Genomic DNA, 57,671 nt, shown 5'->3' on the forward strand with positions numbered 1-57,671 from the left:
TTATTGAGGCAATGACCTCGTGCACAACCCCATCGTACCGAGGCGCTCGTTTTTGTTCAACCACCCAATTATTCGTATTACAGGAATTCTAACGGAGAACGATAGTTGAATACAGACACGAAGGCAGCCGGTCATAATGATCGGATGCCTTTGTTTCACTAACGGACAGTTTACTTCGAAAAGGTATGAAGAAAGGACAATTCTAACATGGAACACGTATCAAATGTAGATAAGCAGGAATCAATAAAATCTTTGCAATCGACAATCAGTAAACTAGAGAATGCCTTGTCCCAGATGACTCAAAATGGTGCAAGTGCTACTCTAGTGAAGAAACGACTCAGAGCTATTTACATCGGCTTAGCTTTGCTAGAAAACGTTTGGAATCAAAGCCCCCATCATTATACCCAGGGAGATTTAGCAGAAGCTCGCAATGTTATTACTGGTTTATTTCCATCAATTGAAAACAGTTATGCTAAGTCAAAGACTGGTAGTCCCCAAAGAACACTCCTGGAAAGAAGAATTAAAGCGTTAGAACTAGCTGTTCAAGCGATTGACGAACTTTCTCACTAATAACTCGTAATATAAACGAAGCACCTCTAAGTTAACGGGACACGATAGCTTAATAAATAACTAAAACGTGGCTGCCGTGATGGATCGGCAGCCACGTTGCGCTAACCGGCAGGATAATGGTAATGGAATAATGAGGAATTACCTCGAATTTCAAATAGGTGAGAAAAACAGAACATAATACTCGTCTATATAGATGTACCAACTTTATGAGGAAGGAGAAAGTTATGAGCTGTAATCAGACAGATGATGATATCATCACCCTTATTCTTAATGGTAAGCCCGAACGGTTCGCTGATTTGGTCAACAAATACAAACAGAAAGTGTATGGGATCTTAGTCGGGATGGGCGCGACCCACGAGGATGCACAAGATACCGCCCAAGAGGCCTTCATGAAAGCATACCGTAATCTGGGGTCACATGAATCAGGCAAGAGCTTTGCCGCATGGCTATATACCATTGTTGTTCGCACATTCCAGGATAAATTTAAGCGTAAAGCATTGACCCTGATTGAACTGGATACAGATAATTTCATCGAAGTGGATACGCCTGAACATATCTACTTGAAAGCTGAGTCCAAAGCAGACATTCATCGCTTGATGTTGCAATTACCCGATATACAACGGTTGGTCTTATTATTGCGCTATACCGAAGAGCTTACTTATGAAGAAATGTGTGCAGTAACAGGATTGAACATGCATCAAGTCAAAAATGCATTGTACCGTGGCAAACAATCACTGAAACGCCGCATCGAGCAGAAAGGAGCGTATATATATGGGACAGAATTGCATCAATCAAGAACGTATTGAGGAGTTAATGATCCAGAAACAACTGGGTACCGTGATGAAACATATCGAAGGATGTATAGCATGTCGCCTTCGGTTGGAGGCATGTATTGAGGAAGGCCAGATGTTGAAGGACGCACTATTTCATGCACAACCTGACGAGGATTTCACCGCGCAGGTCATGGCTGGTATTCTCTCTACTGACAGCGCTTCTATAGAGGAGCAACAAATTTCAGAAGATGGTGAGAATTACAGGGGGTGGTTCCGTCGGAAGCTGCGTATTCGTTGGCCACTGGTTACTGCCGCAGGATTACTGCTGGTTCTCCTCTCCATGAGTTTCGCGCAGCCGACGATTGCGAATTGGATTAAATCTTTATTCAGCACGACGGATACTGTCGATGTAAGCTTGTTGCACTCGGAGAATTTAGGCATTCATCACTTTGCAAATATTAAGGTGAGTGACAAAGGATATACGCTTGAGATCAAGGAAGTTGTCGTCGATACGGCCCGAGCACTCATTGCGTATCGTCTAACCGACCCAAGTGGAAAAGTGGTCAACGATATGTTTGATAGGGACTTGATTGCATTTACGGATGCGAATGGGAAATCTTTAGGTGCGCGTGTGACAGGAAATGATTTTTTACCTGAGTTGAAAGATACAGGATATGTTAACTCTGGGTATCGTATTGCAAAAATAAGTTTTGTTAATACGCCTGAAACGGATACCATTCACATGAATGGAAAAATTGACCATATTGGCCATGCTTCGGACAAACCTAGATTCAATGATTTGTTGCATGGAGATTGGAGCTTTTCCATGGAGATTGACATAACGTTGGCGAGAAAGAAGATGCAAGTGATCCCACTGCACGACGCTAAATATACATCGCCAGATGGAACGCAGATTGAAGCTACGAAATTGATTTATCATGCCAGCGCATATCAAATCGAATTTCAAACCAAGATTTCTCTAGCGGCGGTACGTCCATCAGATCCCATTCATCTGAATGACTATCACCAGCTAGGTTTTTATTTAGAGGATCAACATGGAAATATGATTGGTAGAGTGAATTATGCGGCCAACGATAAGGATGAGGATTATCGCAGCAGCTTAGACAACGTGTACTGTCGTAATGACAACAAGGATTCGTCTGATTTAATCACCTGTATATATACGATGTATAACATTAGGGACAACGTGCCTGATCCGGCTCGAATCGTTGTGAAGAATTACAACCTTCCCGTACATTCTTCGGAATCGGTTACGGTCAATATGAAGCAATTATCATCACATCCCGTTATATGGAAGGCACACGGCGATGAACTTACAGTGATGAAAGTAGATGGATTTGAAGATTCGCGGCCTTATGTAAAGCTGGGCAAAGGGACTTCGTTGAAACTAATCGTATCTGGCGTATTTCGTAATAACTTTGAAGATGATCAATGGGTAGCAACGGATGAAACAGGTCAAGTCTATTCACTGTACATTAGTCATAGTGGTTCTAGCAATTACAAGAACGTTGAAGACGACCGTATGACACACACATTAGATAATTACTCTTTTGCTCTCGTTGATGGCATGCAGCATATACCGAAGCAGCTCACACTTACACGAAAAGTTACTGATAAATTATTTACCGGCTTGGAGTGGAGTATTCTGTTGCCTGCTCGCACACAAGAGGACTAGCTCACTGCTGTTAAGCCTTGTATAGCACTATAAAAACAGTTTAACTTTTTTTATATGACCTTGCATGGTTACGCTAACGGGTACGATAGTTGAATAACACACTTTATTGAGCAGGCGACGATAGTCTGCTCTTTTTGTTAAGCTAATGGGTAGGTTTGTATGAAAAGCCCCTACTTGTATTTATCTATGCGTAATGTTAATCTGAACAATAGAGATGCAAACAAAGGAGCATTAAACCTTATCATGTTGATTACTCTGTAAAGATTAACAATTCGAAAAGATGCCTGTAATAGTGCTACACTATGTTATTTGGCATGCTTTTCTTTAATCTTACAGGGTATGCAGGGAAAGGTATATCATAAACCCATTCTGCGGATACCTGATGGTATCCGCTTTTATTTTCGCGGGAAACCGCATCTCTATTGATTCTTACCTGCTTATCCTCCTAATAACGAATGGAGGAACTATATTATGAGATCGAAGTTAGTCTTGATTGAGGGGTTGCCAGGATCCGGGAAAACAACAACTGCTGAACTAGTTCATGAAATTCTTACGGAAATGAACATTAAATCTCAGCTGTTTTTAGAAGGAGATCTAGATCATCCTGCTGATTATGACGGAGTCGCCTTTTTTAAGAAAAATGAATTCGATGAATTATTGAGTACCCACGAACAGTTCAAAGATTTGTTGAGTAATCGTATGATTAAAGATGGTAACAATTACTTCCTAGAATATCGGAAAGTAAAAAACGAATACGATTCACGTTTTCCAGATGAATTGCTACATGCAGTATTCAAAAATGATGTGTATGAATTGTCACTAGATCTGAACAGGAAACTGATAACAGAGAAATGGAAGAAGTTTACGGAGAGTGTTTTGAATGGTACAGACACCTTTGTTTTTGATTGTTGTTTTATACAAAATCCTGTAACTATGGGGATGATTAAATATGCTGCAAAGAAGGAAGACGTTATAAGTTATGTCATAGAACTGGCAACAATTGTGGAGCAACTGAATCCATTGTTGATATACGTAGAACAGAACGATCTTGAACATTCTTTCAGAAAGGCTGTAAAAGAAAGACCTCAAGAATGGTCAGAGGGATTTATAGAATATTATACAAGCCAAGGGTATGGAAAAAAGCAGAGTTACAAAGGGTTAGAAGGAACTCTGCAAGTTCTTAAGGCAAGAAGGGAATTAGAAGAAGAAATATTTAATGGCTTACATATAGCTAAGAAAAAAGTGGACAACTCTTCCTATCATATTAACGATTATAAGCAAGTTTTAGTGGGGATTTTATCAGAATATTTTGACTCAACAAACTAACGAGAATCTATTACGCTAACGCAATGGAACAGCGACAGTCTAGGACTTTATTTATTTCGTCCGTAGCTGTCGCTGTTCCAATTTCTCAGGTCAGTCTAACAGCGTTCGTTTATTTATTGGCCGCCACTGCAACAGAGAGCAGATATTCTGCTACATTCGCAGGCACTTTAGAGTAGAACTTGCGGATGGTGGCAAGGGAAGGTAGAGGTTCCATTACCATATAGTATCCATCCTTATTCTTGTATAACGTGTTCCGGCTGGTTTCGTAAAGTTCCCCCGTATTTTTGCCAAACACGGTTTTCGTCTTTTCCGACCAAGTTACATAGACAAGCAAGTCCTTCGCATCTTCCGGGATGGAACGAAGGTATTTCCAACGCTCAATATGGAGGTTTTTTGTAAATGCGAAGATTTGCTTATTGTCTGTGATCGTATGCAATAGACTGCCATCGGTAATGGAGTGAACTTCTATTTTCTGTTTTTTTTGTGCCATACGATCCTTGACATCGTCCCATTCTATATTTTGCACATCTTCATCTTCCTCAATCTCTGTAGCGACTTCGTCCCAGACAGCGTTTTGTACGGTCTCATTCACGAAATTGGCTGTATCTTCTAATTCCTCAAGACCTTGGACACTTTCTACAATCTGGTTTGTTATTATGCCTGATGAACAACCGCCCAGAAGCAATGCTGCCGCCAGTCCGCCAATCAGGAGTATATTTTTCTTGTTACGCATCGTGATCCCCCGTTCCTTTTTTGCCAAACTAATAATCAATAACCTACAAACAAAATCGTTCGCACACAAAAGAGTGCTGCAACCATTCAGATTGTAGCACTCGATCCCTAAGAGATTATGCACTTGTAAAAAATCGACGGGGTTTTTGTCAAAATTGGGTTACCTGTCATACAAAGCAATCCGAACTAGGAAAGAATGGTTTGAGCTTTCTACATCCATGGTGCCAAGTTCATCCACGGCTTTCTTCACGTTCTTTAATCCTAATCCATGGAAAAACGGTTCGTTCTTCGTAGACACAGGCAATCCGTTGTCCCATTTCTGAATGGGGCTCGCTGAATTCTCAATGCGGATGAATAGCGTGTGGTTGATGTAGGACAGGTTGATGCGAACCCAACGCTCCCCACACTGTAATTCCCTGCACGCCTCTCTCGCATTATCCATCAGATTCCCAACGATAATGACGGCTTGTTCGAATGACAGCTTTAAGCCGGAAGGTACATGAATATCTGTCTCTACGGTGACTCCCTCGTGGAGCATTTCGGCGATTTTGATGTTCAATATGGAATCCAAGTATTGGTTCCCGGTTGAAATCACGGTTTCAATTTCTTTGAGCTGGCCGGATGCAGCGTTTAAAAAGCCAATGAGTTCGTTGTTGTTGTCCTGCTTTGCCGCCAGCTGCTCGGCAGATCTGATATAATTCCCCATATCATGATGCAGTGCCCGAACCTGCTGATGGGCGGCCTCTAGTTCCTTGTAATACCTATGCTGTAATTGCACCTGCTGTTCCAGCATGGTGTTCTCCCGTTCTGTATGCATTAGAGTAGAGAATTTATCAAAAACCACAAACAGCGAAAGGTTAATGAACAAAAATATGAGACTAATTGGAATTTCCACGGTCAGCGAGTAGGGATCCTCCCTCTTGGAAATATAATATTCCATAACGCCTAGTGCTGCCGTACTGGCTACGGTAATGGCCATAAGTAAAAGCCAAAGATGAAAAGGGATAGACCACTGTTTCCCTCTGTCCGTTTTTCGGATAAGTTCCAATAACAGATAAAAACCTACGTGACATAGAATAAGTGTTAGCCAAATGCTCTTATCTTCAATTGGTGTAACAATCAAATCGTATAATAGAATCCAGAAATAGGATACCGTTAAAAGTATCCCGATATATAACACCTTTTTTTGGCGATTCGGCGGATAGCATAGTAAAAAGAACATACTGCATAGTACGGTGATGGGTGGAAGCGCCGCAGGGCGGACGGGATTCAGAATCATTCGCAAACCGCATGTTATAGCCAGCATTGCAATAGCGGCTGCTGCATACAGCTTGATGTGATTGATCCGAGCCTCTCCAAACACTTTGTTAAAGAGACGCAGTATAAATAGAATCTCGATCATGCTAAGAACGACTTCAAGCCCAAAAATGATCGCATCGGTAGTTGTCTGAAAATAAGTCATGGATTGCCGCTTCTCCGTTCTATGAAGGACAGATGTGCTTGTTTCACCTCGTTCAGATAGCGCTTGCTGATCGGCAATTGCGCTTCGTTTTGCAAATGAATAGCCATTTTGTTAATGGAGCGGATGTACTCCATATTCACTAAGAATGAGGCGTGAATCCGGCAAAACAGATTCGTATCCAGCCCAGACAGGATGTCCGTGATTTTTCCGTAAAACTCATAGGTATCTCGATTGGTATGGATAATTACCCTTCTTCCTGCCCCTTCAAAATAAAGAATGTCACTGCAGCGAAGCTGGTATTTGTCATGCCCGATCTGAAAAAAGAATAGCTGCTTCGACACTTTGATGTGTTCCGCAGCGTCCAGCAAGATGGGGGACAACTTTTGAGCAGTTACAGGCTTTCTTAAAAAGCGAAACGGCAAAACTTCAAAAACTTCATATACATATTCTTTATGGTCTGTGATAAAGATAATGATCGCATTTCGATCCTGCTCCCGGATAACCGAAGCAATTTCAATTCCATTTTGGCCAGGCATTTCAATATCAAGCAGATAAATATGATAATGTGACCCAGCCTGCAAGCATCTTAGCAAGTCAGCGCCACTATAATACACATCGCTGGAGAATTCCATTCCGGACATGTTTGAAAGTAGTTCCTCAATATCATTTGCAACATTTATATCGTTATCACATATCGCTATATTCATTACAGCCACTCCATTAAAAACCAGATAGCTTGATTCTATATTATTTTTAGGAAGCCTACAATTTTGTTACATAAAGATATTTAATATTTTGTTTACAATCTCCTAGGATTTTATTGCCTTCCGATAGGTTAAGCGCTATAATCGGTAGGGTTTGTAGATATACATATATGCTATAAAGGGGGAATCTTGGTGAAGACTAGCAAATGGGATAAGATCAAACGTAGTCTGGCCAGCGGTCTAGTTGCTTCAGTTGCAATGCTCGGATTTGTCATTCCGGCACAGGCGAATCAAGCGCCGGTCGAAGCTCCGCAAGTAAGTTCTTGGTCGATCAGCGTTCTGAATGAGGGAGAAAAGTACGGAATATTCCCACTGACGTGGTACACAGACGGTAGTTTCCAACAGCCGATCACAACAGACAAGTTCCAAGCACTCTTGAAGGCAACTTCTGCGAAGCTGGATGCACTGGAATTAAAGAAAAAGAATACGTTCACAGTACCGGCAACCGAGAAAGTCATTACGAGAGAATCGGTAATCAATGCAGTATACGGGGTATTGGATCAATACGAATTGCCTGAATCCATTCAAATTGGAACGGATGAGCCAATTGCTTTCTTCCAGAAGAAAGGGATTGTTAACGGAACGGGCAAAGGCCTTGACCTAGACAAGCCAAGTACGGTAGAGCAAGCGGTTGTGATGGCAAGCCGTCTTGTAGAGTACACGTATGATGCTGTTGACGGTGGAGCGAAGGGGCTTCTCTGGAAGGCAACGAAAGGTCAAAATACACTTTACTTGCTCGGATCGATTCATGTCGGCACTACTGAAATGTATCCGATGAAGAAGAGTGTGCGGGATGCTTTCAAGCAGGCAGATTCGTTGTGGGTTGAAGTTAATTTGCTAGGCAACAAAGATATGGACTACTTCACACAATCGATGGCGTATGCAGACGGTACAACATTGAAGGATCATGTCTCGAAGGAAACCTATGCGAAGCTGCAACAGGTATTGGAGCAAATGCAGCTGCCGAAGGATGTCTTTGACGGCTTCAAGCCATGGGCCGTATCGAATAGCCTTACGCTTGCTGGCATGACTGGGGCCGCAGAAGAGATGGCGCAAGCTGCTGCGCTTGGCATTGATTCCTACTTCACCAATTCGGCAGTGCTTACTGGCAAGCCAATTCATGAGCTGGAAGGCTTAAAGTTCCAAGCTGATGTCTTCAGTAAGGTTCCAGCTGCGACGCAAGAGAAGGAATTGAATGATGCAATGGATCAAATGTTGACACCAACAGGCAAGCCGGATAAGTCCATGGAGCTGTTACAATCTTGGCAGAAGCTGTGGGTGAAGGCGGACCTGGATCAGTTCACGAAATCCTTCATTAGCACGGAAGAGATGACACAAACGGATTCGGCAAAGCGCTTGTTTGGCGAACGCGACAAGAACATGGCGAAGAAGCTGATGGAGCTGTTGGATAAAGAAGGCTCCTCGACGCACTTTGTCGTTGTAGGTGCAGGCCATTACGTGATCCAAGATATGGTCGTTGATCAGTTGAAGGCGAACGGGTATCAAGTAGAATTCGTGAAATAGAATAGTGGAATAGAGAGGCTGATCCTCATGTCACTGACTGGTGGTGAGGATAGGCCTCTTTTTCTTAGGCTCTTTTCTGAAATATTGTTGCTATTAGAGAGCCTGCGAAATAATAGACCCAGAACATTCGTTTGTAGAGAGCTGACTCACAATGAATTGGCAATCTGTATACGGCGATTTTAGAGATTTAACAAAGTCTGAGCAACATTCATTATTTCAGGCTATTAGAGATACGTTATTTTCAGAGGCAAAAGCTGATATTGCTAATATGGTTGGAGCAATATACACTGCCTAAAATTGCAGAAGAAATAGAAATCCATACCTATCACTAGCGGTTAAAGAAATGGATGGAACGCTTTAATGGTGTGGTTACGAAGTATATAGACAACTAATGGTGTTGGGAGCTTGTAAGCAAGTGATTTTTATGACAACGGCAACATTACAGGCATAAAAAACCAGTTGATTGAGACAACTGGTTCAATAAAGGTTTTATATTGGATATTCATTCAACCAAATTAATGCTTGTTCATAATCATCAAAAAATTTTACGGATTCTTTTGTATTGGATTGTTGTAAATAATTCATTATCTCCCCTTCTTCAAGGAGAAACGCAATTGCCTTACTGTGATTCAAAATGGTTTCATTGAAGAACTTATCTTTCCATGCTTTTTGAACAGAAAAATGATCTGGCGTGTATCCTTTTCTATCCACCAACAATTTGTATTTCCGACCCTCGGAAATGAATTGCTGACAAACCTGCTCAAAACCATTAAACCATTCATAAACATCATCTGTTTTAATCTTGCCAATTAGATGGGTAACAATTAAATCCCCTGAAACTGTAGTGCTGATATTCTGTTTGCTCAACTTGGAATCCTCTCCCTTAGTTACAATTATGCGTAAAAATCTCACAAAATCAATAAGGATAAAATTCTTACGCAATAAAGCAACATTATTTACGAAAAGAGCCTTATCTTAAGAGATATCGTTCCCCTGATAGAATCATTATCGTGAATATTCAATTCGTATTCATCTCTAATTTAATTCGCTTGATTGATGCACAATGACTGAAGATGCTCATTCAGAATTCGCTCAACACGCTCGACTTGCAAGCGCTGCGGATGAAGGATGAGGTGAAGGGCGAGCCCATCAAGTAGCGCATATAATTTCTCAATTTCAATCTCATAGTCGAGATCTGGCTTGGCCAACTTCTTCTCCTGCAGTAGGTCTATCACGTATTTGGTAACATAATAAATCCCATCGTTCAACTCATTGCTTAAGTGCTGAAGCTCGGTATGCGTGAGCGTTTTGGAGGTGAAGGACAGCCATGCTTCCATTTCGGTTCTTCGGTCTTCGTCGATAGGCAGGAACTGCATCAGAAGCTGAAGCAGGCTGGGAAGTATTCGATCATCGAGCACAAGCGTGGATAACCGTTCCTCCACCTGCTCGCGAAAAATATTCATACAAAAGGCAAATAGCTCAACTTGTGAAGAAAAATAATGACGCAAGGAACCAACGGACAATCCTGCTTCTATCGCGACCGTTCGAACGGTTGCATGATCAAGCCCCTCGCGTTGAATGACGCGAATGGCCGCTTCGGCAACCAGTCTTTTTCGTTTTTCATGATCAACTATTTTTGGCATGCCCCTATTATACACACTTTACCGTTTTTATACAGCATGCTATACTCCTTTTTAATACAATGTACTAAATAAATAGAGAAGGAAGGGATACGGCATGCCGAGCGAGCTCATAAGCAACACGACCAAAGGGAAGGCACGTTGGAAAAAAGGGTTATTGTTTTCTTTTTTGTTCCTCATCATTCTGATTGGTTCAGGATTTGTGTATGAAATGATTGCTTCGAAGCTCGGAGAGCAAGCCTTCCCTATGCAGGGCAAGCTTATTCAGATTGACTCTGGCAATTACCAGCTTCATCTGCAGCGTACTGGCGAGAGCCGGAAAGGTGTTCCTATCATCATTATGGAAGCAGGAAGCGGGGAGACGAGTTTATCTTGGGGGGACATTCCCGCACAGCTTGCCCCATTTGCCACTGTTGTGACGTATGATCGTGCAGGTTATGCCTGGAGTACGAAGGCACGTACGGAACGAACAGGAGAACATATTGTGAAGGAACTGCATGAAGCACTCGACAAAGAGGGAATTAAGGGGCCTTACATCCTAGTTGGGCATTCCTTAGGCGGTATGTATGCGCGATTATTTGCTCAGACCTATCGGGAAGAAGTGACCGGGTTAGTGTTAATTGACGCTAGAACAGAGGATTACATGCGGGAAACAGCATCAATCTATGCGCAGGAAACCAATCAAGAAAGGCCATCCGCTTTCTTACTTGGACTTATGAAGAGCTCAGGCGTGCTGCGCCTGTTCCAAGATTCCTTGCTGGAAGGGCTGGTTGCAAAGGAAAAGCGTTCGCAGTTCATCAATGTGATTGCGAAGCCAAGCTATTTCGATGCTGTTGAGGAGGAAGTGAAGCTGCTTGGGAGCACGGAAGATGCGATTCGTGGACAGAAGCTGGGAGATATACCGGTAAGAGTGATTCCACGAGGGATTCCACACCCTTTCTCAAATGCAGGCATTTCAGAACAAAGCGCGAAGAAGCTTGAGGAAATCTGGCAGGCAGGCCAGCGGAGAATGCTGGACATTTCAACGAACAGCAAGCTGATTGTGGCTATGAAGAGCGGGCATATGGTCATCAATGATGAACCACAGCTGGTGGCGGACGTTACGAGGGAAGTTATGGCATTGACCACCGCCACAAAAAACTAAGGATCACATGCTACATGCAACGTCACCATACGCTACAAAAGATGGGGCAATTATGATTAATCGATCAATTGGTGTTGATATGTAGGGATATATTGCAGAGATATAAAAAGGTCAGGATACAGCGGATTGCTGCGTTCCTGACCTTGATTGGTATGCAGCCAAGCTGCTGGTATCAGATGCTGGGCCTGAGAATTACAGAGCTATCAGATCCCGGGATAATGTGTTCAGCCGCTCGATTCCGTTCTCTATAATGAGCACCATATCCTCGATCATGATTGAGCCGATGCCATAGCCATAGTAAGGGGTCTCCAAGCAAATCACCATGCCTGGCTGGAATATCGTGTTCTCGGACGGGCTTAGAAATGGTGCTTCTTCAGCTGCCAAGCTAAGACCTGCACTGTGGCCTAAATGACCTCGATTGTAGGTAGGCAGACCAGATTGTCGGATAATAGACATGGCATCGTTGAATGCATGCTTCATCGGCATACCAGGTTCGATGATCTTCAATAGATGATCATGTCCAGTTCGCAGCGCGTTGTAGATTCGCTTTACTGTATCGGATGGTTCGCCGAGCACGAAGGTACGGGCGATGTCCGAACCGTAGCCGCCAACATCTACACCAACATCGAACTTTATAACGTCACCAGCTTGGCCGGGTCTTGTATCAAAAATATGTGCAGGTGCGAAATGGTCACCCACAGATATCATATGGAAGCGGGAAGGGGAGCCGTTCGCATGAGTCAGCAGCGCGAGCCGGAACGCATCCGCGATCTCAGCTGCTGAGCTGCCGATGTGAATGCCCTTGCTCGCTTCTGTGATGCCAATCTCGGCATATGCACAGCTCTGGCGGAGCTGTTCAACCTCCCATGGAGTCTTGAGCATACGCAGTTCAGTGAAGATCGCGCTGGCTTCCGTCAGTTCGACATTCGGCAGAGCTTCTTGCAGTGCTTGTGCAGCTGTGTATTTCATGGAGCCCAGTTCAACTGCAATCTTGCCTGTACTTATTCCGTAGTCAGCGAGCACGTGTTGGAGCAAGCCGAACATCTCCTGAACTTGATGATTGACGGGGCGTCTTCCTTCATACTTATCACCCCGCAAGCCAAGTGGATCATCGACATCGACCCAGGTCGGGTATGTTCGCTGCTCGCATTGTGGAAGGTCATTCGGAACGCCAGCCGCCTCGAACTCATTCATAATAATGACCGTCTGGCGCGATGGATCGCGGAACATAACGGCCAATGCGACTTCACTCATGCGCAGCGTATACATAAATGTGCTGGGGTGGCCCGACAAGTAATAGAAATTTTCGCAGCCGCTTGCCACAATCGCTTCTATTTTCTCTCTTTCCATAATGGAACGAGCCCGTTCCGCGACATTGGCCAGATGCGCTGCTTTGTCGAACTTCATGCTGTACACTCCCTTTGCAGAATTCGTATCTTATCGTAACGACCAGATCATTCCGAGCTTCTGTTCGTCTTATGAGATCGTGTCTGGTTCACTGGCGAGCTGACGCAAGAACTTGCGGGCACGCTCCGTCTTAGGCTGATCGAAAAATTGCTCAGGAGTTCCTTCCTCCTGAATAACACCGTCGCTCATGAAGATGACGCGATTCGCAACTTCTCTGGCGAATTTCATCTCATGTGTCACGATGATCATGGTCATGCCTTCTGCTGCCAGCTTCTTCATCACCGCCAGCACTTCACCTGTTAGTTCGGGATCAAGTGCAGAAGTCGGTTCATCGAAGAGCATAATTTGCGGCTGCATCGCGAGTGCGCGAGCAATGGCGACACGCTGCTGCTGACCCCCAGACAGGCGAGATGGATACTCTTCCTTTTTGTGGAGGAGGCCTACTTTTTCAAGAAGTGTCTCCCCAATATTTGCGGCGTCAGCCTTACTCATCTTCTTCACAATGGTTGGAGCCATCGTGACGTTTTCCAACACGGTCATATGAGGGAATAGGTTGAACGACTGAAATACCATTCCGGTTAATGTACGAATACGCTGTACGGCTTTCTTCTTGGAAGAGGCGTCCAGCGCAGCATTCCATACCGCATCACCGATCTGTATGGATCCGGAATCAGGAGTTTCTAAGCCATTCAAGCAGCGCAGCAGCGTGCTCTTGCCAGATCCGCTGGGCCCGACGAGTACGACGATTTCACCAGAACGGACTTGCAGATCAATATCTTGGAACACGACCAGTTCGCCGAAGCTTTTTCCTAGTTTTTTTACCTCAATCATGATGATCTCACGTCCTTAGTAGGCTTTCGACAAGCGAGCTTCGATTCGGTTCAGAATCGCGGAGAAGCTCAGGCTCATTACCCAATACATAATGGCAATCGCGATGAAAAATGGCATCGCCACGTAATACTGCGCAATCAACAATTGCGCGGTGCGCAGCAGCTCGGTTACCGTCACGATCGATACGAGCGAGGTCTCCTTCAGCATGCCGATGAACGTATTGCCCATTGGGGGAATCGCTACACGTGCAGCCTGCGGCAGCACAACCCGCCACATCGTCTGCCACGGCGTCAACCCAAGGGATTGGGCAGCCTCTGTCTGTCCGCTGGATACAGCAAGAATGGCACCGCGGAACGTCTCGGACAAGTAAGCACTGATGTTGATACTAAGTGAAATAAAGGCCGCGTTGAGCGGCCCGAGTGTGATCCCGAAGTCGGGTAGTCCATAGTAGATAATGAAGATTTGCACCAATACAGGCGTTCCGCGAATGATGGACACATATATTCTTGCGACATTGCGGACGAACTTATTTCCCTTTAAGCGAGCTACGGCGACAACCAATCCGATGAGGAGTCCAAAGAACATGGATACGATCGTAATCAGCAGTGTGTAATAAGCGCCTTTTAATAGAAAGTCTAGGTTTTGAATAACGAGTTCCATCTCTTGCACCTTCCCGGACTGGCTTAAATGTTAGGTTCTACATCAAACCATTTTTTGAAGATTTCTTTGAATGTACCGTCTGCTTTCATTTCTTCTAGTGCTTTATTAATGGCAGCTAACAGCTCTGGGTTATCTTTACGAATCGCGATACCTGCTACATCCTCTTTAATTGGCTCTCCAACTGCCTTCACGTCGAAATGATTTTTGTCAATCAGCGGCTTGAGTGCAAATACATTGTTAATCGTCGCATCAATACGGCCAACATTCAAATCCTGCAAGGATGTAATGACATCGTTGTATGTGGCAATTTCAAAGTTTCCAACCTTAGGCATAGCTACATCACGCAAGTACTTCTCGTCATTGGTTCCAAGTCCGACACCAATCTTCTTGTCTTTGAAGTCTTCGAGCTTCTGAATGGACGTATTGTCACTCTTGACGATGACATTTACCGCATTTTTCACATACGGAGTAGAGAAGTCCATCTTCTGCTTGCGATCATCCGTAATGGTTACTTGGCTGACCAGTGCATCGTATTTATCTTTTTGCAATCCTTCGATCAGACCCGAGAATTCACCAGTAATGAACTCAACTTCCACACCAATATGCTTAGCGACTGCCTTGGCGATATCGGCATCGAAGCCATCGACCTCGCGCTTGTCATTGATGAAGTTATATGGGGCGTAGGTACCCATAAGCCCGACTCTAATTTTTCCGGATTGCTTGATGTGTTCCAGCGCATTAGTGGAACCCGCATTGGATGATGACTTGCTTCCGCATCCGACAAGCGCGACCGCAAGAACGGTTAGCAGAGTAGTGGCTTTCAGAAATTTTTTTAATTGGACTGACATCGTTGTTGCCTCCTTTTAAATGTAGAGATCTCCCTTGCACGAAGTGCCAGAATACGTTCTCTATTTCGTACTGAACCTGTCTATGAAAATGGCCAAGAGCCAAGTTATCCGAGCAGCCCTCGAAATTCGAATTTGGCAGTAGCTTCAGCGATTTGTGCTGGTGAGTAGCCGGACTGATAATCGACCTCATGCATGGGCCCGAAGAGCCATTTGGACAATACCCCAGTAATTAAGCAGACGAGAATATTGGCGCGCAGCGATAAATCATTCGTGTTCGGCAGCATGCCGAGCTCGGTCGCCCGTTGTATATTGTGCTTGAATGCTTCTTCGAAAGCGATCCAAGTCTGTGAGACTGCCTCTCGTACTGCAGGATCAGCGCCTTGCCCCTTCATGAGAAGCAGTGCCATTAAGTTCCGGTTCTGATCAGCGAACGTGAATAGTTCGGTCAGCAGTCGTGCGGATGAGCTCACCATATCATCTATCGTACCGCTATGCTTGCGATAGCCTTGAGCGATGACGTTGGTTAGTTTCTCCTTACCATCGTGAATTAACTCTAAGATGATCTGTTCCTTGCTATGAAAATACCAATAGAACGTTCCTTGTGACACACCAGCGGTCTTCACCACATCCGAAATCTTCGTACAATGGTATCCTTTGCTTGCGAAGAGATAGAGTGCGGCGTTCATGAGCTGCTGACGTCTATCTTGTTCTTGATTTGGTACGATAGGCAGCTTAGGCAGTTTGCATCGCCCTCTCTTCTTAACTGATTCGTCAGTCAAGTTTAATTCCGATGCGATTACTATACTTTTGAATGGGCTTTGTGTCAAGGATTAAATCAAATTGGAATAGTCGGAAAATGAAAAAATCACGGTGAGACAGAGAATATCGCAGGAATTGACTTTATTAATCCAAGTTGGATAATAGTGTATGTGGAGCAATTATAACTTGATATATAGGAAATTGCGGCCTGGAATCCCAGTTAAATAGGATCGCAGCTGAACATGGAAAGGAAGCGAATGAGATGAACCCACCGAAGCATATCGTATCCGCAGCAGCAATTATTGTGAATGAAAATAATGAGATCTTGTTAATTAGAGGCCCTCGAAGAGGGTGGGAGATGCCGGGTGGTCAAGTGGAAGAAGGAGAATCACTAGCGCAAGCGGCCATTCGCGAGACGAAGGAAGAAGCGGGAGTCGATATTGAAATTGTTCGCTTCTGTGGAATTTATCAAAACGTTTCTGGTGGAATTTGCAATACGTTATTTCTTGCCAAGCAGGTAGGCGGTGAAATGACAACGACGGAAGAAGCATTAGAAGTTGGCTATTTTTCAGTTCAGGATGCTTTGAATATGGTTACGTGGAAAAACTTCCGCGAGCGGATTGAAAAATGCTTGGATTCTACCCAGCAGCCTTTTTATGTGGAGTTTTAATTCTGTACTTAGATCGAGGATGTGTTGGCATATCGGCTAACGAAAATCATGGTTATGAATCGTAACAGGTATGCCTCATATAAAGCATGCAGTAAAAAAGAGGCCGAGAATGTAGGTGCCCGGCCTAAATCGATTGGTATTATTGATGATCATACGCAGCTCATGTACGGAGCGATCTGCATTTCCGCTCATGCAACCTCACCGCACATTTGTTGGCTTCACAGCACACATGCATGTTCTCCTGACTGAAAGGGATAGTGACTCAATGAGAGGTGGAAGAGGCTATCCCACTGAGAACATGCTTCGTGCTTCAGGAATGTGCTGCCTTCAACTCAAAATGGGCAGCTGCGATGTTGGATAAAAAGTCCATAAAATCATAGGCATCATTCAGATATTCAGTGCAAACGAACTGCATCCCGCACTGCTCTGCCGTTTGCTTGGCTTCCTGGCCAATGTCGTAATAGACCTCGACATTTTCGGTAAGCGAGGTCAGCTCGCAAATGACGACAGCTTCTTCCTTATCGGAAGCTGCTCCTAGAATAACCTCATTAATATCGGGCCCAAGCCAGCGTTGGGGGGCGGGCATGCCGCTGCGATAAGAAATATCCCATTTCCCGATATTGGCCTGCTCCGCGATCAATCCGGCAACATGCTTGTAGGACGCAATAAAGTCACCATGCGCGGAGGGAAGACCAGGCTTGCTGTGCACCGTAAAGATGACCCGTGTCGTCGGCAGCATCGAGGAAGGCATCCAGACGTAAGCGTCGTGCAATCTGCGCGCCATTAGCTGAATGAAGTCAGGGTGCGCTTGCCATTCAGAAATGACCGTCAATTTCATATCGCTGTTGGCTGCAGCGATTGCCTTCTTGGCATCTTGAACATAGCTTCCTGTTCCTGACGCTGTGAAGAAGGGCGTAGCATGCAGCACGGCGAGCTCCGTGATGCCGTCTCTGATCGCTTGCTGGATGGCATCGGCTACAAAAGGATGCGAATGCTTGCAGCCGATGTAGACAGGAATGACTTCACCGAACTTGGCCTCTACTAGCTGTGTAATTGCCTCGGACTGACGCTTCGTTACCGTATACAGTGGATCACATGTACCCGTATCGCTGTACCGAATAACGCCTTGCACGATGGCTTCCGAAGGAGAGCCGTGTCCGCGCAAAATATGATGGTACATGGCAGGTACATCATCAATGCTGGCACAAGCGCTGTAGGAAGCAAGAAGGATGGCACGGTGCGGCGTGTCCATCATTTCTGGCGGAAGCCGTGTGAGCTGTGAATGCCCGTTTGTTAGGAATTCGCTCATTAATTCGCTGCGTCTCCTTTCCATAAATCTGGGTGAAGCCATGCGGACATTTCCAGTAATCCATCTACCGTATAACGGTTCGGCGCAAGCAGATCCTTCGCCTTCATCGTCGTAATGCGGTTATTTTTGACCGCGTCCAGTGTGTTCCACGCCGCTTGAGATTTCAAATCCTTCAGCCATTCATCTCCCGAACCATCCCAATCTCCAAGCACGATATAGTCCGGATTCATGTTAATCACATCCTCAATTGATGCTTTTGTCGATTTCTTAATCCCGAGTGCTTCGGCAGCGGGCTTAGCTCCGGCGAGACGGATCATATCGTAAGAAATGTTCCCTGGTCCCATGATGTAGGGGCCAGTATTCGGGCCGACAGGCGATAGCACGAGAACAGACGGCTTGCTTGCAAGTGTTGCATTTCGCTTAGCGGCATCGTCCAGCTTGCCCTGAATTTCCTTGGCAACTTCCTCTGCTTTTTCGACAGCTCCAACAGCCTCGCCAATTGTGCGGAAGTTCGCAATCAATTGCTCGAATGTTCCCCATTGCTCGAACGTGACAACCTTGACGCCTGCTTGGCTGAGCAATTGCTCGGCATCGTTTTCGCTATTATGGATTTTCGTGATGAGGACAACGTCTGGATGAAATGCCAAAATTCCTTCGGGATCCAATCCAGTCGCACCGCCGACTTGACCGGACACCTGCTTGCCCTTCTCCTCGTTGACAGCCAAATAAGGATTTGCCATGTTCTTCGGTACGGCAACGACTTGCTCCGGAGGAACGATTTCAAGTACGGCATCTGCAGTGTCGAGAGAAACCGCAGCAACCTTCGGTGCAGCCTCTATCTTCCCATTGTCAGAGGATGCGGCGGCCTTAGAACTGGTCGTGGTTGAAATGGTGCTGGACGATTTCTCGCTATCGGATTGTGAATTGCTGGTGCAGGCTGTCAACCCGACAGCGGCAACAAGCGCGATCAGGCTCATACAGAGCATGCGAAAAGTGGTTTTTCGCCGAGTTTGTACGTTTCTCATTGTGTAATTCCTCCAAGATGTTCTTTTTCGTAATGGGTATACCATTTCTGCTCTTCTGCTTCATGTTCAAATGCAATGACTGACAGGCCTTCCGTTCCTGGTTCTTGGCGAATGACGGCATGAACGCCATACACATCATAAAGTGCATCTGCTGAGAGCACCTCTTCCGGTTGGCCGAATGCTTCGATGCGCCCGTCATGCAGAAGCAGAAGACGATCGCAGTAACGAGAAGCTAGCGACAGGTCATGCAGTGAAGCGACCACAGCATATCCTTTGTCAGCGAGCTGGCGAAGCAGCGCAAGCGTGCGAAGCTGGTGACGAATGTCGAGTGCGGAGATAGGCTCATCCAGAAGGAGAATTTGCGGCTCCTGTGCAAGCGCCTTGGCGATGAAGGCAAGCTGGCGTTGTCCGCCTGAACAGGCATGAATGTAGCGCTCGCGCAGGTGATTAACGCCGCATTGCTCCATCGCCCGTTCGACCTGCTGTGCATCTGAACTTGTTAATCTGCCGAACAAGCGGCTATAAGGGTGGCGTCCCATCGCGACGATTTGCTCAATCGTGAAGTCTGCATCAAGCGAGCAATCCTGCGGTACATAGCCGATCATTTGCGCTCGTTCCTTCGTGGAGTATGCCTTGAAGGGCTTTCCTTCAAGTGTCAGTGAGCCTTGAGCAGGCTTCAGAAGTCCACAAAGCATGCGAAGCAATGTAGATTTTCCGCTGCCGTTCGGTCCAATAATGCCAAGGAAGGAACCTGACTGCAGCTTCATGGACAGATTGTCGATGATTGTTCGCCCATCAATCGAATAGGTCAATTGCTTGGCTTCAAGCAGTCCAGGAATGCTCAAAGATGTCTTCCGCCTTGTCTTCATGTCATTAACCCTCCTTCCGTTTGCGCAGCAGCATCATCATGAACAGTGGAGCTCCGATGCAAGCGCAGACGACGCCGATCTGCAATGTGATCGGCTGCAGCACCATGCGCGAGGCTAAATCGGCCAGAACGAGGAACGATGCCCCGAATAGTGCGCTGAACGGCAGCAGCAGGCGATGATCCGAGCCGACAATTAGGCGAACGAGATGCGGAATAACCAAACCGACAAAACCGATAATTCCGCTTACCGACACGGCTGTACCGGTCAAGAACGAAGCGAGCAGTAAAATCGTATAGCGGGTGATTTGCACAGGGACACCGGAAGCCTGTGCATGCTCGTCACCGAGCAGCAGCAAATTCAATGAACGGCTAAATAGCGCCAACAGAACGCCTCCGATAAGAATCGGCAGAGCGATAATATGTACATGCTCCCATGTTCGCGCCTCGAGTCCACCCTGCAGCCAGAACACGATACTGCGCAGCTGCTGTTCATGCGGCGCGCTGGCAATGATCACATTAATGACCGCCGACAGTAGCGCGTTCATGCCAATTCCGAGCAATAGTAGAGTGGTTACATTCGGTTTCCCACTAGCCCGCCATATGGCCAGGATGAGTACAACGGATATAAGTGCACCTGCGAAGGCAGACAAGGGAAGCGCGAATGCCGAATGACGAACAAGCCCTAATGCGATGCACAAGACAGCTCCGGCGGCTGCGCCTGACGACACTCCCAAGTATCCGGGCTCGACGAGCGGATTGCGGAACACTCCCTGCATTGCTGCGCCCGCGATGGACAAGCCGGCTCCGACTAATGAACCTACGATGACACGAGGCAGTCGGATATCCAAAATGATGGTAAGATTCCGCTCTGCAATCTGAATGTGCTCCAGCCAGCCTGTTGCATGAAGCATGGCTGCAAACGTCTCTTTCAACGGTATAGACACAGGTCCGACCGCACTGCCGATGAGTATGGATAACAGCAGAACTGCCAAGCCTGTGGCTGCTAGAACTGAAATCCGGAGGAGTTGGGAGGCCTGCCGGGGACGAAATCGGGAATCTCGCCCTTTATATTTCAGTTCACTCGTGGTGTTCATGGACGACCTCCTTTCCTTGTTGCAAAAATGTTAGCTAAATATAAATAAGTTGCATTAAGTAAACTTTTATTAATATAGCGTAGACTGTGATCGTCGTCAATCCGGAATGTGGGCCTATTTATCGGATGGGAGCGTTTCATCAAAAAATTGTTCCTCAGGTCTATCATGAATGGAGGACTTGCGGTGCTCTGTTTTAGAAAGCCTGCTTTTTCATGGTTGAATATGGTACATTGAATGAATATAGGTAGATGCAACATCAAGCAATATAGTCAGGAGGATGAATGATGAACGTTGAGATCTGCGAACCCCATACACCGAGCCTATTTGTAATTACGGGCATTATGGCGTCAGGCAAGTCCACCATCGCGCAATTGTTGGCGGAACGCTTTGCGAAAGGTGTTCATGTGCGTGGTGACATATTCCGTCGCATGATCGTCAATGGCCGCGAGGAAATGTCACCCGATGCTTCAGAGGAAGCGATGAAGCAGTTAAACCTTCGTTATCGCCTGGCTGCAGGAACTGCGGATGCATATGTGGAAGCCGGATTTACGACAGTGATCCAAGATGTCGTCATCGGTGATGTCCTGCAATGGTTCATTCAGAATTTTCAGACTCGTCCTCTCTACCTCGTTGTACTCTGCCCACGGCCTGATATTGTAGCGGAACGTGAAGCGTCGCGAGGCAAGCAAGGGTATGGGCTATGGACTGTTCAGGATTTAGACGATGGCCTTCGTCAGGGCACGCCTCGAATCGGCATGTGGCTGGACAGCTCAGACATGACACCGGAAGAAACCGTCGATGAAATCATGCGTAGAGCGTGGACTGAAGCGAAAATCGATACAGACTATAGATAACTGGAGGATCCACGAATGGTTGCCCACAAAGTTGCAAAAGAATATCTCGATACCTTTACAAGCGAAATGGATTACACGGGTATCAAGTCACGGGATGAAGTGCATGCCAAGGGATTGTGGCATCAAACGTTTCATTGCTGGTTATGGAAAGTAGAGAACGGGGAACTAATCTTGCTGTTCCAACGCCGGCATCCTCAGAAGCTAGATTATGCGGGTCTTCTGGACATAACGGCTGCTGGTCATCTAGAAGCAGGGGAATCGCCAATGGACGGCATTCGGGAGTTAAGAGAGGAGCTAGGACTCGAGATTGAGTTCGCCCAGCTTACGTACAGTGGTGTTATACCAAGCAGTATTGAACAGGAACATATAATAGATAATGAATTTTGTCATGTGTTCCTTCATGAATATAAAGGAGATATTTCCGATTTTCGAATGCAGGAAGATGAAGTGGTATCCATAGTCATGCTGGAAGCAGAACAATTCCGCAAGCTGATTGCAGGTGAGGCACAGCAAATTACTGGCGAGGAATTCGTGCCATCGAGTGGAGAGAGCGGGATCAAGGTAGACTTAACGATACAGGACTTTGTCCCTTCCAGAGCAGGTTATTATGAGTATGTACTCGAACAAATTGCAAGCCTAGCTAATCAAGAAGTTAATCAGCAGAATTAGACGAAAATAGCTCGAAATCTCCATTTTCCATCAGGAAATATTCCATGGATTTCACATGCACTTTTTTTGTAATATAGGGAGAATGGGAACTTTTTCAAGGGTAGGAACGAGGATCATTCTATGGAATCATCATGCGATGAAGGGAGATAGAGATATGTTTATCGAGACGAAAACCATCCAAGTGAAGGAAGGGACTTCACAGCTCGTGGTCGACAGGTTCAGCGGAGAGGGAGTCATTGAGAAATCCGAGGGCTTTATTGACTTGAGCATTTGCGTCAAGAAGGTAAGCAGAGGAGATGAAGAAGTCGTCATTCTCATTCGCTGGGAATCTGAAGAAGCGTGGAAGAAATGGGAGACAAGCGAGGCACATATTGAAGGCCACAGACAGAGCCGCGGCAAGCCGAAACCAGAGCATATTCTGGGATCGCAACACGCTGTGTACGAAGTTAAGGGCATCAAGACTTTTGTAGAAGCATAGATTCTGAGGGCAGCCTAATAGTTATCAAGACCTAACTTATAAAAATCCATAAAAAATAAAGGAGAAAACATATTAGACATATATGATATGCGTTCTCCTTTTTATACCATCAAAGCCCCCTTTTCTAGAATTCATTTAACTCATATTAGCTGGTATTTGTTGAATACACTCCTTACATAAGGTTAAGGTCTCCTTTTAAGATTGAGTACATATATAAATCATCAAATTTACCACAAGTATATTCATAATGTCTTAGCAACCCCTCTCTTATAAACCCTTGCTTCTCTACCAATTTTTGCGACGGGAGATTTGCTGGTTCTATTAAAGCCTCAATTCTTTCCAACTGATAGTGACGGTACCCAAATTTAATAACTGCTTCTAATGCTTCACTAGCTATTCCTTTCCCCCAGTAATCTTTGCTTAACTCAAATCCAACTTCAGCTCGATGATGTTTGGTAACCCGATTAAGAAAGCCACAACTTCCTATAACTTTTCCAAAATCTTTTAATGTAATTCCCCATCTAATGCCAGTGCCTTCTTCGATAATAGAGTTATACCAATTAATTTCATCACAAACATCTGTAACGGTTTGGAAAGGTGCTAACCCTATATGTTTCACAACCTCTTTATCAGATAAATAGGTAAACATATCATTAGCATCCTCTGTTGATACTTCTCTTAAAATTAACCTTTCCGTTTCAATTATCGGAAATTCTTGTTTCATTCATTTTCCTACTCTCTATTAAGATTAGATTATTTTACATACTCTTTTTATAAAACGGCACCCTTTCACTTAATAACAATTATTTCAAAATTCCATGATTTAAGCAATCGAAAGGCCACTCTTATACGTAATCGAGTAAAATATTTCCTCTAACCCTCGTCAAAATGTTCCGAAAATCAAGATAATTTGGTATAATTACCCTATAAATTCAGGACTTGTGTCCGATATCAAATATTAGGGTGATGATCCTATTCGGTGCGAACCGTATCACTATTATCGGAGTGAAGGAGGCGCATAAAAGAGATACGAGTATTTACATGAGGAACACAAGAAATGGAATTTGAAATTATGGATTAGGAGGATAACATGAAAAAGTCATTGTTAATAGGAACGGCAGCCCTATTGCTTATATCCGCGCATGCTTCCATACATCCCATCACAGTGAATGCAACTCCACAAGTAGACAAACCTACTATCACCTCAAGCGGTAATGATAATAGTTCAAATCGTGCAACAACGCCGAAGGTTTTGGACATTTCCGGACACTGGGCAGAACACAGTATTATTCAAGCGATCAATAAGGGGTATGTGGAAGGTTATCCTGATGGCAATTTTCTTCCTAATAAGAATGTATCTCGCGCGGAATTCGTAAAGATGACCATCTCTGCTCTGGGACTTGAAGTACAGGAATCGAATGGGAAATGGTATGAGTCCTATGTACATGCAGCTGAAGCAGCCGGGATATATAAGGCTGGTGACTTGGAAGATACGAATTGGACCCAAACGTTGACGCGTGAAGAAATGTCGAAGATGGCAGTGAGAGCATTGGACATAGATCAAGTAGAGGATAAGCAATGGATGTACCTCGCAACGAAAAATGGCATTATGTCCGGTACGGCGCCGGGAGAATTAACACCTAAGGGGAGCACAACGCGAGCACAAGCGATTACCGTTATTGAACGATTGCTGTCCGCAAAGAAAGGCAACAAATTAGCCGTTGATAAATATGCTGTCGCGGCAGCCGAGATGTACTGGCACAAAACGAATATTTTCACGGTCGCTGAAGAGATTTTTAATTCTCCGGAGAATGATAAGTATACGAATGTGAAGATGGGAATTCGTTCTTGGAACATAAATAAATTAACTGTGTCATCACCAGATAAATCCGTAATTGGGCAAGTAAATAGTTTAACGGCGATTGATTGGAACGATCCGAAGGATCCAAATCGAAGGTTACTTCCAAGTAAAGATAAGTTAATGCTACAGATAGGAGGTAAACAAGTAAAATTTACTGATAATATGAAAGTTTATGTACTAGTATGGGACTCTGAAATGGTGGTAAATAAAAAACCAAAGTCATATCCAATGAATCGACTCAACTTAATAGTCCATGGGTATTCAGGTAACCGTAATGGAATTGATCGCGGAACTCCATTCTTTGATTCCAAAAGAGAGCTTTATGGCCTCGTAATTCCAAAAGAAAATTATTCAACGTCAGGCGAGCTTCGTATCTCAATCGAAACTATTTCTCTTGGTGCCCCTCTATATGCTAGTAGGCTTTCGACATCGATCCTTACAAGGTAGGGGGTGTTTTCTTGAAAAGAATGAGGCTCTTATCAAAAGTTATACTTACTGTCTTCATCATTAATTTACTTTGTATTTCGTTAAATTCACTATATATATCTGCTTCAGGCGAGATACGTGAAGAAATTGACTACGAATTTAATGCTGGTTCTGATGACTATGTGTACGGTGGATACATATTCTCTGATAAATCGTCACTTGAAACGAAACCTATGGTGATTCCGTCAAAGCCCGGGAAAGTAATAAAAAAAATTGAATGGGCGGATAAATCAACAAAACAAGTCTTAAGAACAGTCAGCGGCTTTAAATCCGGGAAAACGAAAATTGACATTAATGATGGATTAAAGGATACACTGCAGGGAACAAAGTTAAAAGTAACTTCTAAAGATAACGGCAACTTTGGAAGTATATATTATTGGGATCGATGGTCGATCAACGATCCCGCTAATTGGGACGGAAAACATTGGCGTGCTGGTGCTGGTCGTGTAAGTGTAGCAGATAGCAGAGGGTGTGATGCTAATGTTCCTAAAGAAAATATACAAGGTCATTTGCTACCGAAATATCCCGGATGCACGGATCCAAATTTAGAAGCAGATATACCTAGAACTTCCCCATTTTACATAAATGATCCGACTGATTCAATGAACTTGATATGGATTAAAGACGGTGCAATTTCGAAAATTAAGAAGGATATATCGGCTTCTAATGTTCGAATTGATGACAACAACATAATCCCTGATCTTCACAATGGGCCAGGTGGTTATACAGATCCTAGTACAGTGGGAGGAGAAGTAGCAGGTCTAGCAGACTTAAGTATAATTACGATATATTTTAAACAAACCTTCAACAACGATACCTACAATAAATACTGGGCAAATCCAGGGGCCAAGCAGGTCTGGTATTTCTCTAAATTCTTTGTTGATTTCAACTCAGTTACATACCGATACAAAGACAAATTACTTATCGCTACATATGCCGATGGAACATCGGGACTAGAGATTACGGGGAACAAATGTGTTGCCCCTGGTGGGACTACACAATTGGTTGCCAAATTAACGAAAGTTGATGGCACCACATGGGAGCTGAAAAACCATGCTAAACTAACGTGGACAAGCTCTAATGCTAGTGTGATGACCATCAACAATTCAGGTCTGGTTACAGCTGTAGCATCTACCGGAACGTCAACCATCACTGCTCGTTTTGCTGACTCCACTCAGGCGTTGGATGAAAAGGCAGACTTCTCTATGACCGTGGGAACGGGGAGCTCCTGTACCGACGATAACAACGGAGGGAACCCTGGTGGAGGGACGGGCCAGTGCAAATACACGATTGCGGCTCCTTCATCGGGAAGCACAGTAACCGGAAATAAGATGAATCCAGATGTAACCGGAATGATCAAAGCCGACAACCGTGGCAATGAGAAATTCGATGTCCTCAGAGGGATTCCAACCTCCGAGAATTTGTATGCTAATGTGTTTGCGAATCAGTATCTATTCCAACATACATTTGCTAAAATGTCAGGCAAAGTAAACTATCAGTGCCAGGTAGAGGTTACCTATGCTCTGGAGTGGAAGCAGAAGCAACCAGATGTGTGCACGACGAATAAACAAGGGCAGCGTGTGTGCACGCCACAACCGGATTTGACGATGAGAGATACAGAATCCAAGACCTACAGCTTTTCCTTCCAACGTGACTATTCGTATTGGCAGATCAACAACATCGAAGTGTACGGAATTCAACGAGCAAGTATGAACAACTACGCACTGCCTAATGGAACAGTAACGCTGCAGCCATCAGGGTACTCAGCCCCTTCTCTTTCAACGGATCACAATTCGGATGCATCGGCTCACGTCAAGCCGAAGGATAGTGGTACAATTTCATTTACACCAGCAACAGTACCAGGAATGTATACAAGGCCGAGCGTGCCAAATGATGAATCACAACTCAAAAGCAGGGCTGAATCACAAACGGGAGAGCCAGAAGTACGAAATGATCTTGTGACCTTCAACGGCACTACGATTATGAGCAATAGCTGGACAACGAAACATGGAACGACACCTGGAAATATCCCTTCACCTACGATCATTGGTCAAAATGTTCTCTATCGGAGCGGTATGCTTATTAGCAGCAAGCTCGTCAATGCGGCCAACACCCCAAGCTCAGGCACGATCTACTACAATCTTGTTCCCGGCAACATAAATGGGGGCAGTGACAAGCAATTCTCAATCAACGGCATTAATACCGTTACCGTACATACACCTGTTGTGAATTACTCCTCGATTACGGATGATCGTGAATATAACCAAAAGACAACACCCAACTACATTCGTGCCGCCTTGATACTGGAGCGGCCATTTACAGTCCGAATGCCTACGAACGGTCAGCATGTGAATTATCCGGGATACGGCGACCGTGATTATGCGAAATATTTCCGAATGAAGCAGGTATGGTTCCCATTCGATGTCTATACCGCAGATCGCAGCAGATTCATCCCGAAGCGCACGTGGACGGACATACCGGTTAACCAATTAGATACGACATTCTTCCTGCCTGTCTGGGTCGATGAGGGGGATTATTCGGTCTTATACCGCACGATTGCGGAAAATGCGCCGGATTCCTTCACGCATCAGCCAACAGCCAATACGAATTGGGAGAACCATGTGGCGACCCATGAAATCGCGGTCGAGGTCATTGGCAGGGTGTACGATTTCCATGTGACGGACATTATGGACTTCAATTGGGAGACGGTATTTCGCAAGCAGAAGGGAAGCAGTGAACCTACTGGAAACTCCTATTGGGTGGGGAGCAAAGGAATCGACGGAGATGCGCGCGGTAATGCCTTTCCTTATGAGCTTCCTGTCCGCAAAGGAAGCCACCCTGATTCCTCGTATAAAAATGTAGCTGTGAAGACAGGGTATGCGTTCAAATTCGACCTGAAGACGAAGGGGAATATGTTCGGCTCAGGAGATGGCATCCATCTTAAGCCTACCTTCTACTTCACGGACAGCAAGGGGCAAAAGCGTCAGGAAGTAGACGTCTATTACCATACTGATGAACGGAAATTTATTCGGATTGGCTCAGCAGAGGACAAGGTAAGGCGGAGTATGGAGCTTAATGCGCGACTTCGCAACGTGCCAGAGCAGCGCATCTTAGATGCAGCGGGCGCCTTCTATGAGCTGTTCGCCAGCAGCATATCGACAAGCCGTCAAGCTTACATCGAGGAATGGGCAAGGGCAGCGAAGAAGCCGACGACAATTGGCAGCTACAGTGATCTCTTCCTGCCGTACCATGTCCGAACATTTATGGGGCCGACAAGTGTGCCAACTGGAGTCTCGAAAGCACGTGCATATTCGTCGATTCAACAGTGGTATGGAGAATACAACCTGCCCGCGAAGCTGTATATCGTGCCGAAGGGCTTTGATTTATCGAAACAGTTCAGCTTTAACGACAAGGCGCCATTCTTCCTGCGCGATGGGTTCCTCATCGTGAACGTTGATATAGAGACGGTACGAGACGGGCAGAAGGGGAAGCCGCATTTGCAATACATAAAAGCACCGCTCACAAATCAATGGAAGCGGGAGGGTTCCCACCCGCAATTCACAGATCCGTACGGCGTTACGTTCCGACTAAAGGATGGGGATGTCATGTTCTACCGAGCGGATCAATCATCGGTTGATGATTTTGGAGTAACAGGAACGCATTAATTCGACGATGTATCTTGGGCGCATGACGAGAGGCAACAGCATCGCTAATCACAGTTGAACGACAAATAGTTGAAAGAGAAAGACCCGTAAGACGGACGCTCTGCAAAATAGAGAGCTCCTCTTGCGGGTTATTTTCTTTTTGTGGCCCGAAGGTTGTCTTCTCGGCTATTTAATCTGCAGGAAATTGATAGATTGTATAGTAGACCGGCTGTGGTATATTTTAGTTTGCCCATACCTTGTATAATTTTACCTAACTGAAATGTCGATATTAGGAGGAATGCTTCATTATGCAGCGTTGGTTAGGCAAGTCATTGAAGCGCAAGTTATCGATAATGTTGCTAGGTGCCATCCTTGTGCCATTGTTGTCGCTGGGATTTGTATTGTACAGCATTGCAGCGAAGGAGGCCGAAGAACGAACGAAGCAGTCCAGTCTTGGGCTGCTGGATCAGATCAAGACAAATCTGGAGTTTATCGTGCAGGACGTTGAGAATATGTCCATTTTCCTAATTGCACAGGAGGACATTCAGCGTTATCTCGCGTCTACGAATCAGGGCAGCAGCGGGCTGCAAATTAAACTGATGGGATTCTTATCGAACTTTGCTTTTTCCAAATCATATATCTCAAACATCTCCATCTATCCAAACAACGGCAATCATACGCTATCCAACACAACGATTTTCAACAACGGACTCTTCACAGACAACAAGAACACGAACATCCAACAGGTAAAGAATAAATGGTGGAGCTCTCTCTACACGAACGTGACAACGAACGGAGCGGAGAAGGTCATTTCCTTCGTGCGGCCAATAGGGAGCACTACGACTTATCAGCCTAAGGGGATGCTATCCATCAGCATAAGCGAAGCAGCGATTGCTGATTTTATGATGAAGCCGGCTCTGGGCAGTGGAGAGAGCTTGCTGCTTGTAGATCGGGACAATCGAATTCTCTCGGGTACGATCCGGGATGGTCTGTCGAAGTCCGTGACGGAACTGCTTCCGAACTGGGATGCACCAGGGATGCAAGAGAGACAGGGCTTTGTCACCTACGGGGAAGGGAAAGACAAGAAAACAATCGTGTATACGACAGTTCCGCATGTAGACTGGCGTCTGCTGGCAGTGATTCCTTATGAGCAGTATCAGGCGCAGAATCAATATGTCGTAACGATAACGGCCGTTACGATTGGACTAGCGATGGTTATCATCGCAGGTATCGTGCTGTTCCTTATCATGCGGGTGACGAGGCCGCTGCAGACGGTGGCAGTCTCCTTGAAGGGGTTTCGGCCCGAGGAGGATGTCATTGCGCTTCCGATTACCTCATCTGATGAAATTGGCATGCTCGTGCATAGCTATAACAAGCTTGGAGAACGTGTCCATGTGCTGATGGAAGAGGTGAAGCGGCATGAATCCATGAAGAAAGAAGCCGATATGCAGGCGCTGCAGGCACAGATCAACCCTCATTTCTTATACAACACGCTGGCATCCATCCATTGGATGGCGCTCATGAACAAGGACGCCACGATTGCGCAGATGGTCGGGGCATTAAGCGATTTCTTGCGCTTCAGCTTGAACAAGGGGAGCGAGTATTGTCAGGTCACGCAGGAGGTGCTTCATGCGCAGCACTACGCATCGATTCAGCAGATTCGGTACCCGGATCAATTCGACATCACGTTCCATATCAGTCCTGAGCTTGAATCGCAGTGGATGCTGAAGCTTCTTCTTCAGCCGCTGATCGAGAATGCAATCATTCATGGAATACTTGGCAAGCGATCAAAAGGCCGAATTACCGTAATTGCACAACACACTGCAGATGACCATATACACTTCACCATTGAAGATTCCGGACAAGGGATGCCGCAGGAACAGTTGGACGCACTCCTTCAGCAGATCGAACTTCCACTAGACCAGACACGCAAGCCAGAACACAGCTATGGGCTGCGCAATGTGAACCAAAGGCTCAAGCTGCATTATGGGGAGGCGTCTGGGTTGCAGATTCATAGCGTAGAAGGCGGGGGGACGACCGTATCCTTTATGATTCCTTTTATCGAAAAGGAGGTTGAAAGACAATGAAGCTGCTAATCGTGGATGATGAGGTTATTATTCGTACAGGCATTCATCAAGTCATTGATTGGTCTGCGATCGGAATCACGGCTTTACAGCCTGCTGCATCGGGAGAAGAGGCCTGGCAGCAGATTCATAATGAACAGCCCCATATCGTGATGACGGACATTCGAATGGGGGCGATGAGCGGGTTGGAGTTGGCTTCCCTAGTGAGAAATCATTATCCAGCAACAGAGGTAATCATGCTGTCCGGGTATGATGACTTTGCCTATGCACAGCAAGCAATGCGAGTAGGCGCGCAGGATTACATCTTGAAGACGAGCCGTCCAGAGGAGATCATGGAGGCGGTCTTGAAGGCGAAGCAGAGATGGGAAGCAAGACAGCAGCATGATCGGATCGGACATTTGAATGTCCATCTGCTCAAGAAGCAGCTGCTGGAACAGCTGTTGACGGAAGGAATGCCGGAAGAACAACTTGCGGGCGGACAAGTATTGGAGCTTCTGGAGCTTAAGGCGGAGAACAGAGCATATCAGGTTATTTTCCTCACTGTATCTGGTTGGAAAGATGAACAACTGCTGCTGTTTGCAGCTTCGAATATTATAGGCGAAGCATTGCAGTGTGATATCTCGCTTCGGCCCCATCACATGGTTCTATTATGGAAACAGAAGACGGAGTATGAGCAGACAAGAACGCTGTCTACGACGTTTGCCAATTGTGAGAATCTTCTGAAATGCTCGATCTTCGCGGCATTCGGATCTATTGTTCCTCACTATGAGAAGATACGGCAATCCTACGTGGAAGCCGAGCGAGCATTGGCCTATGTACATATCGTTAGCGATAGAAGGATCATCCAGTATAAAGACATTCAGCATCGAACAGGCGGTAGAACGGTATGTACACGGGAGGAAGAGAATGAACTCGCCACGATATTAACGCAAGGCAATCGGGCGACGCTGGCACATTGGATTCAGGAGATTGTGAAGGCGCAAGTCTTAGACGAACAGACAACGCCTGAATCGCTGCTGGCCTATTTGCAGTCTATATTGGTGTCAGCCTGCCGTTGGCTGGAGCGAATGGTGCCCGAAGAACGTACGCTCAGTGAATTTCGCCATCGTCTTCTGCCGAATCATGAAGTAGAAGCGGGATTGTATCGCGCCTGCTGCGCCATCATGGAACGCTATCAGCAATACGATGAACGGAATCGCGCGAATTCCTATATTCAGCGTGCGATGTTCTATATCCGAGAACATTTGCATGAGAGTCTCTCCCTACAACAGGTAGCTGCCTATGTGCATGTGAATCCGAATCATTTCAGTGAGGTGTTTAAGCGGGAAGCCGGCATGAATTATATTGACTTCGTAACATTGGAGCGAATGGGGCTTGCGAAGGAACTGCTAACGGGATCGGAGCGGAAGATAAGTCAGGTAGCAAGCGATTGCGGCTACGAGGATGTGAAGTATTTTTGCAAGCTGTTCAAAAAGCATATCGGATTGTCCCCCTCTCAATATCGGCAGCACAACTGAAAAAAGTCACCCCTTTCACCGAAGAATATCACCTGCTTTACAAATGTCTTTCTTTTATAGTGGTACCTAAGAGATATCGTTTATAAAAGTGCGACACTTCCACAGTAGTGTACAGCGTGGATAGAGGGCCGATGGTACTGTTGGGCAAACACTTTTAAAATGAACTGAAGTCATGAGGAGGGCTGCACATGTTGAAAAACAAAATGCGTTGGAGCCAAATGGTTATGCTTGTGATGATGCTTACATTGGTGCTGGCAGGCTGCGGAGGTGGATCGACATCCCCATCAGATTCGAACTCAGGGGCCAAAGTGGATCCGAAGAGTAAGATTCAGCTTACTCTATGGCATAACTTCACTGGGGAAGATTTGCGCGCCAAGGCGATGCGGGGAATCATTGAACAGTTCAAGAAGGATAACACGAATGTAGACTTGCAGATTCAAGCAATTCCACCGGATGCGTATCGCCAACGATTGAAAGCGGTTGCGGCTGCAAATGAGATGCCGGACGTATTCATTATGCATCCGGGTACGATTGCCAAGGAGTTCTCAGCTGCAGGCTTGATTCAGCCGCTTGATGGATTGCTTGATGCGAATAAGGATTGGAAAGACGGCTACATGCCGAACTCCTTCGATGACTTCACGTTTGACGGGAAAATATACAGTGCGCCAATGGGACTGTCTCCAACGTCTATTTTGTATTACAACGAGAAAATACTAGCGGATAATGGCCTGACTGTACCGAAGACTTGGGATGAATTATTGAACGCAGTTAAAACGCTTAAATCCAAAAATATCATTCCAATCGCGCTTGGCAATAAAGCTCCATGGCTTGCACAATCCAGTATTCTCAGCTCGCTGGCAGATCGCGTGACGGGCACAGAATGGTTCAACAAGGCGGTTGCACAAGACGGAGCGAAGTTCACAGATCCTGAATTCGTGAAGGCGCTTGAGCATTTGCAGGAGCTTGCTACGGTTGGTGCGTTCCAGGAAGGCTTCAACGCGATCGACGGGACACAAATGGAACAATTGTATTCACAGGGCAAAGCCGCGATGATCATTGAAGGCGGATGGGCGGTAACGAATCTAGTCGCAACGGCGCCTCAAGAGGTACTAGACGCCACAGGCGTTGCTGTGCTGCCATCCATTCCGGGAGGTAAGGGAGATCCGAACTCGGTGTCCGGCGCGATCGGGGTTGGACCTGCGCTGAGCAGCAAGGTAGAAGGCGATAAGAAGAAGATAGCGGAAGAACTCATTCTAGCACTGGTTGGTCCGGAAGCTCAGAAGACAACATTAGAGGCGAACCAGCTCGTCAGCTTCAAAGTAGATCTCGATAAGAGCAAAGTGAACGCATTGTTCGCCAAGCTGTATGATCTCGTGAATCAAGTGAAGCGTACACCTGTCTATGATGCGAAATTAACGTCTGGAGCAACAGAGGTCGTCAATAATGGCTTGCAGGAGCTGCTTCTCGGCGGGAAGGCGGAAGATATCGCGAAGAAGATTCAGGATGCGCAGGAGCAAGGGTTGAAGGAGTAGTTTGTGTTTGGACGTAAGGCCATTATTGACCCTACTTACGTATTGGGATCATGCAGCCTAACAAAAGAAAAGGATAGATGACTATGACCGCTGCATCGCGAGCGCGGATGTTTATCATGCTTGGCTTGCTGCCCGCGCTTCTTATTTATTTGGTGTTCGTCGTCATTCCGGTAATCTGGTCATCGTATTATGGCCTGTTTAGCTGGAAAGGCATGGGCGATATGAAGTTCATTGGATTGAAAAATTATATAGAGGTTCTAAGCGATCCAATCTTCTGGGGCTCATTCCGCAACAATCTGTATATCGTGGCTTATTCTGTATTCGGTCAAGTTCCAATTGCCTTGCTGCTGGCGCTGCTGCTCGTGCGCAATCGCTGGTTCGAGAAGTTCATCCGCGCTTCGGTATTCATGCCGATGGTGCTGTCCTCGGTCGTGATCGGCTTAGTATGGGGATATATCTATCATCCTCAGATCGGGATATTGAACTTCCTTCTGGATTCGCTCGGATTGTCTTCTTGGAAGCTCGGCTGGCTATCCGATCCGAAGGTGGCAATGCTGTCGATTGGACCGCCGATCATATGGAGCAATATCGGGCCGTATCTAATCTTATTTATCGCAGCATTGCAAAATATTCCGAGCGAAGTGAATGATGCGGCCAAGCTGGATGGTGCTGAAGGGTGGAAGAAGCTGTCCCTCATTACACTGCCGATGATTTGGGGCATGATTAAGGTGGCTGTTATTCTATGCATCTCGGGAAGTTTGAAGGCATTCGATCTCATCTTTATCATGACGCACGGCGGTCCGGCACATTCAACCGAGCTTCTGGCCACGTATATGTACAATAACACGTTCAATATTTTCCGATATGGGTATGGGAGTGCCGTATCGACATCTATTGTCATTCTAAGCTTAATCCTGATTGTAGTCAGTCAATTGCTGATGAATCGGAAGAAGGATGCGCTCTAAGTAGAGGAAGGACTCGAACATGATGAGTAACATAGGAGCGGATTTCGATCAGACACGATCATGCTTCGATGTTGCCACTTATAAGTCCAAGAAGATAGGAGGAGAGGAACATGGGGAACCAACCCGTTCAACAGCTTGGCCGCATGCCTTCCTCTACAAGGAGACGTGCTTCCAGCCGGGTGTGGAAGCAGGGGGGAGCCGGACTGGTCTGGTTGCTGCTAACCCTGTATGCATTATTGACCCTGTATCCATTGTTATGGCTGTTCATCAGCAGCTTCAAGAGCAACGAAGAGTTTTTCTCCTCTCCATTTGGCATGCCAAGCGAGTGGAGATGGGATAACTTCGTTCGAGCATGGGATGTAGCGAGCATGAATGTTGCCTTCGGCAATTCTCTGGCTGTTACGGTAATTTCACTCGTGTCCACCCTGCTGATCGGCGCACTTGCAGCCTTTGTATTGTCACGATTCAAGTTCAAGTGGAAGCCGTACATCATGGGATTGTTCCTGCTCGGGATGCTCATTCCGATTCATAGTACACTGGTTCCACTGTTCATTATGATGAAGCAAATGTCCATTCTCGACACCTATGCGGCGCTTGTACTGCCTTATACGGCATTTGAACTGCCAGTTGCGATATTTGTCCTGTCCGCGTATATGACCTCCTTCCCGAAAGAACTGGAGGAAGCCGCATTGATCGATGGTGCAGGATATACAGGGATCTTCTTGCGGGTTATTCTGCCGCTGTCGATGCCGGCGCTGGCAACCGTGTCTGTACTTGGCTTCCTGCGCTTCTGGAACGACTTCGCATTCCCGCTCGTCTTCATTAGCAATCCGCTGCTGAAGACATTGCCGCTCAGCCTCTCCATCTTCGCGGATGGCTACGGTACGGACTACAGTCTGACGCTGGCAGCACTTAGCCTGTCGGTCGTTCCGACGATTATTATGTACTTGATCTTCCAAGAACAGATTATGAAGGGGATGCTGGCAGGGGCAGTGAAGGGGTAACAGTGGGGAAAGCATCATATGATTTGTATAACTGACTATTATTTAAACGTAACAATCCTTACCGCCAACGAATTTCGTTGGCGGTATTTGTGCATGCTTCATGGCTGTTGGTTACAGAAATAAATGTAAATGAGTCTTGCCGAGGGACAAACGCTGCTTGACTTATGTGAATGCCTAATTATTTCTGCTTGGGCAAAGCGCCGTGTCTATCCTTGTTCTTCATCATACTATGTTGTGTACCTAGAGAAAGGAGGTCATCTCAATGGGTGAATTTGCTGGCAGAGGCTGTGGATTTGGAGGCTTCACGAGCACAGGCGCAATCTTAGTTCTGTTTATCTTGTTGGTTATCATCTTGAGTTCTTGCTTTATATAATACGATAGGATTGAACAATATCGTTACCGACTTCAATGATCGACATCATCGTGTTATGCCTTGCTGATGAAGCAAGGCTGTTTTTATTAGTAGGGAATAGCTCGTATGAAGCACTTTTCTTTTCTACACGACATTTACTACATTTACTAGAGTATGCTGGCAAGTCCGAAACCGACTGAGCAAAATGGATGTGTAAGCTACACCCATTTATGTGGCGGTGCTCAATCATTTCTTAGCTTTTTACGAACGAGAGCACAAATCTGTACAACAGGATGAATTGATCCGGAAGATTATTACTTTCATAACGCTTACAGTCCTGTGAGAGATTATGTCTCGTAGTCATGGCAAAAGAAAAAGCATCCTTAACAGGGGAATATCTATCCCAGGCTAAGGATGCTTGCAGGTTATCGCAGTCCGTTTTCTATTCTATGGTTGCATATTGTGAAAGCAAATGATTAGTCTTCGAATAACTCATCCATCAGCTGGTCGACTTCTTTTCTGCGTTCTTCTGTAGCTTGTTTGTCAATCGTGATTACATTTCCGACAATATGAACAACATCTCCAACCTCAGCTTCTGCGGGGAGCAGATGCTTCGGATATTCGATGGTATGTCCATCTTCTACTTCAATGGTTACGATATCACATTCAATCTGGTCGATTACCCCTTGAATCAATGTTGTTACCTCGCCTTCTCAAATGTTATTGACTTTCCGTCACTTATTGAAATGACAGTGCCCTCTTTATCAGTTCGGAACACTTTGACATTGGCTTTCTTAAGGCGTTTCATGATGACATCTTTCGGATGATTATATTTGTTATCCTTGCCAACGCTGATTACCGCATACGTTGGATGAATTGCTTTTAGGAACTCAGCTGAGGTAGACGTATCCGACCCATGGTGGCCGACTTTGTATACATCTGCTTTTAAATTCGCACCGCTGTTGACCATGTCGGTTTCGCTTTTACGCTCAGCGTCCCCTGAGAATAAGTACGATGTATTTTTGTATGTAACCTTAAGAACTGCGCTCCATGCATTCAAGTCCTTTCCATAATCTCCGACTGGAGCAAGGAACTCAGCTTGTACGCCATCGAGCGGGAGCTCGACCCCAGCTTTTGCGGATTTGATCTTGAGCTTTTGCTTTTTGACCGCTAATAGGAAATCCTCATAGGTCTTCGTTGTGTGAGATACTCTGGGCGCATATACGGATTTGGCTGGAATCGCATTGAGGACGGTATCCAGTCCACCGATATGATCGGCGTCAGGGTGAGTGGCTATGACTGCGTCAAGCTCTTTAACCCCGTACTGTTTCAAATATTTGACCACGTTCTCTCCTTGACTGTTGTCCCCTCCATCAATTAGGACATGCTGTCCTTTGGGCGTTCGAATTAGGGTTGAATCTCCCTGACCAACGTCCAGATAATATACTTTCAATACGTCTGACGATTGCGCCTTAGGCTTCTCTTGCTTAGGCTTCTCTTTCTGGATGTTTCCTTGAGTTTCCGTACTTGTTGGTGTGCAAGCTGTCAGCAATACGACCAAAAGCAGGAAAGGTATGTATAGTTTCTTCATAGATGCCTCCTTCTCCTATTAACAATATTATCATATTGCAATGGGGGATAGGATGGTTGATGTTGGTCTCTTTCTTGTTCTTGGCCACCGTATAACATGAAAAGTTAACGAGAAACGACTGTATGTAGAGAAGGGGAAGAAATTTAGGTTCAGCAAAGCACGAAAACACCTTCAAGATTATGTTTTATCTTGCGATAAGAACACTCATCAGAAAGGTGCTTTTATTTTTCTCACTTTTTTGGGGAACTTCGAATCATTGATAAGGTTTATTTTAGCTCAACGACCGTACTAGCATTCAATTTCGGTGAAGCAGTGGCAGTGGTATCAGAAGGGACGTCTATTAACATCTTTACCTGAACAGTGTACCGTCCTTTCGGCACCTTCTTTTTCGCCTTGTCCTTGAGATTCCATTCCGCTGTAAACGATAGCTCACCATCCTTTTTCAAATCATGGATGATCAGTTGTTGTGTGAATGCTTTGTTGTCAGACCAGTTGAACACTTCTTCATTGTTTTCATTGTTAACGATGATTTCATATTTTTGTGAGCTGTAAGAGAGAGTAATATCTTTGCCAGACGTGTTGCGGAGTTTCATATGAATGAGCAGGCGGTCTTTCTTTTTCTCGGTTGATAAAGTGGTTTGCAATGTAGGCTTCGATTCCTTTTTATCCTTGCCCTTGGCGGGCAACGGTTTGATTTGTTGAACTTGATGCTTCGATTGCGACTGCTGCTGGTTGGCCGCATATGCGCTTTGCGTACTGCCGACTAGAAAAATAAGTGCGCTTGCCCATACCAGTGGCAGCATGATTGATTTTTTCATTCACATCACCTCATTCTACATAACGTGAGTGGGGGAGAGATTGTTGCATTTAGGGTATTGAATTGTAAACTACATGTTCGAGTTTATGAAAAGCAGAAGCCCTAGTCAATTGACTAAGGCTTAGGTGTTTCCATTGTCGAGATGGACTTCATATCCGATTGAGAGTTGCTACTCCAGTTCATGACTATCCAGAGATATGGCTTTTTTATTGTCCCGTATTTAAAGATATATTTACAGCTTCAACAGCATGTATATAGGTTGTGTCAAATACAGGTACTTTGGAGTCCTCCGGCTTTACCAATAATCCAATCTCTGTACAACCTAAAATAATTCCTTCGGCTCCTAGTTCAATCAATCCCTGGATCACTTTTTTATAGTAGTCTCTTGATTCTTGATCAATTTTGCCCAAACATAATTCCTCATAAATAATCTTATTGATAAGTTCTCTTTCATTGGCATTTGGTACAATAACTTTGATCCCATTCAGTTCCAATCGGGATTTATAGAAATCCTGCTCCATCGTATATTTGGTGCCAAGCAACCCAATGGTTCGAAGCCCATTTTCTTTAATTCGATTTGCCGTTGCATCTGCTATATGTACAATGGGGATATTGATTTTGGATCGGATATCATCTATAACTTTGTGCATCGTATTCGTACAAATAACGATAAAATCGGCTCCTCCTTTCTCCAAAGAGCGAGCAGCGTTAGCTAATACTTCACCGGCTTTTTCCCAATTTCCTTCTGCTTGGTACTGTTCAATTTCCTCAAAATCAACACTGTATAGAAGGCATCTCGCTGAATGCAGCCCTCCCAGTTTTCTTTTTACCTCTTCATTAATTATCCGATAATATTCAACTGAAGATTCCCAGCTCATTCCGCCAAGCAAACCAATTACTTTCATGTTGCCCCTCCATTCAACCTTTTTTGCCACCAGTTCAACCGCATTTTTTTCTAATAGAACGATGAAGGAACTGATGCCTTCTTCTACTATGGTACATTATTATAATATTGAAAAGAGTAAACATAAAAGTGAAGATAAATCATAGTTATGTAAAAACTTGTCGTCGACCTCCAATCGCGTAAAAAGTCTTGGGGATCGACGACTAATTGCACGGAGATGTAACGGGGAAATCAATGATATTGTAAGGAATCAATAAGAAGTTGGTATGTTAAGCGATTAGAAAATATGGGTTGTTTGTTTAAACGACTGTTTGGTAGAATGGGCGTAACGACGGCACCTTTTGGGGTTATGAACGTACCTATGAGGAATTGAAGTTTAAAGAAGCTGCCGCCAATTGAACGGGGCTCGCTATGTCCACAATCCACTTAGATTAAGTTTTCTTTATAGAATATTACATTAATGTTTAATAACCGACAAAATATTAGTCCTATCGCACTATATACCAGAAGGTTGATTAATTGGTAATATTTTGTTAAGAGTTCGGCCGACTCATATTGCATTTGGAGGCGAATGTTTATGAGAATAAGAAAAGTAATAACAGCCTTGATTACTTCCGTGCTACTACTAACTTTTGCACCATCTGCTTTTGCGCAAAAAGGTGTTGCAGATACCTTTGATACTGCAATTGAGGTTGACCTTGGCTATGTGCATGAGCATGGCGGTTACCTCGACGCTCCCGATGATCTCGATTTCTACCATGTAAAGAACACTACTCCAGGCATGCGTACAGTAGCAGCGATATTTACCCCACCTAATAGTGGTGGAACGTATGATCTGATGTTTATTGTATTCAAAAATGACGGACAAGTTATTTCGTTCAAAGATGAGGGCAATAGTCCTGCAATAACGCGTTTTCTGACAACCACTATTAATCCTGGTGAAGACGTGTATGTATTAGTGCGAGGGAGATACCCTTCGGATTATGATCCTAACACACCGTACAGACTGGTAATAGACACTCGCCGTTAGATGTTATTAATAAAAAAAGCACCTTTAGGTGCTTTCAGACTGTCGACAAATGCCTCAGGTTACATGAGTAACCGGGGCATTTTTTCAAAAAAATGGTTTTCGGAGCTTGAAAATAGAGAAAGGTCCTTTTTTCCTCCACATCCAATTCGCCAGTTTTTTGAGGTTCATGGCACTGAAAACAAGCATCGTCTGCAAGGCCACTTTTTGAAGTCCTCGTAAAGTGGTCCATCGCATGCGATGCTTTTCTTTGAGATCGGCGAAGACACGTTCAATCGTTTCTTTTCGTATAGCATATAACTGTTTGTTCTCCGGTGTGTGCCTAAGATGGTCAACCTCTTCCACATACCTCGCCCAGACATGACGGGTCACTCGCTTGATCACGTCTTTGCTCTCCGTGCACTGGCTCCGTAACGGGCAATTTCTGCAAATACTCGGATTCGAACGGTATTGCTTATATCCTTCCCGGGTTGTAGTCTCATAGATTAACACCTGATTAGCCGGACAGAGATAACAATCGTAATGCTCATCATAGACGTATTCATGCTTCCGGAAGAATCCGTCCTTCGTATGTGGACGGGTGTAGGGCATAACGGGGCGAATCTGCTTATCCAGCAACGTTTTACAAATGTGTGGGGTCTTGTATCCGGCAACTGCAGCTACCGCTTGGGGGCAGCCAAAGCTATCTGCAACTTCTTTTAAAACTTCTTCCCGTGCATTGCCCGGTCCCGATTCAGTACCGCTTCCAACTCAGTCTGGTACCTTTTCGCCTCTTGTTCCACCATTTGCTTGATGTATTTCTTCTTGTTAGCGTTGGCCTTTACGTGTGTCGCATCGATGAAGAGTACGGAGGGATCCACTAAATTATGGCGGCAGGCCTGTTTCAGGATCTGGCTGAAAATCTGCTCGAAAATGTTGGTATCCTTGAAGCGACGCACATAGTTTTTGCCAAAGGTACTGAAATGAGGAATGGACCGGGTAAAGTCATAGCCGAGAAACCAGCGGTAAGCCACATTAGTTTCGATTTCTCGAATGGTTTGGCGCATGGAACGATGCCGAACAGATATTGAATGAAGACCATCTTAATGAGGACCACCGGGTCAATGCTGGGCCGACCCTGATCTGCACTGTACAGGTCTTTTACCAAGTCGTAAATGAAGGAGAAGTCGATGACTTTTTCAATTTTACGAACCAAATGATCTTGGGGAACAGTTCGTCTAAAGCAACAACCGCAATCTGATAGCGGCCATCTTCCATTTCCTGATGAAGCATGATTTTCACCTCGTTCACATTGTTCTCTTATGTATTCGACAAAAAAAGCGTGTAGACCTTGTATCTAAAGATACTTTGTCTACACGCTGGAACCTCAACAGATGTTGGGGTCTTTTTTTGTATTTCCATATTTCCGTTGACTTCCTTAAAATGGTGTGTTAGTTTATGTTTGAAAATGAGAATCATTATCACTATCTGTTATATTTATATTATTCATCAACTTCACCGCGATTTCAAGAGGAGGGGAATTTATGCGTGCAACAGAAAAAGCGCATACAGATAACGGCTCGAACGTGATGGGCCACATGCAGAAGACGGATTTGCAGGAGATTAAAGCGTTCATGGAGCGCCATTATAATGAGCAGCTCACGATTGGACAATTGGCGGAAATGGCGAATATCAGCCCCAAATATTTCGTGGATTTATTTAAACGAAGGTTCGGTCAGAGCGCTATGGGATTTTTGACGGATGTGCGCATTATGCATGCGAAGCGCTTGCTGACGGAATCAGACGCAAGGTTGCGAGACATTGCGCAAAAGGTAGGCTACCGAGACGAGTTCTATTTTAGCCGCAAGTTCAAGAAGGAGGTCGGCTTGTCGCCATCCGATTTCGCTAAAGATTCCAAGAGGAGCATCGCCGTATGCTCATCTTCGACAATAGGCCATTTGCTTGCGCTCCAACTCATCCCGGAGGCAGCGCCTCTCGATCCCAAGTGGTCTCCTTATTATTACACCCTCTACAGCAACAAAATTAAAACGCATCTTCTTTTAACTGATCCTTATCATAAATTCACATTTGAAATTAATCTGGATAAGCTGTGCCGGGCACGGCCGGACGTCATCATTGCTTCAGATCAGCTCCAAATGCGCGAGAGCAGCAAACTGAATGGGATCGCTCCCGTTCACAATGTAGCGAGTAAAGCGGGCTGGAGAGAGCAGCTTATGGGAATTGCCCGCTTCTTGAACAAGGAAGAGCTTGCGCAGCAATGGATCGATCATTACGAAAAAAACGCCCGAGCCGGACGCGCACAAGCGGCGCAGCAGTTGGGAGACGATCGCGTCATGGCACTGCGAATCTACCAGACTCAACTATTCGTGTACCAGAATCGAGGTTTGGAGGAAGTGCTGTACGATGACTTGCAACTCAAGGCTGCCTGCGAAAGAGGGCTGCAAGGCCATTCCCCGATCTCGATGGATGAGCTTCGTGAGCTGAATCCTGAAAGGATTCTACTTGCCGTGTGCCCAGAGGCTTCATCCCGCAAATATTGGCTGTCACTGCAGCATTCTCCCGAATGGAGGCAGCTTCAATCGGTACGGAACGGGCATGTACATCCGATAACTGCAGATCCTTGGTTCGAATATTCAGCTGTTGCGATAGCTCGGATGCTGGATGAGGCTTTGCTGCTCTTTACTGGAAATTGTCCAAATACATTTCAGGATTATGGCTATGGTGAATCCTTCGCAACGTGAGTATACTCAGAGTCGATTGAGAATCGTTATCATTGGAGGAGAGAGATCGTGTTAAATCGACGGAATGCAGGGGCAAAAGGTTGGAAATTTAGACTAACAGCACTATTGTGCTGTGTACTTATCGGAAGTTTGCTCGCGAGCTGCGGCGCCAAAAAGGAGGATGGCAATGCCCCATCCGAATCTCAGAGCCCGAAAGAAGCCACGTCCAATGTGTCAGCCGCTGCCGCGGGAGCGAAGAATGCTGACACAACCGAAGAGCGGACGGTAACGGACGAGCTTGGGCATGAGATCAAGCTTCCGTCCACACCGAAGCGGGTATTCGCCCCTAACATGGAGGACTCCTTGCTGAAGCTGGGCGTGAAGCCTGTGGCTCAATGGTCTAACGGGAAGAAAGGGCATGAGTACTTGCAAGAAGAGCTGAAGGATGTTCCTAAGTTGGACTTGTCGGCAGGGCTTCCTTCGCCGGAGGTGTTAATGTCCTATAACCCGGAATTGATCATCTTGCACACGGAGACATACGCCAAGGACGCAACAATATATGAGAGCTATGCGAAGATCGCGCCGACGTATGTCTTCAAAAATGCATCTGGAAATATCGAGAAATCGCTCGTCACGATAGGAGACTTGCTCGGTAAGTCCACTGAGGCTGATGCAGCATTACAGGCCTATCGGCAGAAGGTAACGGACGCCAAAGAGAAGCTGAGCAAGGCTGTTGAGAACAAGAAGGTCGCCATCATTCGGTTTGCGCCGAGAGGAATTAGTCTGATGGGAGGCAAGTATTTGTGCGGATATGTGCTCCATCAGGATTTGGGACTTGGTATTACGAAGCTGGTGGCCAATGAGAACAGCGCGAATCTCTCGCTAGAAGTCCTCCCTGAAATGGATGCGGACTATATTTTCGTCATCAACGCTTACGATCAAGGAAGCGACCGCATGAAAGAGATGATGGACAGTCCAATTTGGAAGAGCATGCCTGCGGCCAAGCAGGGTCATGTCTATGAAGTGAACAACCAGTACTGGCTTGGAAGCGGCTTGATTGCGTATGAAAAAATCGTTGACGACACGGTTCGCCTGTTGACGGAATAGGGGGCAAAGCGGTTGGAACAAATGAAATCAACGCCGACGCTTACCGACTTTTCACGCCGCAGGATCGAGATTCCACTTGCAGAACAGTGGGTGCTTCGTTCACGCGCAGAACGGCGATCGTATCAAATAATGGTGGCTCAGCCCCTAGGATCGCCTCCACCAAGCGGTTATCCGGTTATTTACTTGCTGGACGGCAATTCCGTATTCGGCATGATGGTGGAAGCGCTGCGGCTGCAATGCCGCAGACCGGATAAGACCGGAGTGCTGCCCGCTATTGTGGTAGGAATCGGTTATGAAACGAATGGACCATATGCACCTGATCGTTTCTATGACTTCACACCGCTGCCAGCCTCGGACTTCAAGCAGCGCCCAGATGGCACACCACTCCCTGATCAAGGCGGGGCAGCAGCTTTCCTGCAATTCATAGAGGAGGATCTGAAGCCTCAGATCGAGAGTGAGTTCCAGATTGACCGTGATCGTCAGGCACTGTTCGGTCACTCGCTGGGTGGTTTGTTCACGATCTTTACGCTGTTCAGCAAGCCAGAGGCGTTCCAATATTACATCGCTGGCAGTCCATCGCTCCATTGGAATCCGGACTACATGCAAGAGCTGGAGCGAAACTTCATCGCGCAAGTACGAATGCAAGAACGCCCGCTGCAAGCACAGGTACTCCTCGGTGTTGGTGAGCTTGAAAAAACGCATGTATGCCGTAACTGTGAGCGTGCGAACGAGCTGGCGAACCGTTTGTCGGCTATATCAGCAGACATCGGAGTAGAGGCAGAATACAAGGAATTCGAGCAGGAAGGCCATGTGTCGGTGCTTCCGATATTGGTGAGCCGGGCGCTGCGATTCGCACTGCGCCCGGACAAATAGAGAGAGGTTGGCAGGATGAAATATTCAGGGATTGAAGGCAAGGTAGCTGTTGTTACAGGCGCGGCTCAGGGGATCGGAGAGGCGGTGGCGCGTGCACTTGCCGTTCAGGGTGCAATCGTGGCTGTCGTCGATCGGAATGAGGCTGGTTGCACCAGCCTCACAGCCGAACTTGATGCTGGTGGATATCATGCCGCTGCTTATCCAGTCGACGTATCCGACAGTACGGCCGTGAATCGAACGGTGGGGCGGATAGAAGAAGAGCTTGGCCCGATCGGCGTTCTTGTCAATGTGGCAGGCATACTGCGGCTTGGCCCGATTGAGACATTGAGCGATGAAGATTGGCAGTCAACCTTCAGTGTCAATGTGAATGGCGTATTCTATATGTCGCGCGCTGTCGTAACGCGTATGGCCAAGCGCAGATCGGGAGCGATTGTGACCGTAGGCTCCAATGCCTCCGGTGTACCGCGCACGCAGATGTCCGCCTATGCGGCATCGAAAGCAGCCACAACGATGTTCACGAAGTGTTTGGGTTTGGAATACGCTCGGCATCATATTCGCTGCAATATTGTGTCGCCAGGCTCCACGGATACGGAGATGCAGCGCTCACTGTGGAATGGACAGAACGGAGCCGAAGCCATGATTGCGGGTTCGCCGGAATCGTTCCGCCTCGGGATACCGCTGGGCAGAATCGCGCAGCCATCGGATATTGCCAATGCTGTTGTGTTTCTCGCATCCGAACAGGCAAGACACATCACGATGCACGACATGTGTATCGACGGCGGTGCGACATTGGGATGTTGATACTGAGGTCAGGTGACTGATATATCGGAAGGAGTCGATTGACATGTTGAAATGCGATACCGTTCCCACAAGTGAGGGGATACGGCTTCTGGAACAATATCAGGCGGGATCGTCCTTTCTTTTCTCGTCGCCTCAAGGAGCTTTGCTGACGCACGGGGAATGGGCGCGGCTGGTGGATTGGCAGGCTGTGGATGAAGAGAGCTTGCCTCAGGCCGTGTCGAAGCTGTTGGATGCAGCTCGGCAGGGGGATCGTGATTGCCCGGTCGTTGTCGGTGCAATTCCGTTTCACATGGAGGAGCCTGTGTGTCTATATGTACCGAAGGAAGTGCATCGGTACGAGCCATTGCGCATGGATGCGCATGATTATTTGCAACAGGAACCGGAACAGGACAGTTATTGTGTACGAGCAATTCCGGAGCCAGAACAGTATAAACAAGGCGTTAACCAGGTTCTTGAGCGATTGCAAACGGGCGAACTCCAGAAGGTGGTGTTGTCCCGATCCTTGGAAGTGACTTTGACGCATGATGTGGATGTGCAGCGCTTGCTGCATCGATTGCTTAGCCAAAATACCCGTGGTTATACGTTTGCAGTTCCATTAGCGATGGAGCACCCGCATGCAAGCAAGGACAAGGGCGTATCTGCTGCGGAAGGAATGGCCCAAACGTTAATTGGAGCAAGCCCCGAGCTGCTCGTAACAAAGCGGGGAATGCAAATCAAGGTGAACCCGTTGGCTGGTTCAGCAGCACGCAGCGATGATCCGGTCGAGGATGAGCGGCGTGCCGCCCAGCTTCTGAGGTCGGAGAAGGATCTGCATGAACATGCGGTCGTCATTGAGGCGGTCGTATCCGCTCTCCGTCCGTATTGCAGCAAGCTTCATGTGCCGGAAGGGCCGTCGCTCGTGTCTACGAAGACAATGTGGCATTTGTCTACGGAAATAAACGGCGAACTTGCGAATCATGACATATCCTCCTTGGAGCTCGCCCTGGCGCTGCACCCGACGCCTGCCATTTGCGGAACGCCTACGGAGGCCGCTCGGAACTTGATCCGGGAGATTGAACCGTTCGAGCGTGGGTTCTTCACGGGGGCGGTCGGCTGGTGCGATGCGAATGGAGACGGAGAATGGGCCGTTACGATTCGTTGCGCGGAAGTGGAGGGCCGCTCGCTTCGTCTCTTCGCGGGAGCGGGAATCGTAGTCGGCTCGTCCGCGGAAGCGGAGCTTGCTGAGACGTCCGCCAAGCTTCGCACGCTGCTGCTAGCGATGGGGCTGAATGAACAACAACCGATGATGATGCAGGGGGGATGAACGATGCTGGCAGGATGCCCGACATGGCCGGAAGAATTTGCTGCACGTTATAGACAGGAAGGATGCTGGCAGGGAGAGACATTCGGCACGATGCTGCGCCACCGTGCAGCCCAATATGGAGATCGCATCGCAATTGTGAGCGGCGATCGGCGAGTCAGCTATGCTGAACTGGATGAGCAGGCAGATCGCCTGGCAGCTGGATTCTATCGTTTGGGAATTAGGGCGCAGGATCGAGTTATTGTCCAACTCCCTAATATTCCGCAATTTTTTGAAGTCATATTTGCGCTGTTTCGCATCGGAGCACTGCCTGTCTTCTCCTTGCCGGTGCACCGCAGGAACGAGATTGGCTACTTATGCGAGTTCACACAGGCAGCCGCGTATGTGATCCCTGATAAGGATGCGGGGTTCGATTATCGGGAGCTCGCCGCACAGGTGAAGGACACGCTGCCAGATTCAAGCCGCGTTATTGTTGTAGGTGAGCCAGGCGAATATACAGCGCTGGATGATCTGTATGCGGAGCCTAGCATTGGCGAGATTAAGGGGCCTAGCTCCCGGGATGTCGCTTTCCTCCAATTATCTGGCGGGACAACGGGATTACCGAAGCTCATCCCACGGACGCACGACGATTACATATATAGCCTACGCATGAGCGCAGAAGTTTGCTCGTTGAATGAACACAGCGTATATCTGGCGGTGCTGCCGATCGCGCATAATTATCCGCTTAGCTCTCCCGGCGTGCTTGGCACGCTATATGCAGGAGGGCGGATCGTGCTTGCCCGAGGAGCAAGCCCTGATGAAGCTTTCCCGCTTATTGCCGAGGAAGGCGTCACCATTGCAGCCGTGGTGCCGCCGCTCGCCTTAATTTGGCTGGATGCCGCGGAATCGCGCCGCTACGACCTCACTCACTTGGAAGTGCTGCAGGTTGGGGGCGCCAAATTCAGCGCAGAAGCTGCTAAGCGGGTAAGAACGACAATTGGCTGCACGCTGCAGCAGGTGTACGGGATGGCAGAGGGCTTGGTGAACTATACGAGATTCGATGACCCCGAAGATACGATAATCAATACGCAGGGCCGCCCGATGTCACCATATGATGAAATCCGCATCGTCGATGATGAGGATGACGAGGTGGCTCCAGGCGAGGTGGGACATTTGCTGACGCGCGGGCCGTACACCATTCGCGGATATTACCAAGCCGAGCAGCATAACGCAAGATCCTTTACGACGGACGGCTTTTATCGCACAGGTGATATGGCCAGAATGACTCCGACTGGGTACTTGGTGATTGAAGGGCGGGCGAAGGATCAGATCAATCGCGGCGGAGATAAGGTGGCTGCTGAGGAAATCGAGAATCATTTGCTTGCCCATCCTGGTGTGCATGATGCCGCTGTTGTGTCTATGCCGGATGAATTTCTTGGCGAGCGCACATGCGCATTCGTCATTCCCTATGAAGCTGCCATAACGGGCAGCGAGTTGAAGGCTTTTCTAAGAGACAGAGGGCTTGCATTATATAAAATTCCAGACCGCGTAGAGTTCGTCGAATCCTTTCCACAGACGGGAGTCGGCAAGGTGAGCAAGAAGATGCTGCGGGAGCTGATCGCTGCGAAGCAGGAGGCATTGAGCAAGAAGTAAGTGATAAGCGAAGATGCATTTAGAGTTGTAACGAAGCATTAGAAGTAGTAACTGAAGAAGCGACAGAAAAAGTGCTTGAAGAAGTGCTTAAAGAAGTGCTTAAAGAAGTGCTTAAAGAAGTGCTTGAAGAATCGCCTAAAGAATTGTCTAAAGTGTCTGCGAGCCGCTAGAAGAAGTTCTTGTGAGTGCCTATAGGAGTATGTGAAAAGTAAGTGATGAGGTTTCTTGTTCATGAAAATGTCTCGTGTTGTTGCAGAGTTTATCCATAAAAATTAGTGAAAAGAGGAGAAACGATGGGTCTTCCTACTATCCTTCCATATCGATTGCCAAGTGAGGCAGAGCTGCCAGAGAACAGGGTCGACTGGAGTCCGGATCCAAGCCGTGCTGTACTGCTTATCCATGACATGCAGCAGTATTTCGTCGATGCCTATCAGACTGGCGAATCGCCGCTGGTTGAACTGATTGCGAATATTAAGGAGCTGCGCGAACGCTGTTCGGAGCTTGGCATACCTGTCGTGTATTCGGCGCAGCCAGGAGGGCAGACTCCTGAGCAGCGTGGATTGCTGCATGACTTCTGGGGGGCGGGCATTAATGATGGGCCATACCAGAAAAAATTCGTAGACGAGCTGGCGCCGCGGGTGAACGATATTCTCGTGACAAAATGGCGCTACAGTGCCTTTCAGAAAACGAATTTGCTTGAAATATTACGGGAACGCGGACGGGATCAGCTGCTCGTATGTGGGATCTACGCGCATATTGGCTGCCTGATGACCTCGTGCGAGGCATTTATGCAGGATGTCCAGCCGTTTCTCATTGCAGATGCGGTTGCTGATTTTTCGCTCGACAAGCATCGCATGGCGTTAACCTATGCGGCAGAGCGATGTGCAGTAGTGGCAACGACGGAACGGGTTCTGAAAGCTCTTAACCGGCATGCTGCCGAGCAGGAAGCAGAGGAAACAGCTGGAGCAGAAGCGGGATTTTCGGTAACACTGCAATCTGTGCGTGAAACGGTTGCGCAGCTGCTGCAGGAGGAACCGTCTGCGATTGGCGATCAAGATAATCTAATCACGCAATGGGGGTTGGACTCGATTCGGATTATGAGCTTAGTGGAACGTTGGAAGCGCAGCAGCATTGCGGTAAGCTTCGTGGAATTGGCGGAACGGCCGACGGTAGCAGGCTGGTGGGAGCTCTTGTCCGCCAAGCTCAGCAGTAACTCGGTGCCTAATTATGATTATTACTCGATATAAAAGGAGGTCATCATCATGCACGATCAGGAGAAGGAACGATGGCCGCTATCGGGGGCTCAGGCTGGAATCTGGTTCGCGCAGCAGCTCGATCCTGACAACCCTATTTTCAACACCGCTGAATGTGTGGATATTCGCGGGCCGATAGATCCTGCTCGCTTCGAAGCGGCTCTTCGCCAGGCGGTGACAGAGGCCGAGGCGCTGCATGTCCGCTTCGGAGAGGATGCAGACGGTCCATGGCAGAAGATCGTCCCTACAGACGACTGGGTGCTGCACATGATTGATCTAAGCAGAGAGGTTGACCCGGAAGGCACAGCCCGAGCGTGGATGAACCGCGATATGGAGAAGCCCGTTGATTTGCATACGGGGCCTCTCTTCACGGAGGCATTGTTTAAGATCGAGAGCGAGCGGTACCTCTGGTATCAGCGCATTCACCATATTGTCATTGACGGATTCGGTGCAGCATTGCTGATGCAGCGCGTGGCGCAAAATTATACAGCATTAACCTACGATCTTCCGAATGGAGCAGGAACGTTCGGTTCATTACAATCCATTTTGGAGGAAGATGCAGCATATCGTTCATCGGAACAGATGAACCGTGACCGGGAATTCTGGCTGGAGCGCTTCTCCGACAGGCCGGAAGCAGTTAGCCTTGGAGGACATGCACAGCGAACGGCCCGTCACTTCGTACGTCGCACTGCGCATATTCCGGCTGCCACCGTGAGCGGATGGCAGTCGATTGCAGCTGAGTCGGGAACAAGCTGGCCGGATGTTCTCGCAGCAGCGACCGCGATATATGTGCATCGGTTGACACAGGAAGAGGAGGTCATTCTCGGTCTGCCTGTAATGTGCCGACTAGGATCAGCCGCACTGCGCGTTCCTGGTATGGTCATGAATTTGCTTCCGCTGCGTGTGGAGGTATGTCCGGAGAGAAGCCTTGGCGACCTGCTGCGTGAGGTGACACGGGAGATCCGCATGATTCGGCGCCATCAAGGGTATCGCCATCAGGATTTGCGCAGAGACTTGAAGCTGCTTGGCGACAATCGCAGGTTAATCGGCCCGCTCATTAATGTCATGCCTTTTGTCGAGGATGTCAGCTTCGCAGGCTATCGAGGCAAAGTCAGCAACCTATCCGCAGGGCCTGTCGATGATTTGACGATTAACGTATACAGTCATGCGGATGGCAGCGGGCTGCGTCTCGACTTCGACGCGAATCCCGAAATCTATAGCTTGGACGAGCTATATGCCCATCAAAAGCGTTTCCTGCATTTATTGGATGGAATTGCGCATGCAGAATCGAATCTTCCTATTGGACAGCTTCCGGTGATTACGCCTGAAGAACGCCGACAGGTGCTTAAGGAATGGAACGATACTGCACATGATGTTCCGAGCATAAGTGTGCCAGAGTTGTTCGAGGAACAGGTGGAGCGCGCTCCCGAAGCAGTTGCGGTCGTATGCGAGGACGAGCAGCTTCGATATGGGGAGTTGAATACGAAGGCGAATCGGCTTGCCCATTACCTCATTTCCTGTGGCGTCGGGCCCGATCGTATTGTCGCACTATCTCTCCCACGCTCGGTGGAAGCGGTCATTGCCATATTGGCTATCCATAAGACAGGGGCCGCGTATTTGCCGCTTGATCCTGATTATCCAGCGGAGCGGCTCGCCTATATGCTGGAGGATGCTGATCCAGTCTGTCTGATTGCGACGAAGGAGACGTCCGCGAGCTTACCCCCTTGCAGCAGGAAGACCATCGTGCTGGATGAATCGGCAACGATAGAAGCGCTGGTGCAATCACCTGCTCACAATCCTACGGATGAGGACAGGATCAAGGCAATTTCAGCATCGCATATTTCATATGTCATTTACACTTCCGGATCCACGGGGAAGCCGAAGGGGGTCATGCTTACATTTGGCGGCTTGACCAATCTGCTGCATGACATGAAGGCCCGATTGGCGCTGAGCGAACAGGATCGGATGCTGTCCGTCACTACGATATCATTTGACATATCTGTAATGGAGCTGCTGCTGCCGCTTATATCCGGATCCGTACTCGACATTGCCCGCAAGGAAACGATTCTAGATCCGTCAGCGCTAGCAAACCGTATTGCAGCGACAGGCGCAACGATCATGCAGGCGACGCCAACACTGTGGCAGGCGCTTGCCGATAGCAGGCCGGAACGATTCGCCGGGCTCAAGATGATTACGGGCGGAGAGGCGATGCCGCTCGCGCTGAAGCTGGAGCTGCAGGAGTTGAACGGCGAGGTCAACAACCAATATGGCCCGACGGAAACGACGATTTATTCGAGCGCGGGGCTGCTTGATCATAGTCCAACGAACAAGCCGTCTATCGGGCGGCCAATTCGGAATACAAGGCTGTATGTGCTCGACAGTTCATTGGAGCCAGTGCCTCCCGGGGTAGCGGGAGAACTGTATATTGCAGGCGCCGGACTTGCGCGCGGATACTTGGGACGTGCGGATTTGACTGCTGAGCGCTTCGTTGCTGATCCATTCGGATCTCCTGGTACGCGAATGTATCGTACAGGAGATATGGTGCGTTGGTTGGCAGACGGCACGATCGATTATTTGGGACGTGCGGATCACCAAGTGAAGCTGCGTGGATTCCGGATTGAAACGGGTGAAATCGAGGCGCTGCTGGGTGCCCATCCTGACATTTCACAAGCAGCGGTTACGCTTTATGAGGATCATGCGAGTGAACAGCGTTTGGCGGCTTATGTGGTTCCATCGTCATCGTCTGGACTAGAACCTGCGGAACTGCGTCAATATGCAGCACAGAAGCTTCCGGATTACATGGTGCCGTCCGCTTTCGTTGTTCTTGATGCGATGCCGCTTACACCGAACCGTAAAATCGACCGCAAAGCTCTGCCTGCGCCGGATCGCGCTGCGGCAGCATTGGGACGCGAACCGCGTACACCGCAAGAGGAAATCATATGCGCCCTGTTCGCAGAGGTGCTGGGGCTTGCTCGCGTAAGCATCGATGATGATTTCTTCGCTCTCGGCGGACATTCCTTGCTCGCGGGACGTGTTATGGTGCGTGTACGAGAGGCATTCGGCGTTGAGCTGAATATCGGAAGCCTGTTCGAAGCGCCTACCGCTGCGTCTCTTGTGCGGCGTCTTGATACAGCACAGGAGCAGAGACCAGCCATTCGCGCGAGCTTAGGCAAGCGGCCTGAGCGGCTGCCGCTTTCTTTTGCCCAGCAGCGATTATGGTTTCTGTACCGGCTGGAGGGGGCAACGCCTACTTACAATATTCCGCTCGTTGCACGGATATCGGGGGAGCTGAATGTCGAGGCGCTGCAGGCAGCAGTTTATGATGTGGTGGATCGTCATGAGACACTGCGCACGATTTTCCCGGATGAGAATGGCACCTCAAGTCAACTGATACTGAATTCAAAGGATGTACAAATACCATTCGAGGTGCTGGACGTAAGTGAGCAGGAGCTGAACGACAAGCTAGAGGAAGCAGCACGATACAGCTTCCGTCTCTCGGAGGAGCCGTCACTGCGGATTCACTTGTTCCGAACCGCGGCGAACGAGCAGGTGCTCTTGCTGCTGCTGCATCATATTGCAGGCGATGGCTGGTCGCTCACACCGTTGACTCGTGATTTGTCGATTGCGTACGAGGCTCGTTGCCGGGGCAAGGCGCCTGCGTGGACACGGCTTCCTGTCCAATATGCTGATTATGCGCTGTGGCAGGAACAGCTGCTTGGAAGCACCGATCAAGCGGACAGTCTTATCGCACGCCAGCTCGATTACTGGTCTGAAGCTCTGAAGGGATTGCCAGAGGAGATGGAGCTGCCTACTGATTATCCGAGACCAGCGGCGTCTAGTCATATGGGAGGCACCGTCCAGCTGCAAATTGATCCTGTCCTGCACGGTCGGCTGACAGAGCTTGCACGCGGCAATCGGGCCAGCTTGTTCATGGTGCTGCAGGCTGCGTTGGCCGTGCTGTTCACCCGACTTGGAGCGGGCAATGATATTCCGCTTGGCAGTCCGATCTCTGGACGTAATGATGATGCGCTTGACGGTTTGATTGGTCTGTTCATCAATACACTTGTCATACGCACCGACACGTCGGGCAATCCAGGCTTTGAAGAGTTGCTGTCCAGAGTGCGCAAGGTCAGTTTGGAGGCGTATGAGCATCAGGATGTGCCTTTCGAGCGCCTTGTGGAAATATTGAATCCGGTTCGCTCGCGTGCTAGGCATCCGCTTTTCCAAATCATGCTCGTGCTGCAAAATACACCGGAAGCGTCGCTGGAATTCCCAGGCTTATCGTCAAGCCTACAGCTTGAGAGCGTGGGTACGGCGAAGTTCGATTTAACTTGGGAATTGAACGAGCGCCGTAATGCAGATGGAGCGCCGGATGGTCTGGATGGGATTGTGGAGTTCAGCGCAGACCTGTTCAAGCGGGATACGGTTGAGATGCTAGCTGCGCGTTATGTGCGGATATTGGAAAGCATCGCCTTAGAACCAAGCAAACCGATTGGAAAAATTGATATATTACTCCCAGAGGAGCTGCACGATCTTGCGAAGGATTGGCTGGCCTGGAGTTCATCTGTCCCACATGCTGCGCAGGCCACAATTCCGCAATTGTTTGAAGCGCAGGCTGCCCGTTCGCCGCAGGCCATTGCTGTTGTTCATGAAGGCATGACTTTAACATATGGACAATTGAACAAACAGGCAAACCGCTTGGCGCATCTGTTGATGGAGCACAGGGTAGGGCCAGAGCATATTGTGGCGCTTGCTTTGCCAAGGTCGATGGAAATGATCGTCGGCGTATTGGCTGTATTAAAGGCAGGGGCAGCCTACTTGCCGCTTGATCCTGATTATCCAACGGAACGGCTTTCCTATATGTTGGAGGATGCGGGACCTGTATGTATCGTGACGGATCAGCGCACGATTGACAAGCTCCCGGATGAGGGGATGGGGGCTGTGCCGCGCATCTTACTTGATGATCCAGAAGTGATGAGCAAGTTAGCAAGCTGTTCCGAATCTGATCCTGTAGAACAGATGTGCAGACGCAAGCTCTCTCCTTACAGTCCGGCTTATATCATTTATACGTCCGGCTCGACGGGCAAACCGAAGGGTGTGCTTGTTCCGCATCAGAACGTGGTGCGCCTGTTCTCCGCAACCGAGCATTGGTTCCATTTCGGCGCCGATGATGTATGGACGTTGTTCCATTCTTATGCCTTCGACTTCTCGGTATGGGAAATATGGGGCGCGCTGCTGCATGGCGGCCGACTCGTCATCGTGCCTCACGCTGTCAGCAGATCGCCAGAGGAGTTCCTAGGTCTGCTTGTGCAGGAGGGGGTAACGGTACTGAATCAAACGCCATCTGCTTTCTATCAACTCATGCAGGCGGACAGGGAGCATCCGAACCTCGGGCAAGCGCTGTCGCTGCGCTATATCGTCTTTGGTGGAGAGGCGCTGGAGCTAGGTCGTCTGAGAGACTGGTACGAACGGCATGCGGATGATGCGCCGCGGCTTATTAATATGTACGGGATTACGGAGACGACAGTTCATGTCAGCTTCAATGAGCTGAATCGCGATAGCGACGTGCCGGGAGCATCAAGCCTTATCGGCGGATCGATTCCGGATTTGAGGGTGTATGTGCTGGATGATGCACTGCAGCCCGTACCGTATGGCGTAACAGGAGAAATGTACGTATCCGGAGCAGGCTTGGCACGCGGCTATTGGGGCCGGCCGGGCTTGACGGCAGAGCGGTTCGTGGCCGATCCATTCGGCCCGCCTGGAAGCAGAATGTACCGCACCGGAGATTTGGCGAAGCGCGTGATTGGTGGTGGATTGGACTATTTGGGCCGTGCCGATCATCAGGTGAAAATTCGCGGCTTCCGCATCGAGCTGGGCGAGATTCAAGTCGTGCTTGCCAGACATCCAAGCGTAGCTCAGGCGGCGGTCATTGTGCGGGAGGACAACCCAGGTGACAAGCGGCTTGCGGCTTATGTGGTTCCTGCTGCAAATGCCCCTTGGGATGCGGTGGAGCTGCGCCGACATGCGGCTTCCATGCTTCCCGATTACATGGTGCCATCAGCCATTATTGGGCAGGATGCATTGCCGCTCACGCCGAATGGCAAGCTGGATCGCAAGGCGCTTCCGGCTCCTGATATTGCCCTTGATGCAGATGGGCGCAATCCGAGAACGCCGCATGAAGAGGTGCTCTGCGATTTATTCGCCGAAGTGCTGGGTCTTCGCCGCGTCGGAATCGATGACAGCTTTTTCGAGCTGGGAGGACACTCATTGCTTGCGGTTCGGCTCATCAGCCGTATCCGCGAAGCGCTTGGACGAGAGCTTAGCATTGCGGTATTGTTCGAGGCGCCAACTGTGTCCGGCCTTGCGGAGCGAATGGAGCTGGATCGGGACAGCGGGAACAGCGCGCTCCAAGTGCTGCTGCCGCTGCGGACGCATGGCGAAGAGATTCCGCTGTTCTGCGTCCATCCGGCAGGCGGCTTGAGCTGGTGCTATGCCGGATTAATGAAGCATCTTGGTGTGAATTACCCAATTTACGGCTTGCAGGCACGCGGAATTGCACAGGCTGAGGAGCTTCCGCAGACACTAGACGAGATGACGGCTGACTATATTCGCCATATTCGCATGATTCAACCGCAGGGTCCGTACCGTTTGCTGGGCTGGTCGCTGGGCGGCAATGTCGCGCATGCGATGGCCGTGCAGCTGCAAGAGGAAGGGGAAGAGGTTGCGTTTCTGGCGATGCTGGACGCCTACCCGAGCCACTACTTGCCGATTCGGGGGGAACCGGATGAGGAGGAGGCGCTGACCGCGCTGCTTGCCTTGGGGGGCTATGACCGTGACAGTATCGGCGATGAACCGCTGACGATTGCAAGCGCAATCCGCATTTTGCGCAGCGACAGCAGCGCCTTGGCCACGCTGGATGAAGAGACGATTATGAATTTGAAGGTTACGTATGAGAATTCGGTTCGTCTGTTGGGTGCTTATGTGCCGAGAAGGTACGAGGGCGATCTGTTGTTCTTCCGCTCGACGATCATCCCAGACTGGTTCGATCCGATTGAGCCTGAGATGTGGATTCCTTATGTGGGTGGGCAGATCGAACGC

General features: G+C 47.6%; 47 protein-coding genes and 1 pseudogene (1 of these 48 running past the window's edge). 28 read left to right on the forward strand and 20 right to left on the reverse strand.

The window, feature by feature from the left end; translation table 11 throughout:
* Positions 1-207 precede the first annotated feature (207 nt).
* From BLS15_RS27630 to BLS15_RS27645, 4 genes are all read left to right on the forward strand, one after another.
* Positions 208-570: a hypothetical protein gene (locus BLS15_RS27630; protein ID WP_090514725.1), complete on the forward strand. Its 363-nt coding sequence runs from the start codon at positions 208-210 to the stop codon at positions 568-570.
* Positions 571-794: 224 nt separating this feature from the next.
* On the forward strand, positions 795-1,376 hold the full coding sequence (locus BLS15_RS27635; protein ID WP_090514730.1) for an RNA polymerase sigma factor: 582 nt from the start codon (positions 795-797) through the stop codon (positions 1,374-1,376).
* A complete protein-coding gene (locus tag BLS15_RS27640; RefSeq protein WP_090514734.1) occupies positions 1,342-3,039 on the forward strand; it encodes a DUF4179 domain-containing protein in 1,698 nt (565 codons plus the stop codon). Before BLS15_RS27635 ends, BLS15_RS27640 begins: the two co-directional genes overlap by 35 nt.
* 471 nt (positions 3,040-3,510) lie before the next feature.
* On the forward strand, positions 3,511-4,365 hold the full coding sequence (locus BLS15_RS27645; protein ID WP_090514738.1) for a P-loop NTPase family protein: 855 nt from the start codon (positions 3,511-3,513) through the stop codon (positions 4,363-4,365).
* Positions 4,366-4,474: 109 nt separating this feature from the next.
* Here the strand turns inward: BLS15_RS27645 and BLS15_RS27650 are convergent, their stop codons facing one another.
* The 3 genes from BLS15_RS27650 to BLS15_RS27660 all read right to left on the reverse strand — a co-directional run bounded on the left by BLS15_RS27650 (position 4,475) and on the right by BLS15_RS27660 (position 7,266).
* The gene (locus BLS15_RS27650; RefSeq protein WP_090514741.1) at positions 4,475-5,098 is read right to left on the reverse strand and encodes a hypothetical protein; all 624 of its coding nucleotides are present in this window, start codon (positions 5,096-5,098) and stop codon (positions 4,475-4,477) included.
* Between the two features lie 159 nt (positions 5,099-5,257).
* On the reverse strand, positions 5,258-6,559 hold the full coding sequence (locus BLS15_RS27655; RefSeq protein ID WP_090514745.1) for a sensor histidine kinase: 1,302 nt from the start codon (positions 6,557-6,559) through the stop codon (positions 5,258-5,260).
* The gene (locus BLS15_RS27660; protein ID WP_021253734.1) at positions 6,556-7,266 is read right to left on the reverse strand and encodes a LytR/AlgR family response regulator transcription factor; all 711 of its coding nucleotides are present in this window, start codon (positions 7,264-7,266) and stop codon (positions 6,556-6,558) included. Before BLS15_RS27660 ends, BLS15_RS27655 begins: the two co-directional genes overlap by 4 nt.
* Positions 7,267-7,455: 189 nt before the next feature.
* Between BLS15_RS27660 and BLS15_RS27665 the strand changes: the two genes are divergently transcribed.
* Both BLS15_RS27665 and BLS15_RS29185 read left to right on the forward strand, forming a co-directional pair.
* Positions 7,456-8,847, forward strand: coding sequence for a TraB/GumN family protein (locus tag BLS15_RS27665; protein WP_028532556.1), 1,392 nt, complete (start codon positions 7,456-7,458; stop codon positions 8,845-8,847).
* Positions 8,848-8,998: 151 nt separating this feature from the next.
* Positions 8,999-9,142 (forward strand): hypothetical protein, encoded by a 144-nt coding sequence (locus BLS15_RS29185; protein WP_155987276.1) that lies wholly within the window; start codon positions 8,999-9,001, stop codon positions 9,140-9,142.
* Between the two features lie 194 nt (positions 9,143-9,336).
* On the opposite strand, the gene BLS15_RS27670 is transcribed toward BLS15_RS29185, so the two are convergent.
* Complete coding sequence (locus BLS15_RS27670; protein ID WP_081819892.1) at positions 9,337-9,789, reverse strand: SpoIIAA family protein; 453 nt, start codon at positions 9,787-9,789, stop codon at positions 9,337-9,339.
* Positions 9,790-9,887: 98 nt separating this feature from the next.
* The gene (locus tag BLS15_RS27675; RefSeq protein ID WP_028532558.1) at positions 9,888-10,490 is read right to left on the reverse strand and encodes a TetR/AcrR family transcriptional regulator; all 603 of its coding nucleotides are present in this window, start codon (positions 10,488-10,490) and stop codon (positions 9,888-9,890) included.
* A 208-nt stretch (positions 10,491-10,698) separates the two neighbouring features.
* On the opposite strand from BLS15_RS27675, the gene BLS15_RS27680 reads away from it, so the two are divergent.
* Positions 10,699-11,631, forward strand: a complete 933-nt coding sequence (locus BLS15_RS27680) for an alpha/beta hydrolase (RefSeq protein WP_254777418.1) — start codon at positions 10,699-10,701, stop codon at positions 11,629-11,631.
* Between the two features lie 192 nt (positions 11,632-11,823).
* Here BLS15_RS27680 and BLS15_RS27685 read toward each other — a convergent pair whose 3' ends face one another.
* The 5 genes from BLS15_RS27685 to BLS15_RS27705 all read right to left on the reverse strand — a co-directional run bounded on the left by BLS15_RS27685 (position 11,824) and on the right by BLS15_RS27705 (position 16,063).
* Positions 11,824-13,038, reverse strand: a complete 1,215-nt coding sequence (locus BLS15_RS27685; RefSeq protein WP_090514755.1) for a M24 family metallopeptidase — start codon at positions 13,036-13,038, stop codon at positions 11,824-11,826.
* Positions 13,039-13,107: 69 nt separating this feature from the next.
* The gene (locus tag BLS15_RS27690) at positions 13,108-13,869 is read right to left on the reverse strand and encodes an amino acid ABC transporter ATP-binding protein (RefSeq protein ID WP_028532561.1); all 762 of its coding nucleotides are present in this window, start codon (positions 13,867-13,869) and stop codon (positions 13,108-13,110) included.
* Between the two features lie 15 nt (positions 13,870-13,884).
* Positions 13,885-14,529, reverse strand: a complete 645-nt coding sequence (locus tag BLS15_RS27695) for an amino acid ABC transporter permease (RefSeq protein WP_021262238.1) — start codon at positions 14,527-14,529, stop codon at positions 13,885-13,887.
* 23 nt (positions 14,530-14,552) lie between these two features.
* The gene (locus tag BLS15_RS27700) at positions 14,553-15,377 is read right to left on the reverse strand and encodes a transporter substrate-binding domain-containing protein (RefSeq protein WP_021253726.1); all 825 of its coding nucleotides are present in this window, start codon (positions 15,375-15,377) and stop codon (positions 14,553-14,555) included.
* A gap of 104 nt (positions 15,378-15,481) precedes the next feature.
* Positions 15,482-16,063 (reverse strand): TetR/AcrR family transcriptional regulator, encoded by a 582-nt coding sequence (locus BLS15_RS27705; RefSeq protein WP_036591022.1) that lies wholly within the window; start codon positions 16,061-16,063, stop codon positions 15,482-15,484.
* A 335-nt stretch (positions 16,064-16,398) separates the two neighbouring features.
* On the opposite strand from BLS15_RS27705, the gene BLS15_RS27710 reads away from it, so the two are divergent.
* On the forward strand, positions 16,399-16,806 hold the full coding sequence (locus tag BLS15_RS27710; RefSeq protein ID WP_090514759.1) for an NUDIX hydrolase: 408 nt from the start codon (positions 16,399-16,401) through the stop codon (positions 16,804-16,806).
* A gap of 310 nt (positions 16,807-17,116) precedes the next feature.
* Here the strand turns inward: BLS15_RS27710 and hemH are convergent, their stop codons facing one another.
* From hemH to BLS15_RS27730, 4 genes are read right to left on the reverse strand one after another with little or no spacing between them, the layout of a single operon-like run.
* Positions 17,117-18,115, reverse strand: a complete 999-nt coding sequence (hemH, locus tag BLS15_RS27715; RefSeq protein WP_090514762.1) for a ferrochelatase — start codon at positions 18,113-18,115, stop codon at positions 17,117-17,119.
* Entirely contained in the window at positions 18,115-19,140 is a 1,026-nt protein-coding gene (locus BLS15_RS27720; protein ID WP_090514764.1) for an ABC transporter substrate-binding protein, read from the reverse strand. Before BLS15_RS27720 ends, hemH begins: the two co-directional genes overlap by 1 nt.
* A complete protein-coding gene (locus BLS15_RS27725) occupies positions 19,137-20,009 on the reverse strand; it encodes a heme ABC transporter ATP-binding protein (protein ID WP_090514767.1) in 873 nt (290 codons plus the stop codon). The genes BLS15_RS27720 and BLS15_RS27725 overlap by 4 nt, the downstream gene beginning before the upstream one ends.
* 4 nt (positions 20,010-20,013) lie before the next feature.
* On the reverse strand, positions 20,014-21,102 hold the full coding sequence (locus BLS15_RS27730; RefSeq protein WP_021253720.1) for a FecCD family ABC transporter permease: 1,089 nt from the start codon (positions 21,100-21,102) through the stop codon (positions 20,014-20,016).
* Positions 21,103-21,383: 281 nt separating this feature from the next.
* On the opposite strand from BLS15_RS27730, the gene BLS15_RS27735 reads away from it, so the two are divergent.
* The 3 genes from BLS15_RS27735 (at position 21,384) to BLS15_RS27745 (ending at position 23,103) form a co-directional block, all read left to right on the forward strand.
* Positions 21,384-21,956 carry an AAA family ATPase gene (locus BLS15_RS27735; RefSeq protein ID WP_231515116.1) on the forward strand — a complete coding sequence of 191 codons (573 nt, stop codon included), beginning with the start codon at positions 21,384-21,386 and terminating at the stop codon, positions 21,954-21,956.
* A 15-nt stretch (positions 21,957-21,971) separates the two neighbouring features.
* Positions 21,972-22,625 (forward strand): NUDIX hydrolase, encoded by a 654-nt coding sequence (locus BLS15_RS27740; RefSeq protein WP_090514770.1) that lies wholly within the window; start codon positions 21,972-21,974, stop codon positions 22,623-22,625.
* Positions 22,626-22,779: 154 nt separating this feature from the next.
* Positions 22,780-23,103 (forward strand): antibiotic biosynthesis monooxygenase family protein, encoded by a 324-nt coding sequence (locus BLS15_RS27745; protein ID WP_021253717.1) that lies wholly within the window; start codon positions 22,780-22,782, stop codon positions 23,101-23,103.
* 172 nt (positions 23,104-23,275) lie between these two features.
* Here the strand turns inward: BLS15_RS27745 and BLS15_RS27750 are convergent, their stop codons facing one another.
* The gene (locus BLS15_RS27750) at positions 23,276-23,827 is read right to left on the reverse strand and encodes a GNAT family N-acetyltransferase (RefSeq protein ID WP_021253716.1); all 552 of its coding nucleotides are present in this window, start codon (positions 23,825-23,827) and stop codon (positions 23,276-23,278) included.
* A 366-nt stretch (positions 23,828-24,193) separates the two neighbouring features.
* Here BLS15_RS27750 and BLS15_RS27755 point away from each other — a divergent pair, with 366 nt between their 5' ends.
* The 8 genes from BLS15_RS27755 (at position 24,194) to BLS15_RS29240 (ending at position 36,569) form a co-directional block, all read left to right on the forward strand.
* On the forward strand, positions 24,194-25,411 hold the full coding sequence (locus tag BLS15_RS27755) for an S-layer homology domain-containing protein (protein WP_090514775.1): 1,218 nt from the start codon (positions 24,194-24,196) through the stop codon (positions 25,409-25,411).
* Positions 25,412-25,431: 20 nt separating this feature from the next.
* Positions 25,432-29,115, forward strand: a complete 3,684-nt coding sequence (locus BLS15_RS27760) for a DUF5704 domain-containing protein (RefSeq protein WP_254777419.1) — start codon at positions 25,432-25,434, stop codon at positions 29,113-29,115.
* Between the two features lie 287 nt (positions 29,116-29,402).
* The gene (locus BLS15_RS27765) at positions 29,403-31,181 is read left to right on the forward strand and encodes a cache domain-containing sensor histidine kinase (protein WP_028532570.1); all 1,779 of its coding nucleotides are present in this window, start codon (positions 29,403-29,405) and stop codon (positions 31,179-31,181) included.
* Positions 31,178-32,695 (forward strand): response regulator transcription factor, encoded by a 1,518-nt coding sequence (locus tag BLS15_RS27770; protein WP_090514780.1) that lies wholly within the window; start codon positions 31,178-31,180, stop codon positions 32,693-32,695. Before BLS15_RS27765 ends, BLS15_RS27770 begins: the two co-directional genes overlap by 4 nt.
* Positions 32,696-32,883: 188 nt before the next feature.
* On the forward strand, positions 32,884-34,227 hold the full coding sequence (locus BLS15_RS27775) for an extracellular solute-binding protein (protein ID WP_090514784.1): 1,344 nt from the start codon (positions 32,884-32,886) through the stop codon (positions 34,225-34,227).
* A gap of 83 nt (positions 34,228-34,310) precedes the next feature.
* Positions 34,311-35,192, forward strand: coding sequence for a carbohydrate ABC transporter permease (locus tag BLS15_RS27780; protein WP_021262218.1), 882 nt, complete (start codon positions 34,311-34,313; stop codon positions 35,190-35,192).
* Positions 35,193-35,335: 143 nt separating this feature from the next.
* Positions 35,336-36,196, forward strand: coding sequence for a carbohydrate ABC transporter permease (locus BLS15_RS27785; protein WP_051614091.1), 861 nt, complete (start codon positions 35,336-35,338; stop codon positions 36,194-36,196).
* Positions 36,197-36,458: 262 nt separating this feature from the next.
* On the forward strand, positions 36,459-36,569 hold the full coding sequence (locus BLS15_RS29240; protein WP_217635877.1) for a YjcZ family sporulation protein: 111 nt from the start codon (positions 36,459-36,461) through the stop codon (positions 36,567-36,569).
* Positions 36,570-37,024: 455 nt separating this feature from the next.
* Here BLS15_RS29240 and BLS15_RS27790 read toward each other — a convergent pair whose 3' ends face one another.
* From BLS15_RS27790 to BLS15_RS27805, 4 genes are all read right to left on the reverse strand, one after another.
* Positions 37,025-37,243 carry a DUF3006 domain-containing protein gene (locus BLS15_RS27790; protein ID WP_028532574.1) on the reverse strand — a complete coding sequence of 73 codons (219 nt, stop codon included), beginning with the start codon at positions 37,241-37,243 and terminating at the stop codon, positions 37,025-37,027.
* 5 nt (positions 37,244-37,248) lie between these two features.
* Complete coding sequence (locus tag BLS15_RS27795; RefSeq protein ID WP_028532575.1) at positions 37,249-38,139, reverse strand: ComEC/Rec2 family competence protein; 891 nt, start codon at positions 38,137-38,139, stop codon at positions 37,249-37,251.
* A gap of 266 nt (positions 38,140-38,405) precedes the next feature.
* Positions 38,406-38,957 (reverse strand): BsuPI-related putative proteinase inhibitor, encoded by a 552-nt coding sequence (locus BLS15_RS27800; RefSeq protein WP_028532576.1) that lies wholly within the window; start codon positions 38,955-38,957, stop codon positions 38,406-38,408.
* Between the two features lie 205 nt (positions 38,958-39,162).
* Positions 39,163-39,861 carry an aspartate/glutamate racemase family protein gene (locus BLS15_RS27805; RefSeq protein ID WP_090514787.1) on the reverse strand — a complete coding sequence of 233 codons (699 nt, stop codon included), beginning with the start codon at positions 39,859-39,861 and terminating at the stop codon, positions 39,163-39,165.
* A 576-nt stretch (positions 39,862-40,437) separates the two neighbouring features.
* Between BLS15_RS27805 and BLS15_RS27810 the strand changes: the two genes are divergently transcribed.
* Positions 40,438-40,890, forward strand: a complete 453-nt coding sequence (locus tag BLS15_RS27810; RefSeq protein WP_090514790.1) for a hypothetical protein — start codon at positions 40,438-40,440, stop codon at positions 40,888-40,890.
* 84 nt (positions 40,891-40,974) lie between these two features.
* Here the strand turns inward: BLS15_RS27810 and BLS15_RS27815 are convergent.
* Positions 40,975-42,159 (reverse strand): annotated as a pseudogene (locus BLS15_RS27815) (transposase).
* A gap of 251 nt (positions 42,160-42,410) precedes the next feature.
* On the opposite strand from BLS15_RS27815, the gene BLS15_RS27820 reads away from it, so the two are divergent.
* The 8 genes from BLS15_RS27820 to BLS15_RS27855 form a co-directional block, all read left to right on the forward strand.
* Positions 42,411-43,628, forward strand: coding sequence for a helix-turn-helix domain-containing protein (locus tag BLS15_RS27820; RefSeq protein ID WP_090514792.1), 1,218 nt, complete (start codon positions 42,411-42,413; stop codon positions 43,626-43,628).
* Between the two features lie 48 nt (positions 43,629-43,676).
* The gene (locus tag BLS15_RS27825; RefSeq protein ID WP_090514795.1) at positions 43,677-44,714 is read left to right on the forward strand and encodes an ABC transporter substrate-binding protein; all 1,038 of its coding nucleotides are present in this window, start codon (positions 43,677-43,679) and stop codon (positions 44,712-44,714) included.
* A gap of 21 nt (positions 44,715-44,735) precedes the next feature.
* Complete coding sequence (locus BLS15_RS27830; protein WP_090514826.1) at positions 44,736-45,587, forward strand: alpha/beta hydrolase; 852 nt, start codon at positions 44,736-44,738, stop codon at positions 45,585-45,587.
* Between the two features lie 15 nt (positions 45,588-45,602).
* Entirely contained in the window at positions 45,603-46,388 is a 786-nt protein-coding gene (locus BLS15_RS27835) for a 2,3-dihydro-2,3-dihydroxybenzoate dehydrogenase (RefSeq protein ID WP_090514798.1), read from the forward strand.
* Positions 46,389-46,431: 43 nt separating this feature from the next.
* Entirely contained in the window at positions 46,432-47,691 is a 1,260-nt protein-coding gene (gene dhbC / locus BLS15_RS27840; protein ID WP_090514800.1) for an isochorismate synthase DhbC, read from the forward strand.
* Between the two features lie 3 nt (positions 47,692-47,694).
* A complete protein-coding gene (locus BLS15_RS27845; protein ID WP_090514803.1) occupies positions 47,695-49,320 on the forward strand; it encodes a (2,3-dihydroxybenzoyl)adenylate synthase in 1,626 nt (541 codons plus the stop codon).
* Between the two features lie 293 nt (positions 49,321-49,613).
* Complete coding sequence (locus tag BLS15_RS27850; RefSeq protein ID WP_090514806.1) at positions 49,614-50,567, forward strand: isochorismatase; 954 nt, start codon at positions 49,614-49,616, stop codon at positions 50,565-50,567.
* Between the two features lie 15 nt (positions 50,568-50,582).
* Positions 50,583-57,671 carry the 5' portion of an amino acid adenylation domain-containing protein gene (locus tag BLS15_RS27855; RefSeq protein ID WP_090514810.1) on the forward strand. Its footprint extends 126 nt past the window's final position, so 7,089 of the gene's 7,215 nt are visible here — the first part of the coding sequence; it begins with the start codon at positions 50,583-50,585; its stop codon lies beyond the right edge, outside the window.

This window comes from Paenibacillus sp. cl6col (genome assembly GCF_900102125.1).
GTDB classification, from domain to species: Bacteria; Bacillota; Bacilli; order Paenibacillales; family Paenibacillaceae; genus Paenibacillus_B; species Paenibacillus_B suaedae.

Bases quoted from the DNA above. Each gene is read 5' to 3' on its own strand.
- BLS15_RS27630 (WP_090514725.1), top strand. From the start codon at position 208: ATGGAACACGTATCAAATGTAGATAAGCAGGAATCAATAAAATCTTTG.
- BLS15_RS27635 (WP_090514730.1), top strand. From the start codon at position 795: ATGAGCTGTAATCAGACAGATGATGATATCATCACCCTTATTCTTAAT.
- BLS15_RS27640 (WP_090514734.1), top strand. From the start codon at position 1,342: ATGGGACAGAATTGCATCAATCAAGAACGTATTGAGGAGTTAATGATC.
- BLS15_RS27645 (WP_090514738.1), top strand. From the start codon at position 3,511: ATGAGATCGAAGTTAGTCTTGATTGAGGGGTTGCCAGGATCCGGGAAA.
- BLS15_RS27650 (WP_090514741.1), bottom strand. From the start codon at position 5,098: ATGCGTAACAAGAAAAATATACTCCTGATTGGCGGACTGGCGGCAGCA.
- BLS15_RS27655 (WP_090514745.1), bottom strand. From the start codon at position 6,559: ATGACTTATTTTCAGACAACTACCGATGCGATCATTTTTGGGCTTGAA.
- BLS15_RS27660 (WP_021253734.1), bottom strand. From the start codon at position 7,266: ATGAATATAGCGATATGTGATAACGATATAAATGTTGCAAATGATATT.
- BLS15_RS29185 (WP_155987276.1), top strand. From the start codon at position 8,999: ATGAATTGGCAATCTGTATACGGCGATTTTAGAGATTTAACAAAGTCT.
- BLS15_RS27675 (WP_028532558.1), bottom strand. From the start codon at position 10,490: ATGCCAAAAATAGTTGATCATGAAAAACGAAAAAGACTGGTTGCCGAA.
- BLS15_RS27680 (WP_254777418.1), top strand. From the start codon at position 10,699: ATGATTGCTTCGAAGCTCGGAGAGCAAGCCTTCCCTATGCAGGGCAAG.
- BLS15_RS27685 (WP_090514755.1), bottom strand. From the start codon at position 13,038: ATGAAGTTCGACAAAGCAGCGCATCTGGCCAATGTCGCGGAACGGGCT.
- BLS15_RS27690 (WP_028532561.1), bottom strand. From the start codon at position 13,869: ATGATTGAGGTAAAAAAACTAGGAAAAAGCTTCGGCGAACTGGTCGTG.
- BLS15_RS27695 (WP_021262238.1), bottom strand. From the start codon at position 14,529: ATGGAACTCGTTATTCAAAACCTAGACTTTCTATTAAAAGGCGCTTAT.
- BLS15_RS27700 (WP_021253726.1), bottom strand. From the start codon at position 15,377: ATGTCAGTCCAATTAAAAAAATTTCTGAAAGCCACTACTCTGCTAACC.
- BLS15_RS27705 (WP_036591022.1), bottom strand. From the start codon at position 16,063: ATGAACGCCGCACTCTATCTCTTCGCAAGCAAAGGATACCATTGTACG.
- BLS15_RS27710 (WP_090514759.1), top strand. From the start codon at position 16,399: ATGAACCCACCGAAGCATATCGTATCCGCAGCAGCAATTATTGTGAAT.
- hemH (WP_090514762.1), bottom strand. From the start codon at position 18,115: ATGAGCGAATTCCTAACAAACGGGCATTCACAGCTCACACGGCTTCCG.
- BLS15_RS27720 (WP_090514764.1), bottom strand. From the start codon at position 19,140: ATGAGAAACGTACAAACTCGGCGAAAAACCACTTTTCGCATGCTCTGT.
- BLS15_RS27725 (WP_090514767.1), bottom strand. From the start codon at position 20,009: ATGAAGACAAGGCGGAAGACATCTTTGAGCATTCCTGGACTGCTTGAA.
- BLS15_RS27730 (WP_021253720.1), bottom strand. From the start codon at position 21,102: ATGAACACCACGAGTGAACTGAAATATAAAGGGCGAGATTCCCGATTT.
- BLS15_RS27735 (WP_231515116.1), top strand. From the start codon at position 21,384: ATGATGAACGTTGAGATCTGCGAACCCCATACACCGAGCCTATTTGTA.
- BLS15_RS27740 (WP_090514770.1), top strand. From the start codon at position 21,972: ATGGTTGCCCACAAAGTTGCAAAAGAATATCTCGATACCTTTACAAGC.
- BLS15_RS27745 (WP_021253717.1), top strand. From the start codon at position 22,780: ATGTTTATCGAGACGAAAACCATCCAAGTGAAGGAAGGGACTTCACAG.
- BLS15_RS27750 (WP_021253716.1), bottom strand. From the start codon at position 23,827: ATGAAACAAGAATTTCCGATAATTGAAACGGAAAGGTTAATTTTAAGA.
- BLS15_RS27755 (WP_090514775.1), top strand. From the start codon at position 24,194: ATGAAAAAGTCATTGTTAATAGGAACGGCAGCCCTATTGCTTATATCC.
- BLS15_RS27760 (WP_254777419.1), top strand. From the start codon at position 25,432: ATGAGGCTCTTATCAAAAGTTATACTTACTGTCTTCATCATTAATTTA.
- BLS15_RS27765 (WP_028532570.1), top strand. From the start codon at position 29,403: ATGCAGCGTTGGTTAGGCAAGTCATTGAAGCGCAAGTTATCGATAATG.
- BLS15_RS27770 (WP_090514780.1), top strand. From the start codon at position 31,178: ATGAAGCTGCTAATCGTGGATGATGAGGTTATTATTCGTACAGGCATT.
- BLS15_RS27775 (WP_090514784.1), top strand. From the start codon at position 32,884: ATGTTGAAAAACAAAATGCGTTGGAGCCAAATGGTTATGCTTGTGATG.
- BLS15_RS27780 (WP_021262218.1), top strand. From the start codon at position 34,311: ATGACCGCTGCATCGCGAGCGCGGATGTTTATCATGCTTGGCTTGCTG.
- BLS15_RS27785 (WP_051614091.1), top strand. From the start codon at position 35,336: ATGCCTTCCTCTACAAGGAGACGTGCTTCCAGCCGGGTGTGGAAGCAG.
- BLS15_RS29240 (WP_217635877.1), top strand. From the start codon at position 36,459: ATGGGTGAATTTGCTGGCAGAGGCTGTGGATTTGGAGGCTTCACGAGC.
- BLS15_RS27795 (WP_028532575.1), bottom strand. From the start codon at position 38,139: ATGAAGAAACTATACATACCTTTCCTGCTTTTGGTCGTATTGCTGACA.
- BLS15_RS27800 (WP_028532576.1), bottom strand. From the start codon at position 38,957: ATGAAAAAATCAATCATGCTGCCACTGGTATGGGCAAGCGCACTTATT.
- BLS15_RS27805 (WP_090514787.1), bottom strand. From the start codon at position 39,861: ATGAAAGTAATTGGTTTGCTTGGCGGAATGAGCTGGGAATCTTCAGTT.
- BLS15_RS27810 (WP_090514790.1), top strand. From the start codon at position 40,438: ATGAGAATAAGAAAAGTAATAACAGCCTTGATTACTTCCGTGCTACTA.
- BLS15_RS27820 (WP_090514792.1), top strand. From the start codon at position 42,411: ATGCGTGCAACAGAAAAAGCGCATACAGATAACGGCTCGAACGTGATG.
- BLS15_RS27830 (WP_090514826.1), top strand. From the start codon at position 44,736: ATGAAATCAACGCCGACGCTTACCGACTTTTCACGCCGCAGGATCGAG.
- BLS15_RS27835 (WP_090514798.1), top strand. From the start codon at position 45,603: ATGAAATATTCAGGGATTGAAGGCAAGGTAGCTGTTGTTACAGGCGCG.
- dhbC (WP_090514800.1), top strand. From the start codon at position 46,432: ATGTTGAAATGCGATACCGTTCCCACAAGTGAGGGGATACGGCTTCTG.
- BLS15_RS27845 (WP_090514803.1), top strand. From the start codon at position 47,695: ATGCTGGCAGGATGCCCGACATGGCCGGAAGAATTTGCTGCACGTTAT.
- BLS15_RS27850 (WP_090514806.1), top strand. From the start codon at position 49,614: ATGGGTCTTCCTACTATCCTTCCATATCGATTGCCAAGTGAGGCAGAG.